At 69.1% G+C, this 54,271-nt stretch carries 55 protein-coding genes and 1 pseudogene (1 of these 56 cut by a window edge); 40 read left to right on the forward strand and 16 right to left on the reverse strand.

What is annotated here, in order from left to right; all coding sequences use genetic code 11:
- The 6 genes from KF941_RS22845 to KF941_RS22870 all read left to right on the forward strand — a co-directional run.
- Positions 1 to 604: solute carrier family 23 protein (locus tag KF941_RS22845; protein ID WP_276315888.1), on the forward strand; the 604-nt coding region annotated here is incomplete at its 5' end.
- 166 nt (positions 605 to 770) lie between these two features.
- A complete protein-coding gene (locus KF941_RS22850; RefSeq protein WP_114537994.1) occupies positions 771 to 1,451 on the forward strand; it encodes a phosphatidylserine decarboxylase in 681 nt (226 codons plus the stop codon).
- Positions 1,451 to 2,194, forward strand: coding sequence for a CDP-diacylglycerol--serine O-phosphatidyltransferase (pssA, locus tag KF941_RS22855; RefSeq protein ID WP_114537947.1), 744 nt, complete (start codon positions 1,451 to 1,453; stop codon positions 2,192 to 2,194). The genes KF941_RS22850 and pssA overlap by 1 nt, the downstream gene beginning before the upstream one ends.
- Positions 2,195 to 2,202: 8 nt before the next feature.
- On the forward strand, positions 2,203 to 2,820 hold the full coding sequence (locus tag KF941_RS22860) for a class I SAM-dependent methyltransferase (protein ID WP_072462608.1): 618 nt from the start codon (positions 2,203 to 2,205) through the stop codon (positions 2,818 to 2,820).
- Between the two features lie 42 nt (positions 2,821 to 2,862).
- Positions 2,863 to 3,249 (forward strand): DUF4186 domain-containing protein, encoded by a 387-nt coding sequence (locus KF941_RS22865; RefSeq protein ID WP_140847136.1) that lies wholly within the window; start codon positions 2,863 to 2,865, stop codon positions 3,247 to 3,249.
- Positions 3,246 to 3,719, forward strand: a complete 474-nt coding sequence (locus KF941_RS22870) for a YbaK/EbsC family protein (protein ID WP_214274644.1) — start codon at positions 3,246 to 3,248, stop codon at positions 3,717 to 3,719. The genes KF941_RS22865 and KF941_RS22870 overlap by 4 nt, the downstream gene beginning before the upstream one ends.
- Positions 3,720 to 4,084: 365 nt before the next feature.
- On the opposite strand, the pseudogene KF941_RS22875 reads toward KF941_RS22870, so the two are convergent.
- From KF941_RS22875 to paaG, 4 genes and pseudogenes are all read right to left on the reverse strand, one after another.
- Positions 4,085 to 4,686: pseudogene (locus tag KF941_RS22875) on the reverse strand (TetR/AcrR family transcriptional regulator).
- A 125-nt stretch (positions 4,687 to 4,811) separates the two neighbouring features.
- Positions 4,812 to 6,122: a phenylacetate--CoA ligase PaaK gene (gene paaK, locus KF941_RS22880; RefSeq protein ID WP_072462611.1), complete on the reverse strand. Its 1,311-nt coding sequence runs from the start codon at positions 6,120 to 6,122 to the stop codon at positions 4,812 to 4,814.
- Between the two features lie 28 nt (positions 6,123 to 6,150).
- A complete protein-coding gene (gene paaI, locus KF941_RS22885; RefSeq protein ID WP_214275223.1) occupies positions 6,151 to 6,582 on the reverse strand; it encodes a hydroxyphenylacetyl-CoA thioesterase PaaI in 432 nt (143 codons plus the stop codon).
- Between the two features lie 29 nt (positions 6,583 to 6,611).
- Positions 6,612 to 7,400: a 2-(1,2-epoxy-1,2-dihydrophenyl)acetyl-CoA isomerase PaaG gene (paaG, locus tag KF941_RS22890; protein WP_214274645.1), complete on the reverse strand. Its 789-nt coding sequence runs from the start codon at positions 7,398 to 7,400 to the stop codon at positions 6,612 to 6,614.
- A 134-nt stretch (positions 7,401 to 7,534) separates the two neighbouring features.
- On the opposite strand from paaG, the gene paaN reads away from it, so the two are divergent.
- The 7 genes from paaN to KF941_RS22925 all read left to right on the forward strand — a co-directional run bounded on the left by paaN (position 7,535) and on the right by KF941_RS22925 (position 15,643).
- Positions 7,535 to 9,154, forward strand: coding sequence for a phenylacetic acid degradation protein PaaN (paaN, locus tag KF941_RS22895; protein WP_214274646.1), 1,620 nt, complete (start codon positions 7,535 to 7,537; stop codon positions 9,152 to 9,154).
- 34 nt (positions 9,155 to 9,188) lie between these two features.
- Complete coding sequence (locus KF941_RS22900) at positions 9,189 to 10,334, forward strand: ABC transporter substrate-binding protein (RefSeq protein WP_036755375.1); 1,146 nt, start codon at positions 9,189 to 9,191, stop codon at positions 10,332 to 10,334.
- 68 nt (positions 10,335 to 10,402) lie between these two features.
- Positions 10,403 to 11,275 (forward strand): branched-chain amino acid ABC transporter permease, encoded by an 873-nt coding sequence (locus KF941_RS22905; protein ID WP_036755374.1) that lies wholly within the window; start codon positions 10,403 to 10,405, stop codon positions 11,273 to 11,275.
- Positions 11,275 to 12,234 carry a branched-chain amino acid ABC transporter permease gene (locus KF941_RS22910; protein WP_214274647.1) on the forward strand — a complete coding sequence of 320 codons (960 nt, stop codon included), beginning with the start codon at positions 11,275 to 11,277 and terminating at the stop codon, positions 12,232 to 12,234. The genes KF941_RS22905 and KF941_RS22910 overlap by 1 nt, the downstream gene beginning before the upstream one ends.
- Complete coding sequence (locus KF941_RS22915; RefSeq protein WP_036755371.1) at positions 12,231 to 13,010, forward strand: ABC transporter ATP-binding protein; 780 nt, start codon at positions 12,231 to 12,233, stop codon at positions 13,008 to 13,010. The genes KF941_RS22910 and KF941_RS22915 overlap by 4 nt, the downstream gene beginning before the upstream one ends.
- Positions 12,997 to 13,698: an ABC transporter ATP-binding protein gene (locus tag KF941_RS22920; protein ID WP_114537951.1), complete on the forward strand. Its 702-nt coding sequence runs from the start codon at positions 12,997 to 12,999 to the stop codon at positions 13,696 to 13,698. Before KF941_RS22915 ends, KF941_RS22920 begins: the two co-directional genes overlap by 14 nt.
- A gap of 4 nt (positions 13,699 to 13,702) precedes the next feature.
- Positions 13,703 to 15,643 (forward strand): 3-hydroxyacyl-CoA dehydrogenase NAD-binding domain-containing protein, encoded by a 1,941-nt coding sequence (locus tag KF941_RS22925; protein ID WP_214274648.1) that lies wholly within the window; start codon positions 13,703 to 13,705, stop codon positions 15,641 to 15,643.
- A gap of 209 nt (positions 15,644 to 15,852) precedes the next feature.
- Here the strand turns inward: KF941_RS22925 and KF941_RS22930 are convergent, their stop codons facing one another.
- On the reverse strand, positions 15,853 to 16,917 hold the full coding sequence (locus KF941_RS22930; protein WP_214274649.1) for a 3-deoxy-7-phosphoheptulonate synthase: 1,065 nt from the start codon (positions 16,915 to 16,917) through the stop codon (positions 15,853 to 15,855).
- Positions 16,918 to 17,185: 268 nt separating this feature from the next.
- On the opposite strand from KF941_RS22930, the gene KF941_RS22935 reads away from it, so the two are divergent.
- Together KF941_RS22935 and KF941_RS22940 are read left to right on the forward strand one after the other, a co-directional pair.
- The gene (locus tag KF941_RS22935) at positions 17,186 to 17,899 is read left to right on the forward strand and encodes a 5-formyltetrahydrofolate cyclo-ligase (RefSeq protein WP_240540596.1); all 714 of its coding nucleotides are present in this window, start codon (positions 17,186 to 17,188) and stop codon (positions 17,897 to 17,899) included.
- A 100-nt stretch (positions 17,900 to 17,999) separates the two neighbouring features.
- Positions 18,000 to 18,542 (forward strand): NADPH-dependent FMN reductase, encoded by a 543-nt coding sequence (locus KF941_RS22940; protein WP_214274651.1) that lies wholly within the window; start codon positions 18,000 to 18,002, stop codon positions 18,540 to 18,542.
- A gap of 65 nt (positions 18,543 to 18,607) precedes the next feature.
- Here KF941_RS22940 and KF941_RS22945 read toward each other — a convergent pair whose 3' ends face one another.
- Positions 18,608 to 18,805: a hypothetical protein gene (locus KF941_RS22945; protein ID WP_036755362.1), complete on the reverse strand. Its 198-nt coding sequence runs from the start codon at positions 18,803 to 18,805 to the stop codon at positions 18,608 to 18,610.
- A gap of 301 nt (positions 18,806 to 19,106) precedes the next feature.
- On the opposite strand from KF941_RS22945, the gene phnC reads away from it, so the two are divergent.
- The 4 genes from phnC to phnE (KF941_RS22965) all read left to right on the forward strand — a co-directional run bounded on the left by phnC (position 19,107) and on the right by phnE (KF941_RS22965) (position 23,105).
- Positions 19,107 to 19,925: a phosphonate ABC transporter ATP-binding protein gene (phnC, locus tag KF941_RS22950; RefSeq protein WP_214274652.1), complete on the forward strand. Its 819-nt coding sequence runs from the start codon at positions 19,107 to 19,109 to the stop codon at positions 19,923 to 19,925.
- A gap of 34 nt (positions 19,926 to 19,959) precedes the next feature.
- Positions 19,960 to 20,871 (forward strand): phosphonate ABC transporter substrate-binding protein, encoded by a 912-nt coding sequence (gene phnD, locus KF941_RS22955; protein WP_036755356.1) that lies wholly within the window; start codon positions 19,960 to 19,962, stop codon positions 20,869 to 20,871.
- Between the two features lie 62 nt (positions 20,872 to 20,933).
- Positions 20,934 to 21,779, forward strand: a complete 846-nt coding sequence (phnE, locus tag KF941_RS22960; RefSeq protein ID WP_214274653.1) for a phosphonate ABC transporter, permease protein PhnE — start codon at positions 20,934 to 20,936, stop codon at positions 21,777 to 21,779.
- A 3-nt stretch (positions 21,780 to 21,782) separates the two neighbouring features.
- Positions 21,783 to 23,105 carry a phosphonate ABC transporter, permease protein PhnE gene (gene phnE / locus KF941_RS22965; RefSeq protein ID WP_214274654.1) on the forward strand — a complete coding sequence of 441 codons (1,323 nt, stop codon included), beginning with the start codon at positions 21,783 to 21,785 and terminating at the stop codon, positions 23,103 to 23,105.
- Positions 23,106 to 23,236: 131 nt separating this feature from the next.
- Here phnE (KF941_RS22965) and KF941_RS22970 read toward each other — a convergent pair whose 3' ends face one another.
- On the reverse strand, positions 23,237 to 24,190 hold the full coding sequence (locus tag KF941_RS22970; protein ID WP_214274655.1) for a LysR family transcriptional regulator: 954 nt from the start codon (positions 24,188 to 24,190) through the stop codon (positions 23,237 to 23,239).
- 143 nt (positions 24,191 to 24,333) lie between these two features.
- Here KF941_RS22970 and KF941_RS22975 point away from each other — a divergent pair, with 143 nt between their 5' ends.
- The 10 genes from KF941_RS22975 to KF941_RS23020 all read left to right on the forward strand — a co-directional run bounded on the left by KF941_RS22975 (position 24,334) and on the right by KF941_RS23020 (position 34,147).
- Entirely contained in the window at positions 24,334 to 25,548 is a 1,215-nt protein-coding gene (locus KF941_RS22975) for a muconate/chloromuconate family cycloisomerase (protein WP_276315889.1), read from the forward strand.
- A 2-nt stretch (positions 25,549 to 25,550) separates the two neighbouring features.
- On the forward strand, positions 25,551 to 25,841 hold the full coding sequence (gene catC / locus KF941_RS22980; RefSeq protein ID WP_214274656.1) for a muconolactone Delta-isomerase: 291 nt from the start codon (positions 25,551 to 25,553) through the stop codon (positions 25,839 to 25,841).
- Between the two features lie 73 nt (positions 25,842 to 25,914).
- Positions 25,915 to 26,853 carry a catechol 1,2-dioxygenase gene (gene catA, locus KF941_RS22985; RefSeq protein ID WP_214274657.1) on the forward strand — a complete coding sequence of 313 codons (939 nt, stop codon included), beginning with the start codon at positions 25,915 to 25,917 and terminating at the stop codon, positions 26,851 to 26,853.
- A 119-nt stretch (positions 26,854 to 26,972) separates the two neighbouring features.
- Complete coding sequence (locus KF941_RS22990; RefSeq protein WP_036755340.1) at positions 26,973 to 28,331, forward strand: Rieske 2Fe-2S domain-containing protein; 1,359 nt, start codon at positions 26,973 to 26,975, stop codon at positions 28,329 to 28,331.
- Complete coding sequence (gene benB, locus KF941_RS22995) at positions 28,328 to 28,837, forward strand: benzoate 1,2-dioxygenase small subunit (protein WP_036755337.1); 510 nt, start codon at positions 28,328 to 28,330, stop codon at positions 28,835 to 28,837. The genes KF941_RS22990 and benB overlap by 4 nt, the downstream gene beginning before the upstream one ends.
- Before the next feature lie 34 nt (positions 28,838 to 28,871).
- Complete coding sequence (benC, locus tag KF941_RS23000) at positions 28,872 to 29,900, forward strand: benzoate 1,2-dioxygenase electron transfer component BenC (RefSeq protein WP_214274658.1); 1,029 nt, start codon at positions 28,872 to 28,874, stop codon at positions 29,898 to 29,900.
- Entirely contained in the window at positions 29,897 to 30,682 is a 786-nt protein-coding gene (benD, locus tag KF941_RS23005; RefSeq protein WP_214274659.1) for a benzoate diol dehydrogenase BenD, read from the forward strand. The genes benC and benD overlap by 4 nt, the downstream gene beginning before the upstream one ends.
- A 37-nt stretch (positions 30,683 to 30,719) precedes the next feature.
- Positions 30,720 to 32,051, forward strand: coding sequence for an aromatic acid/H+ symport family MFS transporter (locus KF941_RS23010; RefSeq protein ID WP_214274660.1), 1,332 nt, complete (start codon positions 30,720 to 30,722; stop codon positions 32,049 to 32,051).
- Between the two features lie 62 nt (positions 32,052 to 32,113).
- Entirely contained in the window at positions 32,114 to 32,911 is a 798-nt protein-coding gene (gene pcaD, locus KF941_RS23015; RefSeq protein ID WP_214274661.1) for a 3-oxoadipate enol-lactonase, read from the forward strand.
- A 378-nt stretch (positions 32,912 to 33,289) separates the two neighbouring features.
- Positions 33,290 to 34,147 carry a DUF2189 domain-containing protein gene (locus tag KF941_RS23020; protein WP_214274662.1) on the forward strand — a complete coding sequence of 286 codons (858 nt, stop codon included), beginning with the start codon at positions 33,290 to 33,292 and terminating at the stop codon, positions 34,145 to 34,147.
- 116 nt (positions 34,148 to 34,263) lie between these two features.
- Here KF941_RS23020 and phnF read toward each other — a convergent pair whose 3' ends face one another.
- Positions 34,264 to 35,031: a phosphonate metabolism transcriptional regulator PhnF gene (phnF, locus tag KF941_RS23025; protein ID WP_214274663.1), complete on the reverse strand. Its 768-nt coding sequence runs from the start codon at positions 35,029 to 35,031 to the stop codon at positions 34,264 to 34,266.
- 118 nt (positions 35,032 to 35,149) lie between these two features.
- Between phnF and phnG the strand changes: the two genes are divergently transcribed.
- Genes phnG through phnN form a run of 7 tightly spaced genes read left to right on the forward strand, consistent with a single transcriptional unit; the run spans position 35,150 to position 40,112 of the window.
- Entirely contained in the window at positions 35,150 to 35,602 is a 453-nt protein-coding gene (gene phnG, locus KF941_RS23030) for a phosphonate C-P lyase system protein PhnG (RefSeq protein ID WP_214274664.1), read from the forward strand.
- Entirely contained in the window at positions 35,599 to 36,165 is a 567-nt protein-coding gene (gene phnH / locus KF941_RS23035) for a phosphonate C-P lyase system protein PhnH (RefSeq protein WP_214274665.1), read from the forward strand. Before phnG ends, phnH begins: the two co-directional genes overlap by 4 nt.
- Complete coding sequence (locus KF941_RS23040) at positions 36,165 to 37,247, forward strand: carbon-phosphorus lyase complex subunit PhnI (RefSeq protein ID WP_114537972.1); 1,083 nt, start codon at positions 36,165 to 36,167, stop codon at positions 37,245 to 37,247. The genes phnH and KF941_RS23040 overlap by 1 nt, the downstream gene beginning before the upstream one ends.
- Positions 37,244 to 38,116 (forward strand): alpha-D-ribose 1-methylphosphonate 5-phosphate C-P-lyase PhnJ, encoded by an 873-nt coding sequence (locus KF941_RS23045; protein ID WP_140847041.1) that lies wholly within the window; start codon positions 37,244 to 37,246, stop codon positions 38,114 to 38,116. The genes KF941_RS23040 and KF941_RS23045 overlap by 4 nt, the downstream gene beginning before the upstream one ends.
- Positions 38,113 to 38,895 carry a phosphonate C-P lyase system protein PhnK gene (phnK, locus tag KF941_RS23050; protein WP_214274666.1) on the forward strand — a complete coding sequence of 261 codons (783 nt, stop codon included), beginning with the start codon at positions 38,113 to 38,115 and terminating at the stop codon, positions 38,893 to 38,895. Before KF941_RS23045 ends, phnK begins: the two co-directional genes overlap by 4 nt.
- Positions 38,896 to 38,898: 3 nt before the next feature.
- Positions 38,899 to 39,582 (forward strand): phosphonate C-P lyase system protein PhnL, encoded by a 684-nt coding sequence (gene phnL, locus KF941_RS23055; protein WP_214274667.1) that lies wholly within the window; start codon positions 38,899 to 38,901, stop codon positions 39,580 to 39,582.
- A complete protein-coding gene (gene phnN, locus KF941_RS23060) occupies positions 39,579 to 40,112 on the forward strand; it encodes a phosphonate metabolism protein/1,5-bisphosphokinase (PRPP-forming) PhnN (RefSeq protein WP_214274668.1) in 534 nt (177 codons plus the stop codon). The genes phnL and phnN overlap by 4 nt, the downstream gene beginning before the upstream one ends.
- On the opposite strand, the gene KF941_RS23065 is transcribed toward phnN, so the two are convergent.
- Positions 40,094 to 40,774 carry a DUF1045 domain-containing protein gene (locus KF941_RS23065; protein WP_214274669.1) on the reverse strand — a complete coding sequence of 227 codons (681 nt, stop codon included), beginning with the start codon at positions 40,772 to 40,774 and terminating at the stop codon, positions 40,094 to 40,096. The two genes, phnN and KF941_RS23065, sit on opposite strands and share 19 nt — an antisense overlap.
- Positions 40,775 to 40,869: 95 nt before the next feature.
- Between KF941_RS23065 and KF941_RS23070 the strand changes: the two genes are divergently transcribed.
- On the forward strand, positions 40,870 to 42,012 hold the full coding sequence (locus tag KF941_RS23070) for an alpha-D-ribose 1-methylphosphonate 5-triphosphate diphosphatase (protein WP_214274670.1): 1,143 nt from the start codon (positions 40,870 to 40,872) through the stop codon (positions 42,010 to 42,012).
- 54 nt (positions 42,013 to 42,066) lie between these two features.
- Here the strand turns inward: KF941_RS23070 and KF941_RS23075 are convergent, their stop codons facing one another.
- The 5 genes from KF941_RS23075 to KF941_RS23095 are packed head-to-tail and all read right to left on the reverse strand — an operon-like array spanning position 42,067 to position 47,634.
- On the reverse strand, positions 42,067 to 43,026 hold the full coding sequence (locus tag KF941_RS23075; RefSeq protein WP_036755294.1) for an ABC transporter substrate-binding protein: 960 nt from the start codon (positions 43,024 to 43,026) through the stop codon (positions 42,067 to 42,069).
- Between the two features lie 18 nt (positions 43,027 to 43,044).
- Complete coding sequence (locus KF941_RS23080; RefSeq protein ID WP_214274671.1) at positions 43,045 to 44,013, reverse strand: ABC transporter permease; 969 nt, start codon at positions 44,011 to 44,013, stop codon at positions 43,045 to 43,047.
- A complete protein-coding gene (locus KF941_RS23085; RefSeq protein WP_214274672.1) occupies positions 44,010 to 45,494 on the reverse strand; it encodes a sugar ABC transporter ATP-binding protein in 1,485 nt (494 codons plus the stop codon). The genes KF941_RS23080 and KF941_RS23085 overlap by 4 nt, the downstream gene beginning before the upstream one ends.
- Positions 45,491 to 46,585 carry a Gfo/Idh/MocA family oxidoreductase gene (locus KF941_RS23090; protein ID WP_214274673.1) on the reverse strand — a complete coding sequence of 365 codons (1,095 nt, stop codon included), beginning with the start codon at positions 46,583 to 46,585 and terminating at the stop codon, positions 45,491 to 45,493. The genes KF941_RS23085 and KF941_RS23090 overlap by 4 nt, the downstream gene beginning before the upstream one ends.
- Entirely contained in the window at positions 46,582 to 47,634 is a 1,053-nt protein-coding gene (locus tag KF941_RS23095; protein WP_214274674.1) for a sugar phosphate isomerase/epimerase, read from the reverse strand. Before KF941_RS23095 ends, KF941_RS23090 begins: the two co-directional genes overlap by 4 nt.
- Before the next feature lie 96 nt (positions 47,635 to 47,730).
- On the opposite strand from KF941_RS23095, the gene KF941_RS23100 reads away from it, so the two are divergent.
- Complete coding sequence (locus tag KF941_RS23100; protein ID WP_214274675.1) at positions 47,731 to 48,741, forward strand: LacI family DNA-binding transcriptional regulator; 1,011 nt, start codon at positions 47,731 to 47,733, stop codon at positions 48,739 to 48,741.
- 51 nt (positions 48,742 to 48,792) lie between these two features.
- Here KF941_RS23100 and KF941_RS23105 read toward each other — a convergent pair whose 3' ends face one another.
- Positions 48,793 to 50,160 carry a dicarboxylate/amino acid:cation symporter gene (locus KF941_RS23105; RefSeq protein ID WP_072462650.1) on the reverse strand — a complete coding sequence of 456 codons (1,368 nt, stop codon included), beginning with the start codon at positions 50,158 to 50,160 and terminating at the stop codon, positions 48,793 to 48,795.
- Positions 50,161 to 50,366: 206 nt separating this feature from the next.
- Here KF941_RS23105 and KF941_RS23110 point away from each other — a divergent pair, with 206 nt between their 5' ends.
- Both KF941_RS23110 and KF941_RS23115 read left to right on the forward strand, forming a co-directional pair.
- On the forward strand, positions 50,367 to 52,076 hold the full coding sequence (locus KF941_RS23110; protein WP_214274676.1) for an ATP-binding protein: 1,710 nt from the start codon (positions 50,367 to 50,369) through the stop codon (positions 52,074 to 52,076).
- Complete coding sequence (locus KF941_RS23115; protein ID WP_214274677.1) at positions 52,073 to 53,404, forward strand: sigma-54 dependent transcriptional regulator; 1,332 nt, start codon at positions 52,073 to 52,075, stop codon at positions 53,402 to 53,404. Before KF941_RS23110 ends, KF941_RS23115 begins: the two co-directional genes overlap by 4 nt.
- Here the strand turns inward: KF941_RS23115 and KF941_RS23120 are convergent.
- A protein-coding gene (locus KF941_RS23120) for a GSU2403 family nucleotidyltransferase fold protein (protein ID WP_214274678.1) crosses the window boundary here: on the reverse strand, positions 53,401 to 54,271 show its 3' portion. It continues 146 nt past the right edge of the window; 871 of the gene's 1,017 nt are visible here — the last part of the coding sequence; its start codon lies off the right edge, out of view — the gene reads right to left on this strand; its stop codon occupies positions 53,401 to 53,403. The two genes, KF941_RS23115 and KF941_RS23120, sit on opposite strands and share 4 nt — an antisense overlap.

Raw genomic sequence — 54,271 nt, forward strand, 5'->3', positions numbered from 1 at the left:
GCCCTGGTTCGGGGTGCCGAACTTTACCGCGCCGCGCTTCGAATGGTCGGCGATCAGCCTGATCGCCCCGGTCGCCATCGTGCTGGTGGCCGAGAACCTGGGCCATATCAAGGCCCTGGGCGCGATCACCGGGCAAAGCATGGACCGCTATATCGGCCGGGGCTTCTTGGGCGACGGGCTGGCCACCATGCTGGCCGGCGCGGGCGGCGGCACCGGCGTCACCACCTATGCCGAGAACATCGGCGTCATGGCCATGACCCGCGTCTATTCCACGCTGATCTTTCCCATGGCGGCGGCGATCGCGATCTTCCTGGGGCTCTCGCCCAAGTTCGGCGCCGTGCTGCAAACCATCCCGGCACCGGTGCTGGCGGGGCTGGCGGTGTCGGTCTTTGGCCTGATCGCCTCGGCCATGGCCCGGATCTGGGTGGACAACAAGGTCGATTTCTCGGACCCGCGCAACCTGTTCACCGTGGGGGTGGCGCTGATCATGGGGGCGGGGGATTTCACCGTGAACATCGGCAATTTCTCGCTGGGCGGCATCGGCACCTCGACCTTTGCGGCGCTGGCGCTCTACCAGCTGCTGGGCATCGGCCGGCGGGCGTGACATCCTGAGGCGGGCCCCGCGACCGAGGCCTGCGCCCTGGGGCGGCCGGATGCCCCTGCGGCAAGGACCGCGCGCCAGGGACAACATGTATGGCAGGCTGCGCTATTGCGTGCGGTTTCAATCGCATTATGACTGGCGGCGCCGATCAGCCCATGGGGAATGCCAGATGCGCATGCGCGACACCTTCATCAAGCCCATGCACCGCGAGGGCATCCGCTTCGTGGCGGCCTTTGCCGCCGCCACCCTGCTGCTGTTCCTGATATGGGAGCCGCTGGGCTGGATCGGGGTCGGGCTGACCGTCTGGTGCTATTACTTCTTCCGCGACCCCGAACGGGTGACGCCGGCGCGGCCCGGACTGGTCGTCAGCCCGGCGGACGGCGTCGTCTCGCTGATCGAGCCGGCGGTGCCGCCGGCCGAGCTGGGCATGGCCGACACCCCGCTGACCCGCGTCAGCGTGTTCATGAGCGTCTTCAACTGCCATGTGAACCGCAGCCCCGTGGCGGGCGAGGTGGTGGCGGTCGCCTATCGGCCGGGCAAGTTCTTCAACGCCTCGCTGGACAAGGCCAGCGTCGACAACGAAAGAAACGGGCTGCGCATCCGCATGGCGGACGGGCGCGACCTGGCGGTGGTGCAGATCGCCGGGCTGGTCGCGCGCCGCATCGTCTGCTTCGTCAAGCCCGGCGACCGGCTGGGCCGGGGCGAACGCTTCGGGCTGATCCGATTCGGCTCGCGGCTGGATGTCTATCTGCCGCCGGGCGTGGTGCCGCTGGTCGAGATCGGCCAGACCATGGTCGCGGGCGAATCGGTCATCGCCGAACTGGCGCCGGCCGGGCAGGCGGAGGCGTGATGGACCAACCCACCGGCCCGCAGACCGAATTTTCGCTGGTCCAGCTCTTGCCCAACGTGCTGACCATCGTCGCGGTTTGCGCCGGGCTGACCGCCATCCGCTTCGGCGTGCAGGGCGACTACATGCCGGCGGCGCTGCTGATCATCGCCGCGGGCATCCTGGACGGCATCGACGGGCGGATCGCGCGGCTGCTGGGCTCCTCCAGCAAGATGGGGGCCGAGCTGGATTCGCTGGCCGATTTCCTGAATTTCGGCGTCGCCCCGCCGCTGATCCTGTATTTCTGGGCGCTGCGGGACTCTCGCGGCCTGGGCTGGATCTGCGTGCTGCTTTTCGCCGTCTGCTGCGTGATCCGGCTGGCGCGCTTCAACGTCTCGGCCAAGTCCGAGGATGCGCAGCGCGACAGCGCCTATTTCGAGGGCATCCCCTCGCCCGCCGGGGCGCTGCTGGTGATGCTGCCGATGTATCTGTCCTTCGCCTTCGCCGACCGGCCGATGCTGCCGGCGATACTGATCTGCCTGCACATGGTCCTGGTGGGGCTGCTGCTGATCAGCCGCATCCCGACCTGGTCCTTCAAGACCACCCGGATCTCGCGCGAGAACGTCAAGTTCTTCCTGGTCGGCGTGGCCTTTGTCGGGGCGGCATTGCTGACCTTCGCCTGGGTGACGCTGATCGCGTTGTGCCTGGGTTATGTCGTCATGGTCATCTGGGCCTGGATCGACCGGGAACGACCCTCAAACCGATAGGAACGGCCATGGACATCAAATCCATCCAAGCCTCGTATTCACGCTGGGCGCCGGTCTACGACCGGACCTTCGGGGCGGCGACCAACATGGGCCGGCGCCGGGCGGTGGACTACATCAACCGCCGCGGCGGCTCGGTGCTGGAGGTGGGGGTCGGCACCGGCCTGTCGCTGGAGCATTACGGCCCGCACATGCAGGTCACGGGCATCGACTTCAGCCGCGAGATGCTGGACAAGGCCGTCGCCAAGGTGCAGCGGCTGGGGCTGAAGCAGGTGCAGGCGCTGCGGCAGATGGATGCGCGGGCGCTGGATTTCCCCGACAACCATTTCGACACGGTGACGGCGATGCACGTCCTGTCGGTGGTGCCCGAGCCCGAGCGGGTGATGGCCGAGATCGCGCGGGTCTGCAAGCCGGGCGGCAAGGTGGTCATCACCAACCATTTCGCGCGCGACCGCGGCGCCATGGCGGCGGTCGAGCGGATCTTCGCCCCCCTGGCCAACACCATCGGCTGGCATTCCGATTTCCGCATCGAGCGGGTGCTGGGCCAGGAATCGCTGGTCCTCGAGGAACGCCGCACCCTGCCGCCCCTGGGCATGATGACCTTTCTGGTTCTGGCCAAGGCGGGCTAGGCGGGGCTTTCCGCGGCGCGCCGGGACGGCTATGTCCTGGGCATGACCGATCAGGACCAGATCCTGGGCCGGCTGGCCCGGTCCGCCTTTCGCAGCCGCTTTCGCCTTGGCCGGAAGGAGCGGAGCTATGCCGACGCCAGGGGGCGCGAGACCGTCGCCGCCCATGCGCGCGACTTCATCGCCGCGCGGCTGGCGCCGGCCGCGCCGCCGAACGACGGCCGCCAGACCCCGATGCGCGGCCATCCGGTCTTCATCGCCCAGCACGCCACCGCCTGCTGCTGCCGCTCTTGCCTGCAGAAATGGCACGGCATCCCGCGCGGCCGGGCGCTGGATGCCGCGCAGCAGGCGCAGATCGTCGACCTGCTGATGGCCTGGATCGACCGCGAGATGGGCTTTCGCCCGCCGCCGCCGGAAAGGCCCGCGGAATGAGCGGCGCCACCCCGGCCACGCAATTCCTGCTTCGGGCGCAGGTGGCCTTTCGCCCGGTCGAATACCGCTATGATCCGGGGTCCGAGCGCGTGGCGCTGCAAGCGGCCGAAGCCATCGGCCTGCCGCCCGCCCGCCTGCTCAAGACGCTGATGGTCGAGGTGGACGGCCGCCCCGCCTGCGCGGTCCTGCCCGGCGATCGCAGCCTGTCGATGAAGCGGGTGGCGGCGGCATTCGGCGGCAAGTCGGCGGCGATGATGCCGCCCGCCAAGGCCGAGCGGCTGACCGGCTATCATACCGGCGGCATCAGCCCCTTCGGCCAGCGCCGCCCGGTGCCGGTGGCCTTCGAGGCCGAGGCCATTGGCTTTGACGAGGTGGCGATCAACGGCGGCAGGCGCGGGCTGTTGCTGCTGCTGTCGCCGCGTGATGCGCTGGCCGCGCTGTCGGCCAGGGCGGCACCGCTGTCGGCCTAGCCCCCGCAATCGCCATTCCCCTTAACCAGTTGCTGGTGGCTGCGAGAAGGTCGCAGCCATTGAACGGGATGGTCCTGCGGTCGTAGCGGGTCGCGAAACGGCGGAAGTGTCTGGGTCTGTCGAAGCCGCGTTCGATGCAGTTTCTGTCGTTCGCAAACAGACGGCTATCATTCCCGGTCCGGCCCGGATCGCCTGCCTTTCCGGGCTAATGCGACGCGACCCTCTCCCATTGGGCGTGGCTCAACGCCGAGCGCTTTGTGGCCCTCCTGAACCCCGTGTCATCTCGGGATGTCCGGTGAACCGCTGAATTCCACCCAAGGAAAATCCTGAATGTCGATCCGCCCTGGGACACCGCGCGGGGGGCTTCAGCGGACCGCCTTGATCCCTTCCAGGATCAGGGTGGTCGCCACGTCGGCGTAATCCTCGCGCGTGATGCGGCCGCCGTCGCGGAACCACATGTAGACCCAGTTCATCATCCCGAACAGCGACATGGTCACGGGGGTCAGCAGGGGGCGCTGCGGATCGTCCAGGTCGGGGTTGATCTCGCGCAGGACGGCGGCGAAGCGCTTGACGATGCGGCGCTCGACGCCCAGGATCTCGGCCTTCTGCTCGTCTCCCAGGGCAGGGGTGGCGTTCAGCTGCACCTTGTGCTGGTTGTCCGCGCCGCGATAGCGCTCCAGCACCGTGCCGACCAGCCGGCGCAGGCGCGCTGCTGCGGCGGCAGGGTCGGGTCGTCCGCCTCTTCGATGGCGGCTTCCAGCTCTTCCAGATGGGTGATGATGATGGCGAAGATCAGCGCGTCCTTGCTGGGATAGTAGTGGTAAAGCAGCGCCTTGGAGACCTGGCTGTGGGTGGCGATCTGCGCCATGGATGCCTTTTCCATGCCCAGATCGGCAAAGACCTCGGCCGCCTTGTCCAGAAGGCCGCGTTGCTTTTCCTCGAAATCCGCTGCCCGTGTCCGAGCCATGCCATTCCTCATCAGATCATTTGTTCGCCCGCGGTCGGGAGGCGAGAAAAACAAGGGGGCGCATGGCCCCCCAACGACTTAGCGGGTTTGCGACCGCGCGTCATATTGGTTGCCGCGTTGCGGCATCATGTCTTGGGCCGATTGTCAAGCACCCGCTTGGCCTTGCCTTCGGAACGGGCAATGGCGTTGGGATCCTTGACCTCGATCCGGGTCGAGACGCCGACCACGCTTTTTATGTGATGCGCCAGTTCCTTGGCGGAATGGGCGCGGGCGGAATCCTCGGCCATCTCGGCGGTGCATTCGACATGCACGACCATGCTGTCCATCCGGCCCGAGCGGGTCAGCTCGATCTGGAAATGCGGCGCCAGGCCCTTGCATTTCAGGATCTGCTCTTCGATCTGGGTCGGGAAGACGTTGACGCCGCGCAGGATGATCATGTCGTCGCTGCGGCCGGTGATCTTCTCGATCCGGCGCATCGAGCGGGCGGTGCCGGGCAGCAGGCGGGTCAGGTCGCGGGTGCGGTAGCGCACCATCGGCAGCCCTTCCTTGGTCAGCGTGGTAAAGACCAGCTCGCCGATCTCGCCGTCGGGCAGCACCTCGCCCGTCGTCGGGTCGATGATCTCGGGATAGAAATGGTCCTCCCAGATGTGCAGCCCGTCCTTGGTCTCGACGCATTCCATGGCGACGCCGGGGCCCATGACCTCGCTGAGGCCGTAGATGTCGACGGCGTGCATGTCGAAGGCTTCCTCGATCTCCTGCCGCATGGCGTTGGTCCAGGGCTCGGCGCCGAAGATGCCGATCTGCAACGAGGACTCGCGCGGGTCCAGGCCCTGGCGGCGGAACTCGTCCAGGATCGACAGCATGTAGCTGGGCGTCACCATGATGATGCGCGGCTTGAAGTCGTCGATCAGCGTCACCTGCCGCTCGGTCATGCCGCCCGAGATCGGGACCACGGTGCAGCCCAGCCGCTCGGCGCCGTAATGCGCGCCGAGACCGCCGGTGAACAGCCCGTAGCCATAGGCGTTGTGCAGGATGTCGCCCGGACGCCCGCCCGCGGCGCGGATCGAGCGCGCGATCAGGTTCGCCCAATGGTCGATGTCGGCCTGGGTATAGCCCACGACGGTCGGCTTGCCGGTGGTGCCGGACGAGCCGTGGATGCGCACCAGCCTGGACTGCGGCACGGCGAACATGCCGAAGGGATAGGTGTCGCGCAGGTCCTGCTTGGTGGTGAAGGGGAATTTCGCGATGTCCCTGAGGGACTTCAGATCCTCGGGGTGGGCGTCATGTTCGATGAAGCGGTTGCGATAGAAGGGCGAATTTTCGAAGGCGTGCTTCAGCGACCGCTTCATGCGGTGGAATTGCAGGGCCTCGATCTCGTCGCGCGAGGCGATCTCGATCGGGTCCAGCTCTTTCCTTTCGGGCGCCAATGGGTGCATGGATTCCTCCCCTTGCGATGGGTTGCGGTCAGGCTTCGACCGGCAGATGGGTGCCTTTGACGGTGCGGGAATGGCCGCGGAACTCGGCCACATGCGCACCGTCCTGGTTGGTGATGCGGATGTCGTAGATGCCCGAGCGGCCGCGGCGCGACACCTCGCGCGCCGTTGCCGTAAGGCGGTCGCCGATGCGGCCCGGCAGCAGGTAGGTGATCGAGCAATGCTGCGCGACGACCAGCTGGTTGTAGCTGTTGCAGGCAAAGGCGAAGGCGCTGTCGGCCAAGGTAAAGATATAGCCGCCGTGGCAATTGCCGTGGCCGTTCGACATGGCCTCGCTGATGGTCATGGACAGCGTGGCCTCGCCCGGCGCGATATGGTCCAGGCTCATGCCCAGCCGCTGGCTGGCGGAATCGTCGTTCCACATCGCCCTGGCCGAGGCTTCGGCCAGTTCCTGCGGGGTCATCTGCGCGGCGGGTTTCCCGGTCATGTCGTTCATTGTCCCCTGAACTCCGGCTTGCGCTTTTCCAGGAAGGCGGCGACGCCTTCGGCATAATCGGCGCTGTGGCCGGCCCGCCGCTGGCAGTCGCGCTCCAGGTCGAGCTGTTCTTCCAGGCTGTTGCCGGCCGAGGCCTGGATCATCTGCTTGGTCAGGCCCAGCCCCAGCGTCGGGCCGGCCGCCAGCGATTTCGCCAGCGCCGCGGCCTCGTCCATCAGCGCCGCGTCCTCGACGGCCTTCCAGATCAGGCCCCATTCGGCCGCCTTTTCCGCGCCCAGCGGCTCGGCCGTCAGGGTCAGCGCCTTGGCGCGCGGCTCGCCCAGGATGCGGGTCAGCGACCAGGAGCCGCCGGCATCCGGCACCAGCCCGATCTTGGCGAAGGCCTGGACGAATTTCGCCGATTTCGCCGCCAGCACGATGTCGCAGGCGATGGCGATGTTCGCACCGGCGCCGGCGGCCACGCCGTTCACCGCGCAGACCACCGGCTTGGCCAGCGAACGGATCAGCCGCACCGAGGGGTTGTAATAGGCTTCCAGCGTATGGCCCAGGTCGGGCGCCTCGCCGCCGTTGCGCGGGTCGCGGTCGCCCAGGTCCTGGCCGGCGCAGAAGCCGCGGCCGGCGCCGGTCAGCAGCACCGCGCGCACCGCGGCATCGTCATGCGCCCTTTGCAGGCCGGCATGCAGCGCCAGGTGCATGTCCTTGTTGAAGGAATTCAGCTTGTCGGGGCGATTGAGCGTCAGCGTCAGCACGCCATCGGCCAAGGCCGTCAGGACGGTTTCCGTCATCGGTAAAACTCCCATGCCCCGGCTTCTGGGGCTCCCTGAAAATTTTTGTTGCATAAACCGACCGGCCGGTCAATGATAATCTGGCAAATGAGGGGGAACGCCGTGACAGAATTTTTTTCGACCGCCATCGGCCGATGCTGGACGCCGCGCTGGACGCTGTTCGCCAGCGCGCATTCTGGAGCCCGTTCCCCGAGATTCCAAGCGGCAAGATCTATGGGGAATCGGCGCGCCAGGACGGCGAAACCGGCTTCGCGGCGCTGCGCCATGCCGCCTTCGAACTGCCTGGGCATCCGAATCAGCGCCGGCTGGGTGCCGAGGTCTCGCCCTTTGGCGGCGCGCTGGGGATCACCTATCCGGCCGCCGATGCCGCGACGCTGATCGCCGCGGCGCAGGCGGCGCAGCCGGCGCTGGCGGCGGCCAGCCCCGAGGCGCGGGTGGGCGCCTGCCTCGAGGCGCTGGTGCGGCTCAACCGCATGAGCTTCCTTATCGGCCAGGCCACCATGCACACCACCGGCCAGGCCTTTGCCATGGCCTTCCAGGCGGGCGGGCCGCATGCCCAGGACCGCGGGCTCGAGGCCGTGGCGATGGCCTGGGACGAGATGACGCGTTTTGCCCCGCAGGCGCGCTGGGAAAAGCCGCAGGGCAAGGCGGCGCCGATCCTGCTGGAAAAGCACTGGTCGATCGTGCCCGCGGGCCTGTCGCTGGCCATCGGCTGCAACACCTTCCCGACCTGGAACAGCTATTCCGGGATCTTCGCCAGCCTCGCCACCGGCAACCCGGTGATCGTCAAGCCGCATCCCGCCGCCATCCTGCCGCTGGCGCTGACCGTGCGGGCCTTGCGCGAGGTGCTGGCCGAGGCCGGCCTGCCCGCCGATTCGGTGCTGCTGGCCGTGGACGAGCGCGGGGCCGAGATCACCCAGGAACTCGCCACCGATCCGGCGGTGCAGCTGATCGACTATACCGGCTCGGCCGCTTTCGGCGACTGGCTGCGCAGCCACGCGACCCAGGCGCAGCTGTTCACCGAAGAGGCGGGGGTGAACACCGTCACCATCGCCGCGACCGACGACTTCGCCGGCATGTGCGACAACCTGGCCTTTTCGCTGGCGCTTTATTCCGGGCAGATGTGTACCGCGCCGCAGAACATCTATGTGCCCGAGGGCGGCATCGACACCGACCAGGGCCGCAAGAGCTTCGACGAGGTCGGGATGGCGCTGGCCGGCGCCATCGACGCCCTGCTGGCCGACCCGGCCCGCGCGGCGGGCATCTGCGGCGCCATCGCCAACCAGGCGACGCTGGAGCGGGTGCAGCAGGCGCGCGGCCTGGGCCGGGTGCTGCGCGATTCGGCGCCCGTGGGGCAGGGGCGGACCGCCACCCCGCTGCTCTTGGCGCTGCGGGACGGCGATCCGGCCTGCGAGCGGGAATGCTTCGGCCCCGTCGCCTTCGTCGTCGCGGTCAAGGATGCCGATGCCGCCATTGCGCGGGCCGCCGAGCTGGCGCGGTGCAAGGGCGCGATCACCGCCGCGCTCTACGACCGGGACGAGGCGCGCATCGCCCGCGCCGCGCAGGCCTTTGCCGCGGCCGGCGTCAACCTGTCGGTGAACCTGACCGGCAACATCTATGTCAACCAATCGGCGGCCTTCAGCGATTTCCACGTCACCGGCGCCAACCCGGCCGGCAATGCCTGCCTGACCGACACCGCCTTCGTCGCCAGCCGGTTCCGGCGCGCCATGTGGCGCCGGCCCGCGGCGGCCTGACCCTGTAAACTGGTTCTCTGGGAGGAGACACATCATGAAAAAGACCCTGACGACGACCGTTCCGGCCGCGCTGATCGCGCTTGGCCTGGCCTCTGCCGCCAGTGCCGAGATCAGGATCGGCGCCTCGGTTTCCGCGACCGGCCCCGCCGCCTTCCTCGGCGACCCCGAGGCCAAGACCCTGCAAATGCTGGTCGAGGAGCTGAACGCCAAGGGCGGCATCAACGGCGAAGAGATCGCGCTGGTGCTTTACGACGACGGCGGCGACGCCAACAAGGCGCGCACCTTCGCCACCCGGCTGATCGAGGACGACGAGGTGCAGGCCATCGTCGGCGGCACCACCACCGGCACCTCGATGTCGATCCTGGCCGTGGCCGAGGACGCCGAGATCCCCTTCATCTCGCTGGCCGGCGCCATCGACATCATCCAGCCGGTCAAGCCCTTTACCTTCAAGACCCCGCATACCGACCGCATGGCCTGCCAGAAGATCTTCGAGGACATGCAGAAAAGCGGCATCCAGAAGATCGGCATGATCTCGGGCACCGACGGCTTCGGCGCCTCGATGCAGGCGCAATGCAAGGACGTGGTCGGCGAATACGGCATCGAGATCGCCGCGGACGAGACCTATGACCCCAAGGACGCCGACATGACGGCGCAGCTGACCAAGATCCGCAACACCGATGGCGTGCAGGCGGTGCTGAACCCCGGCTTCGGCCAGGGCCCGTCCATCGTGACGCGCAACTATCGCCAGCTGGGCATCGAGCTGCCGCTCTACCAGTCGCATGGCGTCGCCTCGGACGGGTTCATCGAGCTTGCCGGCAAGGAAGCGGCCGAGGGCGTGCGCCTGCCCGGCACCGCGCTGCTGGTCGCGGACCTCTTGGCCGAGGACGATCCGCAAAAGCCGGTGGTGACGGCCTACAAGGCGGCCTTCGAGGGCAAGTTCAACGAGCCGGTCGGCACCTTCGGCGGCTATGCCCATGACGGCTTCGCCCTGCTGGTCGATGCGGTCACGCGCGCCGGTTCCGCGGAACCTGCCGCGATCCGCGACGCGCTGGAGCAGACCTCGGGGCTGGCGGGCACGACCGGCATCTACACCATGTCGCCCGAGGACCATCTGGGGCTGGACCTGTCGGCCTTCCGCATGCTGGAGGTCAAGGACGGCAGCTGGTCCATCGTCGAATGACCCCGCGCGGTCCCCGCCCTGGGGACCGCTTCCGCCCGCTCGGGAGAGCCCAGCCAGAGAGCCTCGGCATGTCTGAACTTCTGCAATTCCTGTTTTCAGGGCTGACGGTGGGCGCGGTCTATGCGCTGGTCGCCCTGGGTTTCACGATCATCTACAACGCCTCGGACGTGGTGAACTTCGCCCAGGGCGAGTTCGTCATGCTGGGCGGCATGGTCACATGGTTCGCCCATGCCGCCGGGCTGCCGCTGCCGCTGGCGGCGCTGGTCGCCATCCTGGCGACCGCAGCCCTGGGGGTCGCGATCAACAAGCTGGCGATCGAGCCGGCGCGCGGCGCGCCCGTCGTCTCGCTCATCATCATCACCATCGGCGCCTCGGTCTTTCTGCAGGGCGCGGCGCAGCTGGTGTTCGACAAGCAGATCCACAGCTTCCCGGCCTTTTCCGGGGACACGCCGCTGCGCATCGGCGGCGCGACGATCCAGCCGCAAAGCCTGTGGGTGATCGGTGGCGCGCTGGTGGTCTTTGCCGGGCTGTGGCTGTTCTTCACCCGCACGCTCCTGGGCCGGGCGGTGCTGGCCACCTCGAACAACCGGCTGGCGGCGCAGCTGGTCGGCATCAACACCAATTTCGTCATGACGCTGTCCTTTGCGCTGTCGGCCGGGATCGGCGCCTTGGCCGGGGTCTTGGCGACGCCGATCACGCTGACCGCCTATAGCGTCGGCATCGGCTTCGCGCTGAAAGGCTTTGCCGGCGCCATGCTGGGCGGCATGGGCAATCCCAAGGGCGCGCTGGCCGGCGGTTTCCTGATCGGGCTGATCGAGGCGCTGACCGCGGGCTACCTGTCCTCGACCTACAAGGAGGCCGCGGCCTTCGTCGTGATCCTGCTGGTGCTGTTCTTCATGCCGCAGGGCCTGTTCGGCCGCAAATCGACGGAGCGGGTGTGATGCCGAGACTGTCCGCCAAATCCGCCACGCTGCTGGTGCTGGCCGCGCTGATCGCGGTGACGCCGTTCTTCTTTCCCTCGGGCTATTACTACCGCGTCGGCGCGCTGATCTTCGTCAACGGGCTGGCCGTGACCGGGATCGTGATCCTGACCGGCTATGCCGGGCAGATCAGCCTGGGCCATGCCGGTTTCGCCGGCATCGGCGGCTATGCCTGCGCCTTGGCGCCCACGCATCTGGGCCTGCATCCGTCGCTGGCGGTGGTGCTGGGCGCGGTGATCTCGGGCGTGCTGGCCTATCTGGTCGGGCGGCCGATCCTGCGGCTCAAGGGCTATTACCTGGCCGTCGCCACGCTGGGCTTCGGCATCCTGGTCGCCATGGTGCTGAACAACGAACGCCAGCTTACCGGCGGGCCGGACGGCATCGCCGTGCCCGAACTGGGCTTGCGCGGGCTCTTGAAAGACTGGGGGCTGGACCTGACCAACGGCCAGTTCTGGTATTTCTTCTGCGGCATCGTGCTGCTGATCGGCGCCTGGATCGCGCTGAACCTCTATCAAAGCCCCAGCGGCCGGGCGCTGCGGGCGCTGCACGGCTCGGAAATCGCCGCGGGCACCGTGGGCATCGATGTCGCGCGGGTCAAGCTGCAGGCCTTCGTCATCTCGGCCGTCTATGCCTCGGTCGCGGGCTCGCTGGTGGCGCTGCAGAACAAGTTCATCACCCCCGACGTCGCCGGCTTCATGCATTCGATCGAGATGGTGACGATGGCCGTCCTGGGTGGCGCCGGCTCGGTGCTGGGCGCGATCTTCGGCGCCGGCATCCTGACGCTGCTGCCGCAGGTGCTGACCGTCTTTGCCGAATACGAACAGCTCGTCCTGGGCCTGGTGATGATGCTGGTGATGATCTTCCTGCGGGAGGGGCTCTTGCCCTCGATCCTGCGCAAGCTGCGGGGGAGGGGCGAATGACGCTGCTTTCGGTCGAGGGTCTGGGCATCAGCTTCGGCGGCATCAAGGCCGTGCATGATGTCAGCTTCAAGGTCGAGCCGGGCGAGATCGTCTCGGTCATCGGCCCGAACGGCGCCGGCAAGACCACGCTGTTCAACATGATCTCGGGCGTCTACCAGCCCGGATCGGGCCGGGTCGTGCTGGAGGGCGAGGACGTGACCGGCATGGCGCCGTTCCGTCTGGCAAGCCGCGGCATGTCGCGCACCTTCCAGAACCTGCAGATCTTCCAGAACATGACGGTGCTGGAAAACGCCATCTCGGGCTTTCACCTGCAGGAAAGGGGGCCGGTGCTGGCGGATCTCCTGCACCTGCCATCCTCGCGCCGCCGGGCCCGCGCGGCCGAGGCGGGCGCGCGCGAACTGCTGGCCCGCGTCGGGCTGGAGCGCGCGGCGGACCGCGAGGCGGGGAACCTGTCCTATGGCTCGCTCAAGCGGCTCGAGATCGCGCGGGCGCTGGCGATGCGGCCCAAGGTGCTGCTGCTCGACGAGCCGGCGGCGGGCTGCAACGCCGTCGAGACCGAGGAGATCGACCACCTGATCGCCGAGGTCGCCGCCTCCGGCACCGCCATCCTGCTGGTCGAGCATGACATGAAGATGGTCATGCGCATTTCCAGCCATATCGTCGTGCTGGACCATGGCGAAAAGATCGCCGAGGGCGCGCCGGCCGAGGTCAGCCGCAACCCGGCGGTGATCGCCGCCTATCTGGGAACCGAGGAGGGTGCCGATGCTGACGGTTGAGGGCTTGCGCTCGCGCTATGGGCGCATCGAGGTCTTGCACGGCATCGACCTGCATGTCGATTCCGGCGAGATCGTCACCGTGGTCGGCGCCAATGGCGCGGGCAAGACCACGCTGCTGCGCTGCCTGTCGGGGGTGCAGCCGGTCTCGGCCGGCACCATCACCTTCCGCGGCGAGCCGCTGGCCCCGGTGCCGGCCTATCGGCGGCTGGCCCGCGGGCTGGCGCAATCGCCCGAGGGGCGGCAGATCTTCACCAACCTGACGGTCGAGGAGAACCTGCGCCTCGGCGCCTTCCTCTACAGCGACGAGCGGGTGGAAAAGGACATGGAAGACGCCTTCCAGATGTTCCCGATCCTGAAGCAGAAGCGCAACCTTGCCGCCGGGGGCCTGTCGGGCGGCCAGCAGCAGATGCTGGCCATGGCGCGGGCGCTGATGGGCCGGCCGTCCTGCCTGCTTCTGGACGAGCCCTCGATGGGCCTGGCGCCGATCATCGTCCAGCAGATCTTCGACGTGGTCAGCGGGCTCAAGGCGCTCGGCGTGACCGTGCTGCTGGTGGAACAGAACGCCTTCGGCGCGCTGAAGATCGCCGATCGCGGCTATGTCATGGAAACCGGCCAGATCACCATGCAGGGTCCGGCCGAGGAGCTGATCGCCGATCCGCGCATCCGCGAAGCCTATCTGGGGATATGAGGAAATGACCGTAACCATCGCCCGCCAAGGGGAAATCGCCACCGTCACCGTGGACAACCCGCCCGTCAACGCGCTGTCCGCGGCGCTGCGGCAGGGGCTGTGGGACGCGGTGGAGACGCTGGACGCCGACGGCTCGGTCGCGGCGGTGGTGCTGGTCTGCGCCGGCCGCACCTTCATCGCCGGGGCCGACGTGACCGAATTCGGCAAGCCGCCGGTTCCGCCGCACCTGCCCGACCTGGTGGACCGGATCGAGGCGGCCGCGAAGCCCTGGGTCGCGGCGATCCACGGCTCGGCGCTTGGCGGCGGGCTCGAGGTGGCGATGGGCTGCCGCTTCCGGGTGGCCGCGCAGGGTGCCTCGCTGGGCCTGCCCGAGGTGAGCCTGGGCATCGTTCCCGGCGCCTCGGGCACGGTGCGCACGCCGCGCCTGGTGGGCGTTCCGGCCGCGGTCGAACTGGTGACTTCGGGCCGGCCCCTGCGGGCGGCGCAAGCCGCCGAGGCCGGGCTGGTCGATGCGGTGATCCAGGGCGATCTGCTGGAAGGCGCCGTGGCCTTTGCCCGCCACGCGCTGACCCGGCCCTTGCCCCAGCCGACCTCGGCCCGCCCCGTCGCCGCGCCCGACCCGGCCTTCTGGGCCGAGCAGGAAAAGGCCGTCGCCAAGGCCGCCAAGGGCGCCGCCGCGCCGCTGCGGGCGCTGGCCTGCCTGCGCAAGGCGGCCGAGGCAAGCTTTGCCGAGGCCATGGCCTTCGAGCGCGAGACCTTCCTGGAACTGCGCAGCTCGGAACAGGCGGCGGCACTGCGCCACGTCTTCTTCGCCGAGCGCGCCGCGCCGCGCCCGGCCGCCCTGCGCGATGTCGAGCCCTTGCCCCTGCGCCGCGCGGCGGTGGTCGGCGGCGGCACCATGGGCGCGGGCATCGCCGCCGCCCTGCGCGACGCCGGCCTGCCGGTGGTGCTGGTCGAACGCGACGACGAGGCGGTGGCACGCGGCATGGCCAACCTGCGCGGCATCTTCGACGGCGCCGTCCGGCGCGGCAAGCTGACCCAGGCGCAGGCCGCCGACCGGCTGGCCGGCGTCACCGGGACCACCGACTATGCCCAACTGGCCGATGCCGATCTGGTCATCGAGGCGGTGTTCGAAGAGATCGGGGTCAAGCGCGCCGTCTTCGACCGGCTCGCCCAGGTCTGCCGGCCGGATGCGGTGCTGGCGACCAATACCTCCTATCTCGACCCGCGCGCCATCGCCGGGGGGCTGCCCGGCCCCGAGCGTTTCATCGGCCTGCATTTCTTCAGCCCGGCCAATGTGATGAAGCTCCTGGAGATCGTGCCCGTGCCCGAGACTTCGGAGCGCACGCTGGCGACCGGCTTTGCCCTGGCACGGCTGCTGAAGAAGATCCCGGTCCGCGCCGGCATCTGCGAGGGCTTCATCGGCAACCGCATCCTGAAGCGCTATCGCGCCGCGGCCGAGGCGCTGGTCCGCCAGGGCGTGGCGATTGCCGAGATCGACGCCGCCATGCGCGGCCATGGCTTTGCCATGGGCCCGTTCGAGGCGCAGGATCTGGGCGGGCTCGACATCGCCTTCCTGCAACGCGAGGGCGCGCGGGCGGCGGGGCAGGCGGTGCCCGAGACGCTGGGCGACATCCTGGTCCGCGCCGGCCGCAAGGGGCAAAAGACCGGCGGCGGCTGGTATGACTATGCGCCGGGCGAGCGGCGCCCGCAGCCTTCGGCCCTGGTGGCCGCGCTGCTGGCGGGCGCGATCACCCCCGGCGCGGCGATGGACCGCGATGCGATCGCCGCGCATCTGGTCGCCGAGATGGCGGCTGAGGGGCAGGCGATCCTGGACGAGGGCATCGCGCAAACCCCCGCCGACATCGACCTGGTCGAGATCCACGGCTACGGCTTTCCGCGCTGGCGCGGCGGCCCGATGTTCGCGACCGGCATCCGCGGCTGAAGCGGCGGGGGCCGGGATCTGGACAGGGCAGGGCCGCTTGAAACCATGCGGCCCTGCCATGCCCGGATCGGTGCGACGCAGAACCTTGCGATTTCGCCGCCGCCACGCGATGTCCTCGTCGGGCGTCGGGCGTCGGGCGTCGGGCGTCGGGCGTCGGGCGTCGGGCGTCGGGCGTCGGGCGTCGGGCGTCGGGCGTCGGGCGTCGGGCGTCAGGCGGCGCGGCGCAGGCGCGTGGCGGCGGCCCCGGCCAGATCCAGCAGCAGCGCGCGGCTTTCTTCCCAGCCCAGGCAGCCGTCGGTGATGCTCTGGCCATAGACCGGCACCTGGCCGGGCTGCAGATCCTGCCGCCCCGCCACCAGGTTGCTTTCCAGCATGACGCCGCGGATGCGCGCCTCGCCGGCGCGGATCTGCGCCGCGACATCGGCGATCACCGCCGGCTGGCGCGCCGGATCCTTGCCGCTGTTGGCGTGGCTCGCGTCGATGACGATGCCGGGCTCGATGCCGGCCCTGGCCGCAGCCGCCGCCACCGCCGCGACATGCCCGCCGTCGTAGTTCGGCCCGTCATGGCCGCCGCGCAGCACGACATGGCAGGCATCGTTGCCGGTGGTGGTGGCGATGGCCGCCGCCCCCTGGGCGGTGATCGCCGGGAAGCTGTGCGGCCGCGCGGCCGAGCGGATCGCGTCCAGCGCCACCTGCACCCCGCCATCGGTGCCGTTCTTGAACCCGACCGGGCAGGACAGGCCCGAGGCCAGCTGGCGGTGGATCTGGCTTTCCGTGGTGCGCGCGCCGATGGCGCCCCAGGCGATCAGGTCGGCGAAATACTGCGGCAGGATCGGGTCCAGGAACTCGGTCGCCGCCGGCAGGCCCATGCGGTTGATCTCCAGCAGCAGGCGGCGGGCCAGGGGCAGCCCGTCCTCGATCCGGTCCGAGCCGTCCAGATGCGGGTCGTTGATCAGCCCCTTCCAGCCGACGGTCGTGCGCGGCTTTTCGAAATAGACCCGCATGACGATTTCCAGCCGGTCGGACAGCGCGCGGCGCAGCTCGGCCAGGCGCGCGGCGTAATCCAGCGCCGCCGGGACGTCATGGATCGAGCAGGGGCCGGCAACGACCAGCAGCCGGTCGTCGCGCCCGGCCAGGATGGCGCGGATGGCGGCGCGGCTGTCGGCGACGGTGCGCGACACCGCCTCGTCCCGCGGCAGCGATTCGGCCAGGGCGGCCGGGGCGGGCAGGGGTCGCAGGGTGGCGATATGCAGGTTCTCGGTCTGGATGGGCATGGCTCTCTACTTTCTGCAAGAGGCCGGACCGGAAGCGCATGGAACTGAAAAAGCCGCCGGTCTTGGGCCAGCGGCTTGGGGGTCAGTATCGCGTTCGCGCTACACCCGGCTCCGCTGGGGACAGCGGAACCAATAAAACGAAATGGTGCAGGGCATTCGATGCGACATGGGCCATCCATAACCGCTGCGCGGCGCGCTGTCACGCCGATTCTTGCGCACGGGCTTTGGCGGCGCTCGGCCCCGTGCTACCCTGCCGCGCATGACCAGGATGCAGCCTTCCACCGCGGGACCGGGCGGGGCCGATGGGGACGAGCAGGGCGGCTCGCCCCCCTGCCAGGCCGCGCGGATCGCGCCGGATTACTTCGACCCGCTGGCCGTCGATGCAAAGCAGGCGCGCGACGTGGCGCGCTGGCGCAAGGCGCGGCGCGAGGAATTGCTGGCCCACCGCGCGGGCCTGAGCATCGCCGCGCGCCAGGCCGCCGCCGCGGCCATCGCCAGGGCCCTGGACGAGGTGCTGGCCGCGCATCTGCCCGATCCCCGCGGCCGGGTGATCGCCGGCTATTGGCCGATCCGGTCGGAACCCGACCTGCGCCCCTGGCTGGCCCGCCTGCACGAACGGGGCGCCATCCCGGCCCTGCCGGAGGTCGTGCGCCCGGCGAGCCCGCTGGTCTTTCGCCCCTGGCATCCCGGCGCGGCGATGCGGCGGGGGCATTGGAACATCCCGGTGCCGGCCAGCGCCGAGACGGTGGCGCCCGAGGTGATGCTGGCCCCGCTGGTCGGCTGGGACGGCGCGGGCTATCGGCTGGGCTATGGCGGCGGCTATTTCGACCGCACGCTGGCCGTGCGGCAGCCGCTGGCGATCGGGGTCGGCTTGCAGGCGGCCCGGCTGGCGACGATCTATCCGCAACCCCACGACATCCGGCTGGCCGCCATCGTCACCGAACGCGGCCTGCAATATCCGCCCCGTCCCGGCATGGCGTGAAAAATCTTGCCGGGCATCGCGTCGATTTCCGCGCCTGCGGCGTTGGGCGACAGCCGGCGCCGTTCCGCGCAACCCTCGGCAGGCAGGAAAGGAAACAGCGATGACCAAGACGATCCTGGGCCTCAGTGGCAGCCTGCGGCGCGCCTCGTTCAACGCCGGGCTGCTGCGCGCCGCGGCCGACCTGGCCCCCGAGGGGGTGCGCATCCAGATCGGCTCGATCCGCGAGGTGCCGCTCTACGACGGCGATCTGGAGGCCGAGTCGGGCCTGCCCCAGCCGGTGCGCGCCCTGCAAGCGCAGCTTGCGGCGGCGGACGGGTTGCTGATGGTGACGCCGGAATACAACAACGGCGTGCCGGGCGTGTTCAAGAACGCCATCGACTGGATGTCGCGCGGCGAGGGGCTGGCGATGTTCGTGGGCAAGCCGGTGGCGGTGATCGGCGCCTCGCCCGGCGGTTTCGGCACCATCCTGGCGCAAAGCCATTGGCTGCCGGTACTGCGCACGCTCAAGGCCGCGCTGTGGACCGAGGGGCGGCTGATGGTCTCGCGCGCGGAATCGCTCTTCGACGACCAGGGCAACCTGACCGACGACAAGATGCGCGCGCAGCTGCGCAAGTTCCTCGAGGGTTTTGCCGCAACCCTCTGATGCGGGCCGGATAAACGCCAAAGGCAGCCCGGAGGCTGCCTTTCCTGCGTCGGTGCGGCGAAAGGTTATTCGGCCGCGAAGGTGGTGGCGAACTGGCCGCACCAGTCGTTCGACTTGACGACCGGCCAATAACCCCTGGTGTCCGCGTCCCTTTGGTTGACGGGCGGGTTGGCGCGGCACAGGCCGGAATCGGACAGCGTGCTGGCGGAGTTGGCGACGTGATCCTCGTAGAACGCGCAGGCGTTGCAGGCGGTTTTGGTCATGGCTGTTGCTCCTGTCTGGCGGGCATGTCTTGGTTGCTGGCTGGCTTTCGGCTGGCTGGCGACCTTGGCAAGGATATAGAGGCCGATTCGCCGAAGGTCAAGAAATAATCTTGTAAAAACATATAGTTGACAGAATTACTTGGCGTTCTGATCCTGATCCGAACGCTCGGATTTGGATTTTGCGTCCTGTGAAAAACGCTCGGGAAAGGGCGGCGCGGGCGTCAAGAAAGCTTCACCGGACTGCGCCAATTCCGTCACCGATCCCGGCTATCAGCGCCCCAACCGCTCATGGAGGGCCGCCTTGCTTGCAGTTCAGAACGTCACCCGCGTCTTTTCCGGGCGTGCCGCGGTGGACGACATCAGCTTTGCCGTGGACGGCCCGGCCTTCGTCGGCATCATCGGCCGCTCGGGGGCGGGGAAATCGACCTTCCTGCGGATGATGAACCGGCTGACCGATGCCTCGGCCGGGCGGATCTGCGTGGACGGGCGCGACATCCTGGCGCTGCGCGGCCGCGACCGCCGCGCCTGGCAAAGCCAATGCGCGATGATCTTCCAGCAGTTCAACCTGGTGCCGCGCATGGACGTGGTCTCGAACGTGCTGCACGGGTTGCTGAACCGCCGCCCGGCGCTGGCCACGCTGTTCAACCTGTGGCCGCGCGCCGACATCCTGCGCGCGCTGGAGATCCTGGACCGGCTGGGCATCGCCGAACAGGCGCCCAAGCGGGCCGAGGCGCTGTCGGGCGGCCAGCAGCAGCGCGTGGCCATCGCCCGCGCGCTGATGCAAGACCCCAGGATCATCCTGGCGGACGAGCCCATCGCCAGCCTCGACCCGATGAACGCGCAGATCGTCATGGACACGCTCAAGCGCATCAATGTCGAGGACGGGCGCATGGTCATCGCCAACCTGCACACGCTGGACACCGCGCGGCGCTATTGCGACCGGGTGATCGGCATGCGCGACGGGCGCATCGTCTTCGACGGCACGCCGGCGCAGCTTTCGACCGGCGTCGCCCGCGACATCTATGGCGCCGACCACAGCTTCAACGAGGCCGCAACCTCGACCGCCATTCCCACCGATGCCATCGCCGATGCGGCCTATGCCGCGCGGCTGATGGCCTGACGCTTCCCGCAATACCGCAACCCATGGAGAGACCATGAAACCGCTTGCCCTGGCGCTTGCCGCCGCCACCGCCCTGACCTCCGGCCTGATCTCGGCCGCCTCGGCCCAGCCGATCACCGGCTTCAACCTCGGGATCATGGGCGGCGAGAACGCGCAGGACCGCATGACCTCGAACGAATGCTACCGCGCCGCCATCGAGGCCCAGCTGGGCGTGCCGGTCAAGGTCTTTACCCCCGCCGATTACGACGGCGTCATCCAGGGCCTGCTGGGCGGGACGCTGGACATGGCCTGGCTGGGCGCCTCGGGCTATGCCAAGATCCACCTGACCGATCCCGAGGCGGTCGAGCCGGTGCTGACCAAGCAGAACATGGACGGCTCGACCGGCTATTACGCCATCGGCTTCGCCCGCAAGGACAGCGGCATCGCCTCGATCGAGGACGCCAGGGGCAAGTCCTTCGCCTTTGCCGAGCCGAACTCGACCTCGGGCTACCTGGTGCCGGGGGCCGAGCTGGCCGAGACCCATGGCAAGCTGGAGGATTTCTTCGGCCAGGTCCGTTTCGCGGGCGGGCACGAGCAGGCGATCATCGGCGTCGCCAACGGCGATTTCGACGCCGGCGTCAGCTGGGCCGACGGTCTGGGCGACTGGGAGGACGGCTATAACTCGGGCGCCTTCCGCAAGGCCGCCGATGCCGGGCTGGTCGAGATGAACGACCTGGTCGAGATCTGGAAGTCCAAGCTGATCCCGGAAGGGCCGATGGTGCTGCGCAAGGCCCTGCCGCAAGAGGTCAAGGACAAGGTCACGCAACTGACCGCCGACCTGCACGAGACCGACAAGGACTGCGCCTATGGCGTCGCCCATGGCGAGGCCATGGATTTCGTGCCGGTGACGCATGACGCCTATCTGGGCGTGGTCGCCGCGCGCAAGTTGCAGGAAACGGCGCAGTAAAGCGCCCCCCGGCCGCGTCCCTAGGGGGGGCGCGGCATCCGCATTTCATCCGCAGGATCTTCATGGCCGCCCTTGCCCCGGACGACATCCGCGACGCCTATCTGGAACTGACGCGCCGCCGCCGCCTTTACGGCGGGCTCTTGCTGGTGATCTTCGTCGCCATGATGGCGGCCGGGTTCCGGCTGGCCGAAAGCCGCAATGCCGGCGGCTTCGTCGATGGGCTGCCGATGCTGCTGGCCTTCCCCTCGGAGGTGCTGGCCGAGGCATGGCAGAAGCGCGCGAACCTGCCCGGCCTGCTGGCCGAGCATCTGCCCTCGCTGGTCGAGACGCTGAACATCGCCGCCGTCTCGACGCTCATGGGCGGGCTGATGGCGATGGGGCTGGCGCTTCTGTCCACGCGCGGGCTGGCGCGCTGGCCGCGGCTGACGGGGCTGTTCCGCCGGCTGATGGACGCGCTGCGCGCCGTGCCCGAGATCGTGGTCGCGCTGGTGCTGATCTATATCCTCGGCGGCGGGCCGGTGCCGGCGGTCATCGCCATCTCGCTGCATACCGCCGGCGCGCTCGGCAAGCTGTTTTCCGAAGTGGCCGAGAACGCCGACCTGAAGCCGGTCGAGGGGCTTGCCTCGGTCGGCGCCGGCTGGGGCCAGCAGGTCGGGCTGGGGGTCCTGCCGCAGGTGGCGCCGAACTGGCTGTCCTATGCGCTGATGCGGTTCGAGATCAACCTGCGCGCCAGCGCCATCCTGGGCTTCGTCGGTGCGGGCGGCATCGGCTACGACCTGAAGCTGGCGATGCAATGGGGCATGGGCCGCTATGACGAGGTGGTGGCGATCTTTGCGCTGCTCTTCGTCGCCATCGTCGCCATCGACCGGCTGTCGGACCATGCACGCAGCCGGCTGGTAAGGGGCTGAACCATGACCGCTGCCACGCTTTCCCCCGCCCTGGCCGATACCGTGCTGACCCGTTTCGCCCGCCGCCGGCTGGCGGCCTTTGCGGTGCCGCTGGCGATCCTGGCCTACCTGGCCTATGCCGCCATGGCCTTCGACATCGCCGGGCTGGCCGGGCGGGCGCGGATGGACAATGCCGCGGTGCTGCTGTCGGATTTCTGGCAGCACAAGACCCATGTGACGCGGGACAACCGTTCGGGCGCCTTGCGCGTCGCCATCGACGGCGAGGCCAAGGGCACCTATCCGCCGGACCGCCTGCCGGGCTGGATCGCCACCCAGGGCGACGCCACCCGCATCGACCTGGGCCAGGGCCATGTCGTCACCTATGACGCGCAGGGCGCGCGCTACGAGGTGCCGGGCTATGGGCTGATCGACATCCGCCCCCAGGACGGCGGGCTGCACCTGACCGCGCCCCAGCCGCTGCCCGACTGGATCAACGCCTCGGACAGCCGGGTCAGCGTCACCACCCCGGCCGGGCGCTTCGCCTATACCCGCTCCAAGGTCGAGACCTTTCGCTATCAGCCGGGCTGGGCGCTGTTCTTCTTTACCCTCGACAGCCCGTTCCACTACATGAGCTGGCCCGAGATCGCCGCCAGCGCGCTTTGGGGGCCGCGCGTCGATCCCGGCCTGCCCAATGTCGCCGCCATGGCGCGGGAGTTCTGGACCAACGCCATGTGGCGGCACGGCGACGTGATCTGGGCCATGTTCGAGACGGTGCTGATGGCCTTCCTGGGCACCTTCGGCGCGGCGCTGGTCGCGCTGCCGCTGGGCTTCATGGCGGCGCGCAATATGATGCCCTTTGGCGCGCTGCGCTTTGGCCTGCGCCGGGTCTTCGACTTCATCCGCGGCGTTGACGGGCTGATCTGGACCATCGTGCTGGCCCGCGCCTTCGGCCCCGGCCCGATGACCGGGGCGCTGGCCATCCTGCTGACCGATACCGGCAGCTTTGGCAAGATGTTCTCGGAAGCGCTGGAAAACATCGACGAAAAGCAGGTCGAGGGCATCCGCTCGACCGGCGCGGGCGCCGTGCAGCGGGCGCGGTTCGGGGTGATCCCGCAGGTGACGCCGGTGCTGCTGTCGCAGGTGCTGTATTTCCTGGAATCGAACACGCGCGGCGCCACGGTGATCGGCGCCATCGTCGGCGGCGGCATCGGCCTGTTGCTGACGCAGGCGATCCAGACCCAGAAGGACTGGGAGGACGTGGCCTATTACATGGTGCTGATCGTGCTGATGGTGATGGCGATGGACAGCTTTTCGGGCTGGCTGCGCCGCAGGCTCATCAAGGGCTAGCGCCGTCGATCAACGCGCAAGGCGGGAAGGCGGCAGAAACCGCACCCCCGCCCACAGGGTCGGTCATGCCCCAACCCTGCTTGCGCCCCCGCGTGAGGGCAGGCACCCCAGGGCGAACCCGGCGCATGGCCTTACGCGCGGTTGGGCTTGCGGCCTTCCGAAGGCGGCGGGCGAAGGTTGTTGGCTTCAAGCCAGGCCGGTTTTTCGGCATACATGTCGCCAATCAGCCGCTTGACCAGGTCGAGATGGCGCGACGCATCGCCCGCGCGGTGGTAAAGGATTACCGGGGACACCGCCCGCGGGCTGTCGATAAGGCGATACTGCACGTCGGACCGCATCTGCCGGGCCGACGACGGTATGATGCAGACGCCCGAATCCGCGGCGACCAGGCCAAGGGCGGTCTGGATCTCCCGGACCTCCAGCACCTCGGAGGGACGGATGTCCTCGTCCTGAAGCAGGCTCAGGACCTGGTCGGCATAGCTGGGGCGCGGCTCCTTGGGATAGACGATCAGCTTCTGGCCGGCGACGGCGGCAAGCGGCAGCGGCGCGTCGTCCTGGGCCAGGGGCGTGCCCTCGGGCAGCGCGACGACAAGGCGTTCCTCGCGCATGAGCGTGCTGACGACATTCGGGTCGCTGTGCTTCAGGCGGCCGAAGCCGATGTCGATGCGGCCTTCCTTCAGCGCCGGTATCTGCTGGATCGACAGCATTTCGAGCAGCTGGATATCCAGCTCGGGCGCGTTCTGGCGCAGCTTCCTGATCAGCGACGGAAGGCCGCCATAAAGCGTCGAGGCCACGAAGCCGACGGACAGCACCCGGTTGCGGTTCATGCCCACCCGCCGCGTCGCATCCTTCATCTGGTCGACCCGCCCCAGCACCTGCAGGGCCTGTTCATAGAACAGGCGTCCCGCATCGGTCAGCTTGATCGGCCGGCTCTTGCGGATGATCAGGACGACGCCCAGCTCTTCCTCGAGCAGCTGGATCTGCCGGCTCAACGGCGGCTGGGCGATGTGCAGGCTTTCGGCTGCGCGGGTAAAGTTGCGCTCGCGCGCGACGGCGGCGAAATAGCGCAACTGCCGCAAATCCATGGAAAGCCCCTCCTGTCTGCCAGACGAATCTTACCCGCGTCCTGGGTATTTTGCGGCGGATCAACCCGCTGAAATGCGGGATAATTCGCAGTATAATACCTTCAGAGCATAGTATCAAACCCAAACGGTGTTGGACGAAAGGCATGGCCGGCCGCAATCTTGCCGGCATGAACCAGACATTCGCACCCCTTGCCCCGACCAACGCCGTCAGCCCGGTCATCGACCGGGTCGAGACCATCCTGGTCGACCTGCCCACCATCCGGCCGCACAAGCTGTCGGTCGCCACGATGAACGGCCAGACCCTGATGCTGGTCAAGCTGCATTGCAGCGACGGCGTGGTCGGCATCGGCGAAGGCACGACGATCGGCGGGCTGGCCTATGGCGGCGAAAGCCCCGAAAGCATGAAGCTGGCGATCGACACCTATTTCGCGGCGGTGATGCTGGGCCAGGACGCGACCCGCATCCAGGCGCTGATGGCGCGCATCGGCAAGGCGGTCAAGGAAAACCGCTTTGCCAAGAGCGCCGTCGAGACCGCGCTTCTGGATGCGCATGGCAAGCGGCTGGGCCTGCCGGTCAGCGAGCTTTTGGGCGGCCGGCGCCGCGACCGGCTGGCGGTGGCCTGGACGCTGGCCTCGGGCGATACCGCGACCGACATCGCCGAGGCCGAGCGCATGCTGGACCTGCGCCGCCACCGCATCTTCAAGCTGAAGATCGGCGCCCGCGACATCCGCGACGACATCGCCCATGTCGCGGCGATCAAGCGCGCGCTTGGCGACCGCGCCGCGGTGCGGGTCGACGTGAACATGGCCTGGAGCGAGACCGAGGCGGCCCATGGCATGGCGGCCCTGGCCGATGCCGGCTGCGAGCTGGTCGAGCAGCCTGTGGCCGCGGCCGCGGGGCTGGTGCGGCTGGTGCGCCGCTTTCCCACGGCGCTGATGGCCGATGAATCGCTTTCCGGCCCGGAATCGGCCTTCGAGCTCGCCAGGGTGCATGGCGCCGATGTCTTTGCCGTCAAGATCGAGCAATGCGGCGGCTGCTTCAACGCGCTGCGGGTGGCGGCCATCGCCGATGCCGCCGGGATCGGCCTTTACGGCGGCACCATGCTGGAAGGCGCGGTGGGCAGCATCGCCTCGGCCCATGCCTTCTCGACCTTCGCGAACCTGCAATGGGGCACGGAACTGTTCGGGCCGCTGCTTCTGACCGAGGAGATCCTGTGCGAGCCGCTGGATTACAGCGACTTCGCGCTGACGGTTCCGTCCGGGCCGGGGCTCGGCATCCAGCTGGACGACGACCGCGTGGCGTTCTTTGCCCGCGACGGCCTGCACCGCAAGACCCGCCCCGCCGGCCAAGGAGGATGACGATGCTGTTCCATGTTCGGATGGATGTGAACATCCCCCGCGACCTGCCCGCCGAGGAGGCGGCCGAGATCATCGCGCGGGAAAAGGCCTATTCGCAGGCGCTGCAGGCCAGCGGCAAGTGGCGGCACATCTGGCGCATCGCGGGCGAATACGCGAATTTCAGCATCCTCGACGTCCGGGACAATGCCGAGTTGCACGAGATCCTGTCGGGCCTGCCGCTGTTTCCCTTCATGAGGATCGAGGTGACGCCCCTGCTGCGCCACCCGTCCTCGATCCGCGAGGACGACCGCTAGAGCCATCATTCCCAAAGGGCCGGCGGAGGAGCCGACCCGTCCCAGTTTCCACGAGAATCCAGGAGGAGAGACCATGACTGTCAAGATTTTCGACCGGCCCGACGTGCAGGCGTTCCTGCGCGAACTCAGCGGGCAGAACAGCGCCAGCGGCAACCCGCGCATGAAGCAGATCATCCACCGGCTGATGTCCGACCTGTTCAAGGCCATCGACGACCTGGACATCACCCCCGACGAATACTGGACGGGCGTGGCCTGGCTGAACGATCTGGGCGCGGCCGGGCAGGCGGGGCTGATCTCGCCCGGACTCGGCGTCGACCATTTCCTGGACGAACGGCTCGACGCCATCGACGCCGCGCTGGGGATCGACAATCCGACGCCGCGCACCATCGAGGGCCCGCTTTACGTCGCCGGCGCCCCGGAATCGGTGGGCTTTGCGCGGCTCGACGACGGCACGGATGCCGACGGGCACACGTTGATCATGCATGGCACCGTGCATGGCGCGGACGGCAAGCCGCTGCCCGGCGCCAAGGTCGAGGTGTGGCATTGCGACACCCGCGGCTTCTATTCGCATTTCGACCCGACCGGAAAGCAGGCGCCGTTCAACATGCGCCGCACCATCATCACCGACCAGGACGGCCGCTACAAGTTCCAGAGCATCCTGCCCAGCGGCTATGGCGTGCCGCCCGGCAGCCCGACGGAAAAGCTGCTGTCCGCCCTGGGCCGCCACGGCCAGCGCCCGGCGCATATCCATTTCTTCATCAGCGCCGACAGCCACCGCAAGCTGACCACGCAGATCAACATCGAGGGCGATCCGCTGATCGACGACGACTTCGCCTATGCGACCCGCGAGGGGCTGGTGCCGAAGGTCGTCGAGCGCACGGACGAGGCCAGCATCCACGCCAACAACCTCAACGGCCCCTTCGCCGAGATCCAGTTCGACATCCACCTGACCGCGCTGATCGACGGCGTGGACAACCAGGTCAACGAACAGCGCCGCCGCGCCGTCGCCTGACCCGTGTCTTCGGGCGGCCCCTCGGACGGGGGGCGGCCGCCCGGCTCGAACCCACCTTTCATCACCGACATTGGCAGGGGCTGGCGCGCGAAACGTGCCTCCCCCTGGGGAGAGAACTCATGTCCGCGATCATCGAAAAGGCACGCGATCTGGAACATCTGCTGGCCGTTGCCGTGCAGGACGACAAGGAGGCCGGCCTCTACCGCTGCCGCCGCGACATCTTCACCAACGAAGATCTGTTCGCGCTGGAAATGAAGCACATCTTCGAAGGCAACTGGGTCTATCTGGCGCATGAAAGCCAGATCCCCGAAATCAACGACTATTACACCACCTGGATCGGTCGCCAGCCGGTCGTCATCACCCGCGACAAGACCGGCGCGCTGAACGCGGTCATCAACGCCTGCGCCCACAAGGGCGCGATGCTGTGCCGCCGCAAGCAGGGCAACAAGGGCAGCTTCACCTGTCCGTTCCACGGCTGGACCTTTTCGAACACCGGCAAGCTTCTGAAGGTCAAGGACGCCAAGACCACGCAATATCCCGAGCAGTTCGGCAAGGACGGCTCGCACGACCTGACCCGCGTGGCGCGCTTCGAAAGCTATCGCGGCTTCCTGTTCGGCAGCCTCAATCCCGATGTGGCCTCGCTCGAGGATTTCCTGGGCGAGACCAAGGTCATCATCGACCAGATCGTCGACCAGGCCCCCGAGGGGCTGGAGGTGCTGCGCGGCAATTCCTCCTATATCTACGACGGCAACTGGAAGCTGCAGATGGAGAACGGCTGCGACGGCTACCATGTCAGCTCGGTGCATTGGAACTATGCCACCACCATGGACCGGCGCAGCGAAACCGGCACCAAGGCGGTGGACGCCAACAGCTGGTCGAAATCGGTCGCCGGCGTCTATGGCTTCGAGAACGGCCATATCCTGCTGTGGACCAACACCAGGAACCCCGAGGTCCGCCCGGTCTGGAACCGCCGCGAGGAAATCGCCGCCCGCCTGGGCGAGGAGAAGGCCGGCTTCATCGTCAACCAGACCCGGAACCTGTGCCTCTATCCGAACGTGTTCCTGATGGACCAGTTCAGCACCCAGATCCGCGTCGTGCGCCCGCTGGGCGTGGACAAGACCGAAGTCACCATCTTCTGCTTCGCCCCCAAGGGCGAGTCCGCCGAGGACCGCGCCCACCGCATCCGCCAATACGAGGATTTCTTCAACGTCTCGGGCATGGGCACCTCGGACGACCTCGAGGAATTCCGCGCCTGCCAGACCGCTTACGCCGGCACCCTGGCGCTGTGGAACGACATGTCGCGCGGCGCGCCGCTGTGGATCGACGGGCCGGACGAGAATGCCCGGCGCATGGGGCTGAAGCCGCTGCTGTCGGGCGAACGCAGCGAGGACGAGGGGCTTTTCGTCTGCCAGCACGAATACTGGGCCGAGGTCATGCGCAGCGCGCTCGCGGCCGAGAAGCAGGGAGAGGCGGCATGAGCCTGGATCACACCGCAACCCGCCTGGACTACAATGCCATCTGCGCCTTCCTCTATCGCGAGGCGCGCCTGCTCGACGACCGGCAATGGGACGAATGGCTGACCTGCTATGCCCCCGATGCGCCCTACTGGATGCCCGCCTGGGACGACAACGACCAGATCACCGAGGATCCGCAATCCCAGATCTCGCTGATCTACTACCCGAACCGCGAGGGGCTGGAGGATCGCGTCTTTCGCATCAAGACCGAGCGTTCGGGCGCATCCACCCCCGAGCCGCGCACCAGCCACGCCGTCCAGAACGTCGAGGTGGTCGAGGACCGCGGCTCCGAGGTGGACGTGCGCTACAACTTCCACACGCTGAACCACCGCTACAAGGTCACCGACCAGTTCTTCGGCACCATCTTCGTGACCCTGCGCAAGGACGACGGCGGGCTGGTCATCGCCGCCAAGAAGATCGTCCTGAAGAACGACTACATCCGCCAGGTCATCGACGTCTACCACGTCTGACCCGTCCCAGCACAACCGCAAGGAGGAGGCGACCATGTGCTATCGCATCGCATTGAATTTCGAGGACGGGATCACCCGCTTCGTCGATTGCAAGCCGGGCGAGAAGGTTCTCGACGCCGCGTTCCGCAACAAGATCAACCTGCCGATGGACTGTTCGGACGGGGTATGCGGCACCTGCAAGTGCCGCGCCGAAAGCGGCGCCTATGACATGGGCGACGACTATATCGACGACGCCCTGACCGAGGACGAGGCCGCCGAGGGGCTGGTCCTGACCTGCCAGATGGTGCCGTCCTCGGATTGCGTGCTGTCGGTGCCGACGACCTCGCTGGCCTGCAAGACCGGCCAGCAGGTCTTCGCCGCCACCGTGACCCGGATCGAGCCGCATCAGGACGCCGCCGTGGTGCTGGAACTGGCGGTGGACGACGAGGCGCAGGCGCCCGCCTTCCTGCCGGGGCAATATGTCAACATCGCCGTGCCGGGCAGCGGCGATCATCGGTCCTATTCCTTCAGCTCCGCTCCGGGCGAGCGCAGTCTGGGCTTCCTGATCAAGAAGATCCCCGGCGGGCTGATGGGCAACTGGCTGGCGCGCGCCAAGCCGGGCGACCGGCTGGACCTGACCGGGCCGATGGGCAGCTTCTACCTGCGCGACGGCAAAGGCCCGCTGCTGTTCCTGGCGGGCGGCACCGGCCTGGCGCCCTTCCTGTCGATGCTGGAGGTTCTGGCGCGGGCCGGGTCGCGGCGCCAGATCCACCTGGTCTATGGCGTGACGCGCGATCAGGATCTGGTGCTGGTCGATGAGCTGGCCGCCCATGCCGGCCGCCTGCCGAACTTCACCTTTGCGACCGTGGTGGCGGATCCCGCATCCGGCCATCCCCGCAGCGGCTGGGTGACGCAGCACATGCCCGAGGACATGCTGGCCGCCGGCGGGGTCGATGTCTATCTTTGCGGACCCCCGCCCATGGTCGATGCCGTGCGGCATTACCTGGACGGGCAGGGCGTGCAGCCCGCCAGCTTCCATTACGAGAAGTTCACCCCCAACGCGCCGCTGAAGGCCATCGCATGACCGGGGCCGTCTTTGCCGGGCGCTTTGCGGGCAAGGTGCTGGTCGTGACCGGGGCGGCGCAGGGCATCGGCCGCGCCGTCGCCCTGCGCGCGGCGGCCGAAGGGGGGCGGGTGCTCTTCGTGGACCGTGCCGATTTCGTCGCCGAGGTGGCGGCGGAAGCGGGCGGCAGTGCCGCGGCCTTCACCGCCGACCTGGAAACCTGGGACGGCGCCGATGCGGCGATGCGCCATGCGGCCCGCACCTTCGGCGGCATCGACATCCTGATCAACAATGTCGGCGGCGCAATACGGATGCGGCCCTTTGCCGAATTCGAACCGGCCCAGATCGACGCCGAGATCCGCCGCTCGCTGATGCCGACGCTGTATTGCTGCCATGCGGTCCTGCCGCATCTGCTGGCGCGCGGCGGCGGCACCATCGTCAACGTCTCGTCGAACGCGACGCGCGGCATCCACCGCGTGCCCTATTCGGCGGCCAAGGGCGGCGTCAACGCGATCACGCAATCCCTGGCGATGGAGATGGCCGGCCAGAACATCCGCGTGGTCGCCACCGCCCCCGGCGGGACCGAGGCGCCGCCGCGCCGCGTCCCGCGCAATGCCGATGGCGACAGCGCCGACGAACGGCGCTGGATGGCCGAGGTCGTGGACCAGGTCAGGCAATCCGCCTTCATGCGCCGCTACGGCAGCATCGACGAACAGGCCGCGCCGATCCTGTTCCTGGCCTCGGACGAGGCGTCCTACATCACCGGCTCGGTCCTGCCCGTCGCGGGGGGCGACAGCGGCTGACCGTGATTTCAACGACGAGACAGGGAGGAGACAAGGAATGCGCAGCATAGACGTGAACGAGGCCATCGACCAAGGCCCGTTCGGCAGCTTTCAATGGAGGGTGGTCGCGCTTTGCGGCGCGCTGCTGGTGGTCGATGGATACGACGTGTTCGTGGCGGGCACGGTGCTGCCCACGCTGATCGTGGAATGGGGGCTGACCAAGCCGCAGGCGGGCGCGCTGCAGGCCTGGGCGCTGTTCGGGATGATGTTCGGCGCGCTGATCCTTGGCCCGCTGGCCGACCGGATCGGCCGCAAGAAGGGCGTGGCGATCAGCTTCGTGCTGTTCACCTCGGCCACCGTGCTGACGGGCTTTGCCAACTCGCCCGAGCAGTTCAAGGTCTTCCGCTTCATCGCGGGCCTGGGCTGCGGCGGGCTGATGCCGAACGCGGTGGCGCTGATGAACGAATATGCGCCCAGGCGGTTGCGCGGCACCATGGTCGCGCTGATGTTTTCGGGCTATTCGGTCGGCGGCATGGTCGCGGCGGGCCTGGGCATCGGCCTGATCCCCAGCTTCGGCTGGAGGCCGATGTTCTTCATCGCCGCCGTGCCGCTGCTGATGTTGCCGCTAGTCCTGTGGAAACTGCCGGAATCGCTGGGCTTCCTGATCCGCCAGGGCAAGCAGGACGAGGCGCGGCGCATCTTTGCCCGCATCGACCCGGCCACGCCGCTGGCCCCCGAGGACCGTCTGGTCTTTGCCGAGGCCAAGGGCGCATCGGCATCGGTGGCGGAGCTGTTCCGGCACGGCCGGACGCTGCGCACGCTGATGCTGTGGCTGTCCTTCTTCTGCTGCCTGTTGCTGGTCTATCTGCTGTCGTCCTGGCTGCCCAAGGTGCTGCAAGAGGCCGGCTATGCCGAACGGGCCAGCCTGCTGTCGCTGTTCTCGCTGAACTTCGGCGGCATGGCGGGGGCGATCATGGGCGGACGCCTGGGCGACCGCTTCGGCCTGCCCAAGGTCGTGGTGGGCTTCTTTGCCGCGGCGGCGGTCTCGATTGCGCTGATCGGCTTCAACCCGGCGCCGGGGCTCTTGTTCCTGCTGGTCTTTGTCGCCGGGGCGACGACCATCGGCACGCAGATCCTGCTTTATGCCAGCGTGGCGCAGCTTTACAACCTGTCGGTCCGTTCGACGGGACTTGGCTGGGCCTCGGGCGTGGGCCGGATCGGCGCCATCGTCGGGCCGACGCTGGGCGGGGTGCTGCTGGCGCGGGAACTGCCGCTGGAGCAGAACTTCATGCTCTTCGCGATCCCGGCGGCGCTCTCGGCCCTGGCGATGCTGGTCTTTGCGCTTGCCAACGGTCGCGCCCGCGACGCGACGCGGCTTGCCGCCGCCTGAGCATCACCGCAAACAGGCGCGCGGTTCCGGCCGCGCGTCCAAATCCGCATGAAAGGCCGACCATGCCCTATCTGGACCTGCCCACCCACCGGCTTCACTATTGCATCGACGGCGCGGCAGGGAAGAAGCCATGGCTGACCTTCTGCAATTCCCTGGGCACCGACCTGCACATGTGGGACGCCCAGGTCGCCAGCCTTTCCCAGGATTTCCGCATCCTGCGCTATGATCGCCGCGGCCATGGCAGGTCCGGCGCGCCGGTGCCGCCTTACGGCCTGGCCGATCTGGGCGGCGACGTGATCGCGCTGTGGGACGCGCTGTCCATCAGGCGCAGCCATTTCTGCGGCCTGTCCATCGGCGGGTTGACCGGGCAATGGCTGGGCATCCACGCCGGCGCGCGGCTTGGGCGCATGGTTCTTTGCGCGACGGCCGCCCGGATCGGCACCGCCGAAAGCTGGCATGCCCGCATCGACGAGGTCCGGGCAAACGGCCTTGGCGGTCTTGTTCCCGCGACTGCGGAACGCTGGTTCACGCCCGGCTTTCGCGCGACCCATCCTGCCACGGTCAAGGCGATCCTGGACGGTTTCGCCGCCACCGCGGTCGATGGCTATGTGGGATGCTGCGCCGCGCTTGCCAGCGCGGATCTTCGCGACCGCCTTCCCCGGATCGCCAATCCGCTGCTGGCGATTTCCGGCGACGACGATCCGGTCTGCCCGCCCGCCGAACTGGCCATGATCGCCAAAGCGGTGCGCTGCGGGCGTCACCTGTCCCTGCCGGGGCGGCATATCGTGAACCGGGAATCGGCGCCGCGCTTCGACATCGCCTTGAAGGACTTTCTGACCGCAGCCCCATGCGGTGCCTGAAGGAGCGGGGGCGGCAACGTCATCCCGAATTCGGCCTCGGCGTCAGCCGGTTTCTCATGGATGACGCCGTCGGCCCACGCGCTGCCGTGCCTGGGCGAGCGGCCGCCATCCGATCCTGCGCCCGCCGTCAGGCCGCCTTTCGCCCGGTGCGGCGGCAGGTCGCCATGGACACCATGCCCTGAGCGCGGCGGCCTCTCCCTCGGCGACGGGGCGGCGGCAAGGGACAAGGCACGCGATTCCCCGAGTGCAACCTTGCGCTGTATCTGCTAGACTACCCGTCGAGGACGGTTCGGCCCGGCATGTTCGCGGGCGGGGGGCCGGATTCCCCGGCTGACGCCTCGCCCTATCGCGGGCCCTCCAGGAAGGGAGGATGCAGCCATGCACCGAGAGACGATTGGAAACCCGCTGAGCTGGAGCGCGCAGAGGCTGGCCGGCATAGGCCGCAGCGCCGGGGCGGCGGTGGACGGGATCGGCAGCCACGAAAGAGCCGTGCCCACGGTCAACCAGATCGGCTGGGGCGACATCCGCGCGGCGCTTCGCAAGGGCGTCGAGGACTTTGCCGCGCTGCGCACCGACGTGATCACTGCGGTGGCGCTCTATCCGGTGATCGGCTTCGTCCTTGCCGCCTGGGCGTTCAACGCGGGGCAGGTGCATCTGCTGTTCCCGCTGGCCGCGGGCTTTCCCTTGATCGGACCTGTCGCGGCGATCGGCCTTTACGAGATGAGCCGGCGGCGCGAGCGGGGCGAGGATACGAATTGGGGCGCGGTGCTGGCGACGCTGACCGGCCGGGTGCTTGGGCCGGTGCTGATGCTGGGCTTGCTGCTCGCGGTGATCTTTGCCTTCTGGCTGCTTGCCGCGCATGCGATCTGGGTCGTCACCCTGGGGCCGGGGCCTTATGACAGCCTGCTCGTCCTGCTGCGCGACAGCTTCACCACCGGCGCGGGCTGGGCGATGATCCTTGCCGGGATCGGCGTCGGCTTCGTCTTTGCCGCCGTGGTGCTGTGCGTCAGCCTGGTGTCGTTCCCGATGCTGATCGACCGCCCGGTGGGGGTGCCGGTGGCGCTGGCGACCTCGCTCGCCGTCGCGCGCCGCAACCCTGGCGCGACGGCGCTTTGGGGGCTGATCGTCGCCGGCGCGCTGGTGCTGGGGATGATCCCGCTTTTTGCCGGGCTGATCATCGTGCTGCCCATCCTCGGCCACGCGACATGGCACCTTTACCGCCGGGCCGTGGGCTAGGGGCAATCGACCGAGCCCGTTGCAGAGCAAGCGCAGGGCTGGCGCAGCCGCTGCAAATCTCCGCCGCCGGGGACTGCGTTCGCGGCGGCCTGCCCATCGCATGGGCTGGCGGGTGGCTATGAGTTGCGCGGGGCCTTTCCGGTGGGCGGCAAGGTGCCGACGCCCTGGCCGCCGTCCTCGGGGCGCAGGGTCAGCGTCACCCGGTCGCCGGCGAACCAGGTGGTGCCATATTCGACCGGCACGCCGCCCGCATCCACGTTCACCGCGACCGAGCGCAGCATCGGGGCGCCCTCGGGCACCTCCAGCGCCAGCGCCATCACCGCAGGCGCAAGCTCTGCCGTCAGCCGGGTCGAGGCGCGGGTGTAGTCCTTGAGCCCGCATTCCGCCAGCGCCGCCGTGACCGAAGGGATCGCCGCCACATGCCGCAGCAGTTCCGGGAAACGCCCGGCATCGAAGACCGAGCGGAACGCCGCCACCGGCTGGCCATCGACCAGCGACACGCCCTCGACCACATGCACCGGGCTGCCGGGGGCAAGGTGCAGCGCCTCGGCCTCTTCGGCATTGGCGGCGCGCGTCTCGGCCAGCGTCAGCCGGCGCGAGGGCGTGCGCCCCGAGGCGGTGATGTTCTGGTGAAACCGCACCCGCAGGCCCAGCGGGTAATCCGTGGGCCGCGCCGCGACGAAGACCCCGGCGCCACGGCGCGAGCGTAGCGTCCCCGCCTCGGCCAGCGCGGCCAGCGCATGGCGCACGGTATGGCGGTTGACGCCGAACCGCGCGGCCAGCACCGCCTCGGAGGGCAGCTTGTCGCCGGGGCGGTAATGCCCCTCGGCGATCTCGGCCGCCAGCGTGTCGGCGATGGATTTCCAGATCGGACTGCGGGCCATGTCGCCTCCGTCACCAAAAATTCACGATGCCACCCCTTGAGCAGAATCGGCGGGCGGGCTATCACTTGTCTAGTTGTATAGTAATCTAGACAAACCCGCAAGCTTGTCGAGGCCCGGAATGTCCCAACCATCCCCATCCGAAATCGCCCTGCGCCGCGACTGGATCTCGGCCCTGGCCAAGGCGCCGCCGGGGCGGCTTGCGGCGCTGCTGCCCGACCTGCCTGCGCATGAGATGCTGCGCGCGCCCGAAATCGGCACCGTCATGGTGCAGGGCCGCATCGGCGGCACCGGCGCGCCCTTCAACCTGGGCGAGATGACCGTGACCCGCTGCTCGGTCCGGCTGGCCGAGGGCGCGGTGGGCCATGCCTGCGTGCAGGGCCGCGACAAGGCCCATGCCGCCCGCGCCGCCCTGGCCGATGCGCTGATGCAGACCGGGGCCGCGCCGCGGATCGAGGCGCAGGTGCTGGCCCCTCTGCGGGCCGAGGCCGCCCAGGCCCGCGCCAGCCGCGCCGCCAGGGCCGCCGCGACCCGCGTCGAATTCTTCACCATGCTGCGCGGAGAGGACGCATGAACGCCATCCTGACCGGCGGCTTCGCCGACCCCTCGACCCAATCCGCCCATGCCTTCCGCGCTCTCCTGGAGGCCATGGCGCGCCCCGGCCGCATCCTTGCCGTCGAGGGCGCCCGGCCGCCCGCGCCCCTCTCGGTCGCGGCCGGGGTGGCGCTCTTGACCCTGACCGATGCCACCACGCCTCTGCATCTGGCGGGTGCAGCGGATTGCGAGGCGCTACGGGGCTGGATCGGCTTTCACACCGGCGCGCCGCTGGTCGCGGCCGAACAGGCGCAATTCGCGATTGGCACCTGGGACGCTCTGCACCCCCTCGGCCGCTTCCGCATCGGCGAGCCGTCCTATCCCGACCGCTCGGCCACGCTGATCGTCGAGATGGACCGGCTGGAGCCCGAGGGCGCCTGCCTGACCGGCCCCGGCATCGAAACCGAGGCGCGGCTGTCCCTGCCCGAGACCGCCGCCTTCCGCGCCAACCGGGCGCTGTTCCCGCTGGGCTTCGATTGCATCCTGACCTGCGGCGCGCGCCTTGCCGCCCTGCCGCGCAGCACCATCGTGGAGGACGCCTGATGTATGTCGCCGTCAAAGGGGGCGAGCGCGCCATCGACGCCGCCCACGCTTGGCTGGCCGAGGAACGCCGCGGCGACCCCGCCATCCCCGAGCTGACCGTGGCCCAGATCCGCGAGCAGATGGCGCTGGCGGTGAACCGGGTGATGGCCGAGGGCTCGCTCTACGATCCCGACCTGGCGGCGCTCGCGATCAAGCAGGCGCGCGGCGACCTGATCGAGGCGGTGTTCCTGATCCGCGCCTATCGCACCACCTTGCCGCGCTTCGGCGCCTCGCGCCCGGTCGACACGGCGGCGATGGCGGTCGATCGCCGCGTTTCGGCCACCTTCAAGGATCTGCCGGGTGGGCAGGTGCTGGGGCCGACCTTCGACTATACCCACCGCCTGCTGGATTTCGCGCTGGCCGCCGAGGGCGAGGCGCCGCCCGCGCCCCAGGCGCCTGCGCGGGACGAGCCGGTGCCGCATGTCACCGGCCTGCTGGACCGCGACGGGCTGATCGAGCAGCAGCCGGCCGAGGACACGCCCGCCCCCGACCTGACGCGCCAGCCGCTGGAACTGCCGGCCTCGCGCGCGCTGCGCCTGCAGGCGCTGGCGCGGGCGGACGAGGGGTTCACCCTGTCGCTGGCCTATTCCACGCAGCGCGGCTACGGCCGCACCCATGCCTTCGTCGGTGAATTGCGCATCGGCCGCGTCGCGGTTCAGGTCGATCTGCCCGAGCTGGGCTTCGCCGTCGAGATCGGCGAGGTCGAGCTGACCGAATGCGACACGGTGAACCAGTTCAAGGGCTCCCGCACCGAGCCGCCGCAATTCACCCGCGGCTATGGCCTGGTCATGGGCCAGTCCGAGCGCAAGGCTATTTCCATGTCGCTGGTGGACCGCGCCCTGCGCTGGCAGGAACTGGGCGAGGATTTCACCGGCGCCCCGGCGCAGGATGAGGAATTCGTGCTAAGCCATTGCGACAACATCCAGTCGACGGGTTTCCTCGAACATATCAAGCTGCCGCATTACGTCGATTTCCAGGCCGAGCTGGAACTGGTCCGGCGCATGCGGCGCGAGGCGATGCAGATGCAGGAGGCGGCGGAATGACCGACCAAGCCTATAATTTCGCCTATCTGGACGAACAGACCAAGCGGATGATCCGCCGCGCGCTCTTGAAGGCGCTGGCGATCCCCGGCTACCAGGTGCCCTTCGCCAGCCGCGAGATGCCGATGCCCTATGGCTGGGGCACCGGCGGCGTGCAGGTGACGGCGGCCTGCCTGACCCCGGACGACCGGCTGAAGGTCATCGACCAGGGCGCCGACGACACCACCAACGCCGTATCGATCCGCCGCTTCTTCCAGCGCACGGCGGGGGTCGCAACCACCGAGCGCACGACTGACGCTACGGTGATCCAGACCCGCCACCGCATCCCCGAGCAGCCGCTGGCCGAGGGGCAGATCCTGGTCTACCAGGTGCCGATCCCCGAACCCCTGCGCTTCCTGGAGCCGCGCGAGACCGAGACGCGCAAGATGCACGAGCTTGAGGAATACGGGCTGATGCACGTCAAGCTTTACGAGGACATCGCCCGGCATGGCGAGATCGCGACCGCCTATGCCTATCCGGTCAGGGTCGAGGGGCGCTATGTCATGGACCCTTCGCCGATCCCGAAGTTCGACAACCCGAAGCTGGCCGGCAATCCGGCGATCCAGCTGTTCGGCGCCGGGCGCGAGGCGCGGATCTATGCCCTGCCGCCCTATTCCGACGTGGTCAGCCTGGATTTCGAGGACCACCCCTTCACGGCCTCCAAGGCCGATCACGCATGCGACCTGTGCGGCTCGGGCAGCAGCTATCTGGACGAGGTCATCACCGACGACCGCGGCACGCGCATGTTCGTCTGTTCCGACACCGATTTCTGCGCCGCGCGCCAGGCGCAGGGGCATCGCGGCCGCCTGTCGCCGCAAGGAGACGCGCCATGACCCTGATGCAAAACGCCATCACCGCCGCACCGCTGCTGTCGGTGCAGGGCTTGACGAAACGCTACGGCCCGCGGATCGGCTGCGCCGATGTCGGCTTCGACCTTTACCCCGGCGAGGTGCTGGGCATCGTCGGCGAAAGCGGCTCGGGGAAATCGACGCTGCTGTCCTGCCTGGCCGGGCACCAGCGCCCGGACCAGGGGCGGATCCTGTTCGACGGTGCCGATGTGCTGGCATTCTCCGAGGCCGAGCGGCGCCGGCTGTTGCGCGGCGACTGGGCCTATGTCCACCAGAACCCACGCGACGGGCTGCGCATGGGCGTTTCCGCCGGCGGCAATGTCGGCGAGCGGCTGATGGCCGTGGGCGCGCGCAACTATGCCGCCATCCGCGAGAGTGCCACCGACTGGCTTGGCCGGGTCGAGATCGCGGCGGACCGCATCGACGACCGCCCCTCGGCTTTTTCCGGGGGCATGCAGCAGCGCTTGCAGATCGCGCGCAACCTGGTGACGGGACCGCGGCTGGTGTTCATGGACGAACCCACCGGCGGGCTCGACGTCAGCGTGCAGGCGCGGCTGCTGGATCTGCTCCGCGGGCTGGTGCGCGACCTTGGCCTGTCGGTGGTGATCGTCACCCATGACTTGGCGGTGGTGCGGCTGCTCGCCGACCGGTTGATGGTGATGAAGTCGGGCAGGGTGGTGGAAACCGGGCTGACCGACCAGGTGCTGGACGATCCGCAGCATGCCTATACCCAGCTGCTCGTGTCCTCCGTCCTGCAGGTGTGAACCATGATCGAGATCCGGAACCTTACGAAAAGCTTTACCCTGCACAACCAGGGCGGGGTGGCGATCCCGGTGATGGCGGGGGCGCATCTGCGCGTGGCCAGCGGCGAATGCGTCGGGCTGGTCGGCCGCTCGGGCGCCGGGAAATCGACGCTGATGCGCATGGTCTATGGCAACTACCTGGCCGGGGGCGGGTCGATCCGCATCGGCGGGGTCGACGTGGTCACGGCCGAGCCGCGCCAGATCCTGGCGCTGCGCCGCGCGGTCCTGGGCCATGTCAGCCAGTTCCTGCGCGTCGTGCCGCGCGTGCCCACGCTGGAGGTTGTGGCCGAGCCGCTGCTGCGGCTGGGCGTCGCCCCCGAGGCCGCGCGGGCGCGTGCCGCCGATCTGCTGGCGCGGCTGAACATCCCCGAGCGGCTGTGGGGGCTTTCCCCCACCACCTTCTCGGGCGGCGAGCAGCAGCGCGTGAACATCGCCCGCGGCTTTGCCCATGACTATCCGGCCCTGCTGCTGGACGAGCCGACCGCCAGCCTGGATGCGCAGAACCGCGAGGTGGTGCTGTGCCTGATCGAAGAGGCCAAGGCCCGCGGCGCGGCGATCCTGGGCATCTTCCACGACGAGGGCGCGCGGGACCGGGTCTGCGACCGGCTGGTCGACGTGACCGGCTTCACGCCGGGGCTGGCGGCATGAGCCGGCGGCTGGTCGCCGTGGTCGGCCCCTCGGGCGCGGGCAAGGACACGCTGATGGCGCTGGCCTGCGCCGCGCGGCCCGACATCCGCGCCGCCCGCCGCGTCGTAACCCGCCCGGCCGAGGCCGGCGGCGAGGATTTCGAGGGCGTGACCGAGGCCGAGTTCGCCGCCCGCCGGCAGGCCGGCGCATTCGCCCTGCATTGGCGCGCGCATGGGCTGGGCTACGGCATCCCGGCCGAAGCCTTGGCCGGGCAGGGGACGCTGCTCATCAACGCCAGCCGCGCCGTGCTGGCCGAGGCGCAGGCGCGGTTCCCCGGCCTGACGGTGCTGCTGGTGACGGCACCGCCCGAGGTGCTGGCGCAGCGGCTGGCCGGGCGCGGGCGCGAAAGCGGCGCGGACCAGGCGGCACGGCTGGCGCGGGCGGGATTTCCGCTGCCGCCGGGCATCGTGCCGCGGGTGGTGGTGAACGACGGCACGCCCGAACAGGGGCTCGCGCGCTTTCTGGCCGCGCTTCAGCCGGAAAGGGTATAGCGATGCAGCAGGCGAAAGCGCCCGTCCTCGGCCTCGCCGAACAGGCACAGGTCGGCGATGCGAAAGGGCCGGGGCAGGACCGGGGCGAAATGCGCATCCAGGATCTGCGCCGCCTGGGTGGCCAGCGGTTCCTCCAGCCGGTCGGTCAGGGTCAGGTGGAAACGGAATTCCTCCATGACATAGGGATAGCCCCAAAGCCGCAGCAATTCGCGCTGGCGCGGGGTCAGGCGATCGGGGCGGCGGCGGGCGATCTCGGCCTCGGTCAGGGGCGCGCGCAGGCCGTCGAGCGCCGCCACCACCGTCGCGGCCAGGGCTTGCAGCGGCGCTGCGTCGCCCTCGGGCACCAGCGCCAGGAAACCGCCCAGGCTGGCCAGCCGCAGGCCGGGCAGGGTGACGGGCGAAAGCCGCCGGGCCAGCCCCGCCACGGCGCGGTGCAATTCGTCGGCATCCCGGCCCTCGGCCAGCCGGAAGGGCGGCTTCAGCGTGCCATGAAAGCCGTATTTGCGCGGGTCGCGGGTGATCTCGGCGGCCGGCAGGCCCAGGTCGGGCGGGTCCAGCGGCTGGCCCGCGGCGGCATCCCAGCCCAGCCAGGCGCTGGCGCGGCTGGCGAATGCGCCCTCGGGCGGGGCGTAATAGACGGCGTAACGCTTTATCATGTCCATGCGCAGGCTCTTATCGCTGGCGTGTCACAGGCTTGTGACACGGCGCTGGCATTCAGCCCGTCCATGAACCCGGACGCAAGACAGGACGACAGAAGATGACCAAGACGATCCTTGCAAACGCCACGCTTGTTCTGCCCGGCGAGGTGATCCGCGGCGCGCTGCACATGGCCGATGGCCGCATCAGCGCCATCGACCATGGCGCGGCCGTGCCGCCAGGCGCGGTGGATTGCGGCGGCGATCTGGTGATGCCGGGGCTGATCGAGCTGCATACCGACAATCTGGAGCGCCATATCCAGCCCCGCCCCCGCGTGCATTGGCCGCATCAGGCGGCGATCCTGGCCCATGACGGCGAACTGGCCAGCGTAGGCATCACCACGGTCTTCGACGCGCTGCGCGTGGGGTCGGTCGTGTCGGACGGCAAGGCGAATTACGGCGAATATGCCCGCGCCCTGGCCGACGAGATCCTGGAGCTGCGGTCCATGGGCGCGCTGAAGATCAGCCATTACCTGCACCTGCGGGCCGAGGTCTGTTCCGAAACCCTGGTGGCCGAGATGGCCAAGTTCGGTCCCCAGGACCGCATCGGCATCGTCAGCCTGATGGACCACACGCCCGGAGAGCGGCAGTTCCGCGACATCTCCAAGCTCAAGGATTACGTCTGCGGCAAGCACGGCCTGTCGGACGAGGGCTTTGCCGACCATGTCGCCAGCCAGCGCGCCCTGCGCGAACGGCTGGGCGCGCTGCACGAGGAAACGGCGGTGGCCGAGGCGCGGCGCTATGGCGCGGTGCTGGCCAGCCATGACGACACCACGGCGGCGCAGGTCGCGGTCTCGGCCGGGCATGGCGCGCATTTCGCCGAGTTCCCGACCACGGCCGAGGCCGCGCGCGCCTGCCGCGACCACGGCATCCGGGTGATGATGGGGGCGCCGAACCTGATCCGCGGCGGCAGCCATTCGGGCAATGTCGCGGCGGCGGACCTGGCCGAGGCGGGGCTTCTGGACATCCTGTCCTCGGACTACGTGCCTTCGTCGCTGCTGTCGGCGGCGCTGCTGCTGGGCGATCTGTGGGGGGACATGGCGCGCGGCATCGCCACCGTGACCCAGGGCCCGGCCCAGGCGACCGGGCTGGCCGACCGCGGCCGGCTGGCCCCCGGCACGCGGGCCGACGTGATCCGCGTCGCCCGCATCGGCCGCGGCGCCGCGCTGCGCGGCGCCTGGGTGCAGGGGGCCCGCGTGGCCTGATCGCATCGCCGGACGCAGCCCCGCCGAGGCAAGGGGGCTGCGCGGGCGGCCCGTTCAGAACGGGCTGTCGGGATAATAGAACTGCTCGGCGTTCTCGGGCGTGATCAACTGGCTGCCGATGATGAAGCGCCCGGTCATCGGCGCGTTCGACACGAAGTTCAGCGCCGTCATCTCGATGGCCGAGGAAATCAGCGCCGGCGGATAGGTCACGTTCACCGGCAGCTGCTTGTCGCCATCCATGATGCGCTTGACGATCTCCTTCATGCCGGCGCCGCCGATCACCCACATCTCGTCCTGGCGGTTCGCGGCCGAGATCGCCTCGAGCACGCCGATGGCCATGTCGTCGTCGGCGGCCCAGACCGCGTCGATCTGCGGATATTTCGCCAGGTAGTCCTGCATCACCGCAAAGGCGTCGTCGCGGTTCCAGTTGCCGTGCTGCATGTCCAGGATCTCGACCTCGGAGCCCTCCAGCGCGGCACGGAAGGCATCGACGCGCTCGTTGTCCAGCGTGGTCGGGATGCCGCGCAGCACCACGATCTTGGCGCCGGGCTCAAGGTTTCCCTTGAAATATTCCCCCGCCACGCGGCCGAAGGCGGTGTTGTCGCCGGCCACGTAAAGATCCTCGATCCCCTCCTGGCTCAGCCCGCGGTCCACCACGGTCACGAACTTGCCCGCATCCTTGACCGCCTTGACCGGGGCGGTCAGCGGCTCGGATTCGAAGGGCAGCACCACCAGCGCGTCGATGTTGCGCGTGGCCATCATGTCCTCGATGTCGTTGACCTGCTTGGCCGGATCGCCGGCGGTGGACAGCACGAATTCAAGGTTGGGATAGGTCGCGCCCAGCCGCTTGATCGTGTCCTGCGCGTGCCAGTTCAGCCCGCCCATGAACCCATGCGTGGCCGACGGGATCGACACGCCGATGATTTTCTTCTCGGCCTCCTGCGCGACGGCGGGGGCGGCGATCCCCATCGCGGCCATCAGCGCGGCGGCTTTCATCAGGCTTCTGCGTTTCATCTGTTGCTTCCTCCCCAGTCACCGCTCCTCGGCGGTGCGTTTCTCCCGCTGCAAGACGACAGCAAGAACGATGATGACCCCCTGGATCGCCCCGTTCAGATAGGGGCTGACCAGATCGGCCAGATTCAGGATGTTGTCGATCAGCGACAGGATCAGCACGCCGACCACCGTGCCCCAGACCCGGCCGCGCCCGCCTTTCAGCGCCGTGCCGCCGATGATGACTGCGGCGATGGCCTCAAGCTCCCACAGAACCCCGGTCGAGCCCGAGGCCGAGCCGAGGCGCGGCACGTAAAGCACCACCGCCAGCCCGACCAGCACGCCCAGCAGCACATAGGTCAGAAGCCGCATCCGGTTCACGTCGATGGCCGAATAGCGCGCGACGCGGTCGTTCGAGCCGATGGCCTCGACATGCCGGCCAAAGCGGGAATGGCGCATGGTCCATTCGCCCAGGACCGCGACGATGGCAAAGACGATGATCGGCCAGGTGATCCAGCCGATGCCGCCGTAATAGACCGGCCGGTAGAGCGTGCGCAGCCCGTAGTCGAGGCTCAGCGTGCCGCCGTCGGCCAGCCATGTCACCAGCGAGCGGAAGATGCCCATGGTGCCCAGCGTGACGATAAAGGGCTCGATCCGCGCCTTGGTGACAAGCGCGCCGTTCAGGTAGCCCGCTGCGATGCCGCCCAGGACCGCGACGCCCATGCCCAGCAGGATCGTGCCCCAGTTGCTGCCCAGGCCGGGCAGGGCGGCGTTCATGGCGATGATGGCGATCCCGGCCAGAAAGGCGGCCATGGACCCCACCGACAGGTCCAGCCCGCCCGCGGTGATGACGAAGGTCATGCCGACCGCGATCAGCCCGATGAAGGCCGAGCGCGCCAGCACGTTGGTGATGTTCGCCGGCGCCAGGAAGGCGCTGTTCAGCGCCGCGCCCAGGATCACCAGGGCGACCAGGGCGACAAGCGGGCCAAGGGTATGCAAGTCGAGTTTCATGCGGCTTCTCCGGTGACGCCCATGGCCAGGCGGACGATGCGGTCTTCGGTCATGTCCTCGCCGTCGAGTTCGCCGGCCAGCCGCCCCTCGCGCATGACCAGCACGCGGTCCGAAAGGCCGATCACCTCGGTCATCTCGCTGCTGATGACGATCAGGCTGCGGCCCTCGGCGGCGAGCTTGCGGATGAAGGCATAGATCTGGCGCTTGGTGCCCACGTCGATGCCGCGCGTCGGCTCGTCGATAAGAATGATTCTAGGATCTGGAAGCATAACCTTGGCCAGTAACAGTTTCTGCTGGTTTCCGCCGGAAAGCTTGCCGGCCGGCATGTCGCGGCGCGGGGCGCGGATGTCGAATTCGCGCGTGGCGCTGTCCAGCGCGGCGTCCTCGGCCCTGGTGTCCAGCCGCCAGGTGCCGAAGCGCTCCAGCGTGGCCAGCGTCAGGTTCTCGCGCAGCCCCTTGTCGAGCAGCAGGCCGGCTTCCTTGCGGTCCTCGGTCAGATAGGCGAGGCCGGCGGCAAAGGCGTCGCGCAGGCTGCGGATGGCGACCGGCCGGCCCTCGACCCGGATCTCGCCCTGCGATGCGCGCAGGCCGACCAGCCCCTCGGCCAGTTCGGTGCGCCCCGAGCCGACGAGGCCGGCGATGCCCAGCACCTCGCCGCGCCGCAGGGTAAAGCTGACGTCGCGGACCCGGCCGGGCACCGAAAGACCCCGCACCTCCAGCGCAGGCGCGTCGCCCGGCTGGCCCTTGGGCGGGTAGAAATCCTGCAACTCGCGCCCGACCATGGCGGTGGCCATGCCGTCCTCGGTCAGCTCGCCGCGCAGCGCCCGGCGCACCACGCGGCCGTCGCGCAGCACGGTGATGCGGTCGGCCAGATGCGCCACCTCGTCCAGCCGGTGCGAGCAGTAAAGGATCGCCACCCCCTCGGCCCGAAGCCGGTTGATCTGCTGGTAAAGCGAGCCGACCTCGCGATGGGTCAGCACGGCGCTGGGTTCGTCCATGATCAGCACGCGGGCCTTGCGCGACAGGGCCTTGGCGATCTCGACCATCTGGCGGTCGGGCACGGACAGGTCGCGGATGCGCGCATCGGGGTCGATGCGGGTGTCCAGCCGCTTGAGCAGCGCGGCGGTGGCGTCCCGCATGGCGGCATGGTCCAGCCGCCAGCCGCCGGGTTCGCGCCCCAGGAACACGTTCGCCGCCACGGTCAGGTCGGGGGCAAGGTTGAACTCCTGGTGGATGACGACGATGCCCTGCGCCTCGGCCTCGGGGCCGCTGGCGAAGCGGACGGGCTGGCCCTCCAGCAGCACCTGGCCCGAGGTCGGGTCCAGGAAACCGCCGAGGATCTTCATGATGGTGGATTTGCCGGCGCCGTTCTCGCCGATCAGGGCATGGACCTCGCCCGGCTCCAGCGCCAGGTCGACGCCGTGCAGGACCTCGATCGAGCCGAAGCGTTTCGAGACGTTGTCGAGCGCCAGAACGGTCATGGCCCGACCTCGACCCATGCGCCGCCCCGTGCCGAGGACGCCTGCGCGGCGGCGATGAAACCCATGCCCGACAGCCCGGCATCCAGCCCCGGCACGCGGTCTGCAAGGCTGGAATCGCCTTGAATGATCGACGCTATATCACGGTATAGATTGGCGAAACCTTCCAGGTAGCCCTCGGGGTGGCCGGGCGGGGTGCGATATGAGGCGCTGCGGTCCTGCGCCCGCGTCAGGATGCGGGCCGGGTCGTCCTTGGGCGACAGGATCAGCCGCTCGGGGTCGGGCAGGCGCCATTCCAGCGCCGCCTTGGTGCCAAAGACCCGCAGCGACAGCCCGTTTTCCTGGCCGACGGCGACCTGGCTGACCCAGATGCCGCCCCGCGCGCCCGAGCCGTAGCGCAGCGCGATGCGGGCATCGTCGTCGACCGCGCGGCCCGGCACCATGCTGGAGAGTTCCGCCGACAGGGACGCGGGCGTCTGGCCGGTGACGAATTGCGCCAGTTGCCAGGCATGGGTGCCGATGTCGCCGATGGCGCCGGCCCCGGCGCGGGCGGGATCGGTGCGCCATTCGGCCTGCTTGCCCTCGGCCGGGTCGGCCAGCCAGCCTTGCAGGTATTCGGCCTGCACCAGCCGGATGTCGCCCAACGCGCCCTCGGCCACCAGCGCGCGGGCCTCGCGCACCATGGGCATGGCGCAGTAGTTGTGGGTCAGGAAAAACCGCGCACCGCTGGCCTGCGCGGCCTCGGCGATCTCGTGCGCCTGTTCGGGCGTCGCCGCCAGCGGCTTGTCGCAGATCACATGGATGCCGGCGCGCAGGAAGGCCGCGGCGGGGGCGGCATGCAGGTGGTTCGGGGTGACGATGCTGACCGCCTCGATCCCGTCCTCGCGCGCCGCCTCGGCCCGCGCCATCTCGGCGAAATCGCCATAGCTGCGGATGCCCAGCTCGGCTGCGCTGGCTGCCGCGCGGGCAGGGTCCGAGGACAGCGCCCCCGCGACCAGCGCGAAGCGCCCGTCCATGCGCGCGGCGATGCGGTGGATCGCACCGATAAAGGCGCCGCTGCCGCCGCCGACCATGCCCAGGCGAACCGGCCTCATAGCCCCAGCGCCCTGTCGATGGCCGCGCGGTCCACGCGGCTGGCGGCGAAATCGTCGAAGGCATGGGGTGTCACACGGATGACATGGTCGCGCACGAAACGCGCGCCTTCCCGTGCCCCGTCCTCGGGGTGTTTCAGCGCGCATTCCCATTCGACCACCGCCCAGCCGTCGAAACCGTATTGCGTCAGCTTGGAAAACACGCTGCGGAAATCGACCTGCCCGTCGCCGGGGCTGCGGAAGCGGCCGGCGCGATCCGCCCAGGGCTGATAGCCGCCATAGACACCCTGCCGGCCGGTCGGGCGGAACTCGGCATCCTTGACGTGGAACATGCGGATGCGGTCGTGATAGATGTCGATGTTCTGAAGGTAATCAAGCTGTTGCAGGACATAATGCGAGGGATCGTAAAGCATGTTCGCCCGCGCGTGGCCGCCGACCCGGTCCAGGAACATCTCGAAGGTCGCGCCGTCATGCAGATCCTCGCCCGGATGGATCTCGTAGCAAAGGTCGATGCCGTGATCCTCGGCCAGGTCCAGCAGCGGGCGCCAGCGCGCGGCCAGCGTGTCGAACGCCGCCTCGACAAGCCCCGGCGCGCGCTGCGGCCAGGGGTAGAGGTAGGGCCAGGCCAGGGCGCCCGAGAACGTCGCCATCCGGTCCAGGCCCAGCAGCCGGCTGACCCGGATGGCGCGGGCGACCTGATCGACCGCCCATTCCTGCCGCGCGCGGGGATTGCCGCGCAGGGCCGGCGGCGCGAAGGCGTCGAAACCGGCGTCATAGGCCGGATGCACGGCGACGAGCTGGCCTTGCAGATGCGTCGAAAGCTCGGTTACTTCGACACCGTTCTGCCGGGCGATGCCCAGGAATTCGTCGCGGTAGTCCTGCGACTCCCCGGCCCGCGCCAGGTCCAGCATGCGTGGGTCGCTGGTCGGCACCTGCACGCCCAGATAGCCGCAATCGGCCGCCCAGCGGGTGATGCCGTCCCAGCTGTCGAAAGGCGCCGTATCGCCGATGAACTGCGCCAGAAACAGCGCCGGTCCCTTGATGGTCCGCATGATCCCCTCTCTCCCCAAGGGTCAGGCTGCACCGCTCTGCAATCGATTGCAAACATTTTCTTGCACCGCATCGCGCCGGGCGCGTAACCTTTGGCGATGGAAAGCCAGATCCCGCCCGGACGGGCCAGATTGTCGGATGTCGCAAGGCGCGCGGGCGTGTCGGCCTCGACCGTCAGCCGGGTGCTGTCCAATCCGGCGGTGGTGGCCAAGGCCACGCGCGAGGCGGTGATGCAGGCCGTGGCCGAGACCGGCTATCGCATGAACCACGCCGCACGGAACCTGCGCAAGCAGCGGACCGGCTGCGTGGTGGCGCTGGTGCCGAACCTGGGCAATCCCTTCTTTGCCAAGATCCTGGACGGCATGGGGCGCGAACTGGCCACCGCAGGCTATGACCTGCTGGTCGCCGACACGCTGGAGGACAGCGGCCGCCACACCCGGCTGGACCGTTTCCTGGACCCCTCGCGCGCGGACGGGATCATCCTGCTGGACGGGCTGGCGCCCTTTGGCGACCTGGCGGGGCGGGCGGACCTGCCGCCGGTCGTCACCGCCTGCGAATGGATCGAGGGCGCTGACCTGCCCCGCGTGATGCTGGACAATCGCGAGGGCGGGCGGCTGGCCGTGGCGCATCTGCGCGCGCTTGGCCACGCCCATATCGGCGTGATCGGCGGCCCGCCCGGCAACGTGCTGCACAAGGCGCGCCGGCAAGGCGCGCATGAGGCCGCGGGCGGGGCGCGGATCACCGAGTTTCCCGGCGACTTCACCATGCAATCCGGGCAGCAGGCGGCCCTGGCCTGGCAGGCGCTGGCACCGGCCGACCGGCCGACCGGGATCTTTGCCTTTTCCGACGAGATGGCCTGCGCCTTCATGTCCGGGCTTCAGCGCGCCGGGCATCATGTGCCGCGCGACCTGTCCATCGTCGGCTTCGACGACATCGAGCTGGTCTCGCACCTGTCCCCGGCGCTGACCACCATCCGCCAGCCCAAGCGCGAGATCGGCCGCAAGGCGGCGCGGATCATCCTGGACCGCATCGCCGGGCGCGAGATCCCGGCCGTGACCCTGCTGGCGCCGCGGCTGATGCTGCGCGAGACGACGGCGCCGCCGCCCTGAACGGAAAAAGGGCGCCCGCGGCGGGGCGCCCCTTGTTGCAGTCGCGGCGGGTCAGTCGGCGCTGGCCTCGTTCAGGCGCAGCCCGGCAGGGGCGCCGTGCAGGTCGTGGATCGGGGCGACCTGGCCCCCCGCCTCGCCGGCCAGCACGCGGTCGAACTGTTCGCGGTCCAGCGCGCCTTCCCAGCGGCTGACGACCACGGTGGCCACCGCATTGCCGATGAAATTGGTGATCGAGCGGCATTCCGACATGAAGCGGTCCACGCCCAGGATCAGCGCCATGCCGGCGACCGGCACGGTCGGCACCACCGACAGCGTGGCGGCCAGGGTGATGAAGCCGGCCCCGGTGACGCCCGCCGCGCCCTTCGACGACAGCATGGCGACCAGCAGCAGCAGGATCTGCTGTTGCAGCGTCAGGTCGGTATTCGTCGCCTGGGCGATGAACAGCGCCGCCAGCGTCATGTAGATGTTGGTGCCGTCCAGGTTGAAGCTGTAGCCGGTGGGCACGACCAGCCCGACGACGGAGCGCTTGCAGCCGGCCTTCTCCATCTTCTCCATCAGCGAGGGCAGTGCCGATTCCGAGGAGGAGGTGCCCAGCACCAGCAGGATCTCGGCCTTGAGATAGGAGATCAGCCGGAAGATGGAAAAGCCGTTGAGCATGCAGACCGTGCCCAGGATCACGACGACGAACAGCGCCGAGGTCAGGTAGAAGGTGCCGACCAGCGTCGCCAGGTTCACCACCGAGGCGATGCCGTATTTGCCGATGGTAAAGGCGAAGGCCCCGAAGGCACCAATGGGCGCGGCCTTCATCAGGATGTCGACCATGCGGAAGACGGCGTGGCTGATCGCCTCGAACAGCGCCACGACCGGCTTGCCCTTGTCGCCGATCAGGATCAGGCCGATGCCGAACAGGATGGCGATGAACAGGACCTGCAGGATGTTGCCCTCGACGAAGGCCGAGGTCATCGTGGACGGGATGATGTCCATGACAAAGCCGGTCAGCGAGGAGTCATGCGCCTTGGCGGCATAGTCCGCGACCTTGCTGGCATCCAGCGTCGCCGGGTCGATGTTCATGCCGGCGCCGGGGCGGATGACATTGGCGGTGATCAGCCCGACGATCAGCGCCAGGGTCGAGAAGGTCAGGAAATAGCCGAAGGCCTTGCCGACGACCGAGCCCACGCCCTTCAGCGTGCCCATGCCGGCCAGGCCGGTGACGATGGTCAGGAAGATGACCGGGGCGATGATCATCTTGACCAGCTTGATGAAGGCGTCGCCCAGGGGCTTCAGCGCCTCGCCCGTTTCGGGATAGAAATGCCCGATCAGCGCGCCGGCGGCGATGGCGCACAGAACCTGGAAATAGAGATGTCTGTAAAAGGGCCGCGGTGCGTGAGCGACCGGCGCGGCCGTGGTGTCGATGTGCATGGGGCCTCCTCCAACCTGCGTATGACGGTGATGTGACCGCCATGATAAATTCGCGGGCCCTGGCGCCAAAAAACCGGGCGCATGACAGCAATGCGTTGTAATCATGGCTTTTTGTCGCCAGCGGCCGGGCAAATCCGTGTGGTTTTCCACACAGGGCGGATCTGCTAGTGTGGAAACCCGCACAACGTCCGTCCGCCAGGGGAAGCATGGCCGCCACAACCGATTCGCAAGGCGCAAGGCCCGGCCCGATGCTGTGGCGGCTGCTGGTCGCGGCGACCGTGGCGCTGGCCATGCTGGCGGCCTTGGCGCTGGCCTTTCGGCTGGCCCATGGCAATGCCGCCCGCGCCCTGACCGAGCGGCTGGAGATCAGCGCGCAAAGCCGGGTGCAGACGCTGGAAAGCGTGCTGGCCAAGCAGCGCGCCGTGGCCACGGTCCTGTCCGACGATGCCGCCGTGCTGCAGGCGCTGGCCGAGCCGTCGCCGGCCAATGTCTCGCGCGTGTCGCAAAAGCTGGAACGGTTGCAGGAACAGACCAGCAGCGCGGTGATCTATCTGCTCGATCGCGACGGCGTCGCCATCGCCGCCTCGAACTGGCACGATCCCGACAGCTTCGTGGGCTCGGACTACAGCTTTCGCAGCTATTTCAGCGAGGCGCTGCTTCGCGGCGAGGCGACGCAATTCGCGCTTGGCACCGTCAGCCGGCGGCCGGGGCTCTACCTGTCCCACGACGTGCCGCAGATGGGCGAGCCCCTGGGCGTCATCGTGGTGAAGGTGGAATTCGACGCGATGGAGCAGGGCTGGGCGCAGGCGGCCGAGACCACGCTGGTCACGGACGCGGCCGGGCAGGTGATCCTGTCCAGCGCGCCGCAGTTGCGCTTTGCGCCGCTGCCGCCGATCCCGGCCGGGCAGGTCTCGGCCCGGCGCGCGGTGCCGGGCGCGGGCTGGGTGCTGTGGGTCCGTGCGCCCTCGGCCGAGGCGGTGCGGGCGGCGCTGCTGGCGGCGGGCACCGTCGGCTTCCTGTTCACGCTGCTGCTGGCCGGCGGGGTTTCCGCCGCGCGCGCCCGCACCCGCGCCGCCCGCCGCGCCGAGGCCGAGCGCCGCTATCGCGCCGACCTGGAACGCGCGGTCGAGGAGCGCACCCGCGACCTGACCGCCGAGATGCGCGAACGCCGCGCGGCCGAACAGCGGCTGGCGCAGTTGCAGGGCGAGATGGTGCAGGCCAACAAGCTGGCGACGCTGGGCCAGATCACCGCCGGCGTCGCGCATGAGGTGAACACGCCGCTGGCCACCATCCGCCTTTTGGCCGAGAACGGCCGGCAGATGCTGCCGCCGGACGCGCCCGACCTGGCCCCCGACCTGGCCGCCGACCTGGATCGCAACCTGTCGCAGATCTCGCGCATGACCGACCGCATCGCCCAGATCACCACCGAGCTGCGCGGCTTTGCCCGCAAGGCCACGGGCGAGCTGGGTCCGGTTGCGCTCAAGGATGCGCTGGATGCGGCGCTGCTGCTGACCGCCAGCCGGCGGCGGGCGCAGGACATCCGCTTGGTCCTGCCCCAGATCCCGCCCGGCCTGCGGGTCATGGCCGAGACCGTGCGGCTGGAACAGGTGCTGGTCAACCTGATCCAGAACGCGCAAGAGGCGCTGGAGGGCCGGCCCGACCCGGAAATCCGCATCGCGCTGCAGGACGACGGGCCGGTGCTGCGGCTCAGCATCTCGGACAACGGGCCGGGGCTGTCGCCGCAGATCGCCGCCCAGCTTTTCACCCCCTTCGCCACCAGCAAGCCCGAGGGGCTGGGCCTGGGCCTGGTGATCTCGCAAGAGATCGCGCGGGATTTCGGCGGCAGCCTCACGGCCGGGCCGCAGCGCCAAGGGCAGGGCGCCATCTTCCACCTCGACCTGCCGAAAGCCGCATGACCGACGCGCCCCTTGTCCGCCTTGTCGATGACGACCCCGACCTGCTCGAGGCGCAGCTGCAGGCGCTGCACCTGGCGGGTTTTCGCGCCGAAGCCTTCACCGATGCGGCCGAGGCGTTGGCCGGCCTTGGCCTCGACTGGCCCGGCGTGGTGCTGTCGGACGTGCGCATGCCCGGCATGGACGGGTTCCAGCTGTTCCAGCGCATCCATGCGCTCGATCCCGACTTGCCGGTGATCCTGCTGACCGGGCATGGCGACGTGCCGATGGCGGTCGCGGCGCTGAAGCAGGGGGTCTACGATTTCCTGACCAAGCCGGTCGGTGGCGGCACGCTGGCGGCGGCGCTGGCGCGGGCGGCCTCCAGCCGGGCCCTGGTGCTGGAAAACCGCGCCCTGCGCCGCCGCCAGCAGGACAGCGCCGCGCGCGAGACCCGGCTGATCGGGCAAAGCCCGGTCATGCAGCACCTGCGCGAGACCGTGGCGCGGCTGGCCGAGGCGGGGGGCGACGTGCTGGTCCTGGGCCCCGGCGGCTCGGGCAAGGAGACCGTGGCCCGCGCCATCCACCGCCAGAGCCCGCGCCGCGCCCGCGCCTTCGTTCCTGTCGCCTGCGCCGCGCTGGACGAGCCGCGCTTCGAGGCCGAGATGCTGGGCGCCGAGCCGCAGGGCCGCGGCCCGCGCGCGCCGGGCCGGCTCGAGGCCGCCCATCGCGGCACGCTCTACCTCGACGAGATCGACGCGCTCGCGCCCACGCTGCAGGCCCGCCTGCTGGCGCTGATCGAGGCGCGCGAGATCCAGCCCCCCGGCAGCGCCGCGCCGCGCCCGCTGGACCTGCGCGTCATCGCCTCCAGCCGCGCCGACCTGGAACGGCTGATGCGCGAGGGGCGCTTTCGCAGCGACCTTTACTATCGGCTGTCGGGCGCCGTCCTGACCCTGCCGCCGCTGGCCGAGCGGCGCGAGGACATCCCCGAATTGTTCCGGCATTTCCTGCTCGCGGCGGCGGCGCGGCTGGACCTGCCGGTGGCGCCGGTCACCGGCGCGGTCAAGGCCCGGCTGGCCGGCCATGGCTGGCCCGGCAACCTGCGCGAATTGCGGCAATTCGCCGAAAGCCATGCGCTGGGGCTGACCCCCTTCGATCCGCCGGCCGAAGGCGGCGAAGCGCCGGGCCTGTCGGACCTGGTCGCCGAATACGAGGCCGAACTGATCCGCGAGGCGCTGCGGCTGGCGCAAGGCAACGCCACCCAGGCGATGGCGCGGCTGCGCCTGCCGCGCAAGACCTTCTACGACAAGCTGGCGCGCCACGGCATCAAGCCCGCCGATTTCCGCCCCGGCTAAAGCGCCGCCAGCCGCTTGCGCAGATCCGGCATCCGCGCCAGCGTCGCGGCCAGCCGCCCGCGCCAGGACGGACCCTGCGCCATCGCCGTCTCATAGGCGTCGCGCAGTTCGTCGGGGCGCTCTTCGGCCAGCACCTCGATCAGGAACTCGGCCTGCGCCCGGTCCTTGCGCGCCTTCAGCGTATCGGGCCCGTCGCGCCGCCGGTCGGCGACGATCAGCTTGTGGATGGCATAGCGTTCGGGGCGCGGCACCTGGATCAGGAAGCCGGCGCGGTAAAGCAGCGGCACCCGGATCGGCTCGGCGATCAGGAAGTTCAGGTAATGCAGGCTCTGCGCCGAGACGCCAAGCGCCGGCAGGTCGCGCAACCCCTCGGTGCCGTCGAAACAGGGGGTCAGGAACTCGACCAGCGTCTGCTGCTCGCCCTGGCGCCAGCGCCAGACCCGCTGCCCCTCGACCGAGGGCAGAGGGGCAAAGCGCAACTCGCGAAACACCTCGGCCAGCGGCTCGATCACCTGGTCGCCCAGCACCAAGGACAGCCGCTCGAAACTGGCGATGTCGATGTCGTCGGTCATCGCCGCCTGGTCGAAGCCGATGCGCACGCCCAGCTCGCCCTCGTAGCAGCGGAAGGCCTGGGTGCCGACCAGCGTGCCGCCCAGGCGGAACACCCCCGCCCGCGCCATGGCCGAGATCACCTGCCCCGAGCCGCGGTCGGTCATCAGGCAGCCCTCGGCCCGCAGGATGCGCATCAGCCGCGAGCGTTCGCGCTGGCTCTGCTTCTCGGCCTCGCGCAGGGCCTCCAGCCGGTCCAGGCGCGCGCGCAGCTCCTCGCCATCCTCGCCGATATAGCGGTCCAGGGTGCGTTCGCCG

Origin of the sequence: Paracoccus sp. pheM1 (assembly GCF_018499825.1) — a bacterium.
GTDB lineage: Bacteria > Pseudomonadota > Alphaproteobacteria > Rhodobacterales > Rhodobacteraceae > Paracoccus > Paracoccus versutus.

Excerpts from the sequence above, each read along its gene's own strand:
- paaN (WP_214274646.1), top strand. The coding sequence starts at position 7,535 with ATGCTGGACGCCGCGCTGGACGCTGTTCGCCAGCGCGCATTCTGGAGC.
- KF941_RS22990 (WP_036755340.1), top strand. The coding sequence starts at position 26,973 with ATGTCCGCGATCATCGAAAAGGCACGCGATCTGGAACATCTGCTGGCC.
- KF941_RS23100 (WP_214274675.1), top strand. The coding sequence starts at position 47,731 with ATGGAAAGCCAGATCCCGCCCGGACGGGCCAGATTGTCGGATGTCGCA.
- KF941_RS23075 (WP_036755294.1), bottom strand. The coding sequence starts at position 43,026 with ATGAAACGCAGAAGCCTGATGAAAGCCGCCGCGCTGATGGCCGCGATG.
- phnE (WP_214274653.1), top strand. The coding sequence starts at position 20,934 with ATGGCCGCCCTTGCCCCGGACGACATCCGCGACGCCTATCTGGAACTG.
- catA (WP_214274657.1), top strand. The coding sequence starts at position 25,915 with ATGACTGTCAAGATTTTCGACCGGCCCGACGTGCAGGCGTTCCTGCGC.
- KF941_RS22945 (WP_036755362.1), bottom strand. The coding sequence starts at position 18,805 with ATGACCAAAACCGCCTGCAACGCCTGCGCGTTCTACGAGGATCACGTC.
- phnK (WP_214274666.1), top strand. The coding sequence starts at position 38,113 with ATGACCCTGATGCAAAACGCCATCACCGCCGCACCGCTGCTGTCGGTG.
- paaG (WP_214274645.1), bottom strand. The coding sequence starts at position 7,400 with ATGACGGAAACCGTCCTGACGGCCTTGGCCGATGGCGTGCTGACGCTG.
- KF941_RS23070 (WP_214274670.1), top strand. The coding sequence starts at position 40,870 with ATGACCAAGACGATCCTTGCAAACGCCACGCTTGTTCTGCCCGGCGAG.
- KF941_RS22930 (WP_214274649.1), bottom strand. The coding sequence starts at position 16,917 with ATGCCCATCCAGACCGAGAACCTGCATATCGCCACCCTGCGACCCCTG.
- pssA (WP_114537947.1), top strand. The coding sequence starts at position 1,451 with ATGGACCAACCCACCGGCCCGCAGACCGAATTTTCGCTGGTCCAGCTC.
- pcaD (WP_214274661.1), top strand. The coding sequence starts at position 32,114 with ATGCCCTATCTGGACCTGCCCACCCACCGGCTTCACTATTGCATCGAC.
- phnD (WP_036755356.1), top strand. The coding sequence starts at position 19,960 with ATGAAACCGCTTGCCCTGGCGCTTGCCGCCGCCACCGCCCTGACCTCC.
- KF941_RS22860 (WP_072462608.1), top strand. The coding sequence starts at position 2,203 with ATGGACATCAAATCCATCCAAGCCTCGTATTCACGCTGGGCGCCGGTC.
- benC (WP_214274658.1), top strand. The coding sequence starts at position 28,872 with ATGTGCTATCGCATCGCATTGAATTTCGAGGACGGGATCACCCGCTTC.
- KF941_RS23090 (WP_214274673.1), bottom strand. The coding sequence starts at position 46,585 with ATGAGGCCGGTTCGCCTGGGCATGGTCGGCGGCGGCAGCGGCGCCTTT.
- benB (WP_036755337.1), top strand. The coding sequence starts at position 28,328 with ATGAGCCTGGATCACACCGCAACCCGCCTGGACTACAATGCCATCTGC.
- KF941_RS23080 (WP_214274671.1), bottom strand. The coding sequence starts at position 44,013 with ATGAAACTCGACTTGCATACCCTTGGCCCGCTTGTCGCCCTGGTCGCC.
- KF941_RS23115 (WP_214274677.1), top strand. The coding sequence starts at position 52,073 with ATGACCGACGCGCCCCTTGTCCGCCTTGTCGATGACGACCCCGACCTG.
- KF941_RS22865 (WP_140847136.1), top strand. The coding sequence starts at position 2,863 with ATGACCGATCAGGACCAGATCCTGGGCCGGCTGGCCCGGTCCGCCTTT.
- KF941_RS23085 (WP_214274672.1), bottom strand. The coding sequence starts at position 45,494 with ATGACCGTTCTGGCGCTCGACAACGTCTCGAAACGCTTCGGCTCGATC.
- KF941_RS23020 (WP_214274662.1), top strand. The coding sequence starts at position 33,290 with ATGCACCGAGAGACGATTGGAAACCCGCTGAGCTGGAGCGCGCAGAGG.
- phnE (WP_214274654.1), top strand. The coding sequence starts at position 21,783 with ATGACCGCTGCCACGCTTTCCCCCGCCCTGGCCGATACCGTGCTGACC.
- KF941_RS22975 (WP_276315889.1), top strand. The coding sequence starts at position 24,334 with ATGGCCGGCCGCAATCTTGCCGGCATGAACCAGACATTCGCACCCCTT.
- KF941_RS22910 (WP_214274647.1), top strand. The coding sequence starts at position 11,275 with ATGCCGAGACTGTCCGCCAAATCCGCCACGCTGCTGGTGCTGGCCGCG.
- KF941_RS22920 (WP_114537951.1), top strand. The coding sequence starts at position 12,997 with ATGCTGACGGTTGAGGGCTTGCGCTCGCGCTATGGGCGCATCGAGGTC.
- KF941_RS22905 (WP_036755374.1), top strand. The coding sequence starts at position 10,403 with ATGTCTGAACTTCTGCAATTCCTGTTTTCAGGGCTGACGGTGGGCGCG.
- KF941_RS22925 (WP_214274648.1), top strand. The coding sequence starts at position 13,703 with ATGACCGTAACCATCGCCCGCCAAGGGGAAATCGCCACCGTCACCGTG.
- KF941_RS23105 (WP_072462650.1), bottom strand. The coding sequence starts at position 50,160 with ATGCACATCGACACCACGGCCGCGCCGGTCGCTCACGCACCGCGGCCC.
- KF941_RS23040 (WP_114537972.1), top strand. The coding sequence starts at position 36,165 with ATGTATGTCGCCGTCAAAGGGGGCGAGCGCGCCATCGACGCCGCCCAC.
- benD (WP_214274659.1), top strand. The coding sequence starts at position 29,897 with ATGACCGGGGCCGTCTTTGCCGGGCGCTTTGCGGGCAAGGTGCTGGTC.
- KF941_RS23045 (WP_140847041.1), top strand. The coding sequence starts at position 37,244 with ATGACCGACCAAGCCTATAATTTCGCCTATCTGGACGAACAGACCAAG.
- KF941_RS23010 (WP_214274660.1), top strand. The coding sequence starts at position 30,720 with ATGCGCAGCATAGACGTGAACGAGGCCATCGACCAAGGCCCGTTCGGC.
- phnF (WP_214274663.1), bottom strand. The coding sequence starts at position 35,031 with ATGGCCCGCAGTCCGATCTGGAAATCCATCGCCGACACGCTGGCGGCC.
- KF941_RS23095 (WP_214274674.1), bottom strand. The coding sequence starts at position 47,634 with ATGCGGACCATCAAGGGACCGGCGCTGTTTCTGGCGCAGTTCATCGGC.
- KF941_RS22940 (WP_214274651.1), top strand. The coding sequence starts at position 18,000 with ATGACCAAGACGATCCTGGGCCTCAGTGGCAGCCTGCGGCGCGCCTCG.
- paaI (WP_214275223.1), bottom strand. The coding sequence starts at position 6,582 with ATGACCCCGCAGGAACTGGCCGAAGCCTCGGCCAGGGCGATGTGGAAC.
- KF941_RS23065 (WP_214274669.1), bottom strand. The coding sequence starts at position 40,774 with ATGGACATGATAAAGCGTTACGCCGTCTATTACGCCCCGCCCGAGGGC.
- phnN (WP_214274668.1), top strand. The coding sequence starts at position 39,579 with ATGAGCCGGCGGCTGGTCGCCGTGGTCGGCCCCTCGGGCGCGGGCAAG.
- KF941_RS22970 (WP_214274655.1), bottom strand. The coding sequence starts at position 24,190 with ATGGATTTGCGGCAGTTGCGCTATTTCGCCGCCGTCGCGCGCGAGCGC.
- phnG (WP_214274664.1), top strand. The coding sequence starts at position 35,150 with ATGTCCCAACCATCCCCATCCGAAATCGCCCTGCGCCGCGACTGGATC.
- KF941_RS22935 (WP_240540596.1), top strand. The coding sequence starts at position 17,186 with ATGCAGCCTTCCACCGCGGGACCGGGCGGGGCCGATGGGGACGAGCAG.
- KF941_RS22870 (WP_214274644.1), top strand. The coding sequence starts at position 3,246 with ATGAGCGGCGCCACCCCGGCCACGCAATTCCTGCTTCGGGCGCAGGTG.
- paaK (WP_072462611.1), bottom strand. The coding sequence starts at position 6,122 with ATGCACCCATTGGCGCCCGAAAGGAAAGAGCTGGACCCGATCGAGATC.
- KF941_RS22915 (WP_036755371.1), top strand. The coding sequence starts at position 12,231 with ATGACGCTGCTTTCGGTCGAGGGTCTGGGCATCAGCTTCGGCGGCATC.
- KF941_RS22850 (WP_114537994.1), top strand. The coding sequence starts at position 771 with ATGCGCATGCGCGACACCTTCATCAAGCCCATGCACCGCGAGGGCATC.
- catC (WP_214274656.1), top strand. The coding sequence starts at position 25,551 with ATGCTGTTCCATGTTCGGATGGATGTGAACATCCCCCGCGACCTGCCC.
- phnL (WP_214274667.1), top strand. The coding sequence starts at position 38,899 with ATGATCGAGATCCGGAACCTTACGAAAAGCTTTACCCTGCACAACCAG.
- KF941_RS22900 (WP_036755375.1), top strand. The coding sequence starts at position 9,189 with ATGAAAAAGACCCTGACGACGACCGTTCCGGCCGCGCTGATCGCGCTT.
- phnH (WP_214274665.1), top strand. The coding sequence starts at position 35,599 with ATGAACGCCATCCTGACCGGCGGCTTCGCCGACCCCTCGACCCAATCC.
- KF941_RS23110 (WP_214274676.1), top strand. The coding sequence starts at position 50,367 with ATGGCCGCCACAACCGATTCGCAAGGCGCAAGGCCCGGCCCGATGCTG.